Source organism: Flagellimonas rhodophyticola, from assembly GCF_049332665.1.
Lineage (GTDB): Bacteria > Bacteroidota > Bacteroidia > Flavobacteriales > Flavobacteriaceae > Flagellimonas.
Map to the genome: position 1 here is coordinate 1,328,166 of NZ_CP186326.1, position 57,671 is coordinate 1,385,836.

Consider the following 57,671-nt stretch of genomic DNA (forward strand, 5'->3'; position numbering starts at 1 on the left):
GCAGTATTGGCCAATTTAAACAATCATAAACGTTTAGGAATTCATACTGAAATGTTTTCTGATGGAGTATTGCCATTAATAGAAAATGGGATAATTACAGGAGAAGATAAAGTAGTCAAAAACGGAAAGATTGTTAGTTGTTTTGCTGTAGGTTCTCGAAAATTGTATGATTTCATAGATGATAATCCAATTTGCGATTTTAGAGATTCCGGCTATACGAATGATACCGCAAGAATTAGAAGAAACCCAAAGGTTACTGCCATTAACAGCGCCATTGAAATAGATTTAACGGGGCAAGTTTGTGCTGATACTATTGGGAGTTATCAATTTTCAGGTGTTGGTGGCCAAATGGATTTTATTCGAGGAGCATCACTGTCCGAAGGAGGAAAACCAATTTTTGCGATATCATCCACTACTAAAAAAGGGGTTTCGAAACTAGTTCCTTTTTTAAAGGAGGGAGCCGGAGTCACTACGACCCGGGCCCATGTGCACCATGTGGCAACTGAGTACGGAGTAGTTAACTTATATGGCAAAAACCTGCAACAACGTGCCAAAGCATTGATATCCATTGCACACCCAGACCATCAAGAAAGTTTGGAAAGAGCTGCTTTTGATAGGTTCAAGGGTTAGCGATTGGTTATATAAAAAAAGGAGGCCATTCGGCCTCCTTTTCTCAGATTGTACACAACAACCTACAACTAAACCAAAGCTAAATTTTAAAAGTTATCACAGGCGTTTGAGAATGATTGGCAATATCCTCACCAATACTTCCCATGAAAAAATGTGATAGTCCTCTTCTTCCGTGGGTTGGTATTCCTATAAGATCAGCCGCGACTGATTCACTATAGTTAAGAACCCCTTTTTCAACGGTATAATCATTATAGATTTCAACATTAAATCCTAATGTAGCTATGTTGAGGAATTTTGATATTCTGTTATAAGCATCTTCGGTACTCAAAAATTCATCTCCGGGGGTGTTGATATAGACCAAATGCAGTTCGGCTTTAAATAGTTTGGCAATCTCAACAGCCTTTTTAAGTGCTTGGACATTTTCTTCCTTAAAATCACAGGCAAAGACAAAACGTTCTACTTTGAATCGTCCATTTTCACCCTTAATAACGAGTACTGGGATATCGGAAGTTCGAACTACACGCTCGGTGTTGGAACCAATAAAAACCTCTTTGAGTCCATCTGTGCCATGAGAACCCATTACAATAAGATCGGCATTATGTTTTTCCGCCAACTCGTTCACCTCACTGAAAACTTTATAATGTTTAATGACGGGTATAACCTTTACATCCTTCATATAAGGTTTGTCCAAAAATTCAGTGAATCGTTTTTCTCCAACTTTAATGAGATGTACAACTTGCTCCTGGGATACATACCCTGTATCGCCCATGATGCTAGGAGAGAGTTCGAGCATATGAAGTACCAAGAGTTCGGCATCATGATCTTTTGCCAAATTTGCAGCTACTTTTAGTGCTTTTTCTGATTGTTCTGAAAAATCTACGGGTACGATAATACTTTTCATTGGACTTGGGTTTTAAGATTAAACGGTCATGGAAAACAACCTGGTTTCAGGTTTTTTTCGGTGTAATTTTAAATCAAAGGCCATGCTAATGTTTCGAATGAAAGGTCTTCCCTTTTTGGTAACGCTAACAGTATTGGCCTCAATAGTTACCAGGCCATCCGACTGGAGTTCAGATAAGTTTTCGATTACTTTATCAAAATCAATGGTTTCTCTCTCTTCATAGGTCAATTCAGTTTTGAATTGACACATTAGATTAAGAATGTGTGTTCTTATAATTTCATCCTCTTTTGTTAAGCAATGCCCTCTGAAAATGGGCAATACCCCATGTTCAACCAAATGTTCGTATTCTTCTAAACTTTTTACATTTTGGGCGAATCCATACCAACTGTCCCCTATGCTGGATACTCCCAACCCTAGCATTAACTTGGTTTTCGAAGGGGTATAACCCATAAAATTTCTATGCAGTGTTCCTTGTAGTAAAGCCGAATACAGACCATCGGAGGGTAAGGCAAAATGATCCATCCCTATGTCTTTGTACCCTGCCTCAGTAAGCATTTTTTTACCGAGTTCATATTGCATTTTCTTTTCGTGGGATGAGGGAAGGTTTTCTTCCTTAAAACCACGTTGCCCATTTCCTTTTAGCCACGGAACATGAGCATAGCTATAAAAAGCAATGCGGTCAGGCTTTAGGGCATTGGTCTTGGCGATAGTATGTTTTACATCTTCCAAGGTTTGAAAAGGTAATCCGTATATAATATCATGTCCAACAGAGGTATACCCGATTTCCCGTGCCCATTCAGTTACTTTTTTGACATTTTCGAAAGGTTGAATCCTGTTTATTGCCTTTTGTACGACGATGCTATAATCTTGAACACCTAGACATACCCTTTTGAATCCAACATTGAAAAGAGCTTGTAAATGTTCTTTGGTCGTATTGTTGGGATGCCCTTCAAAACTAAACTGGGCATCCGATGCTTTTTTGCTATTGCGAAGGATTCCCTCAATAAGTAATGTCAGGTTTTCTGGGGAAAAGAAGGTTGGAGTTCCTCCTCCTAAATGCAGCTCTTTTATAATTGGTTTTGCGCCCAGAAGTTCAACATATAAACTCCACTCTTTTAAAACAGTTTTGATATATGGTAATTCTAGTTCATGACGCTTGGTAATGCGCTTATGGCACCCACAAAAAGTGCACATACTCTCGCAGAAGGGGAGGTGGATATACAGGCTTATACCTTCTTCAGGACTTTCTTTATAAGCCTTGAGTACACTTGATTTCCATAATTTTCCCGAGAAGTTTTCCAAATCCCAATAGGGCACTGTGGGGTAACTGGTATAGCGAGGACCCGGGACATTATATTTTTGAACTAATTGGCACATAATTGATTTCTATAATAGTTCAAAAGTAGTTTTGCAAGCAGTCAAAAAACATGATAATTGTCAGTCTCGGGCAATCTTTCGCATGACATGTATCATATTTTAAGGCCTGAGGGCTTTGTAGTTTAGTCCATATCAAATTGGAGTCAATTCACTGATATGGGAGAGCATATTATACAAGGTAAATTTGACCTAGCCGAACGCAAAGCTTTTGTTCAACATTTAATTGATGATGTCAAAGCCCTGGAAATTATTGTGAAACAGGGATTGATAGAAAACGATATGGTTAGAATTGGGGCTGAACAAGAAATGTGTCTCGTCAATTCAGATTTTAGACCTTCGGCAATATCACTTGACCTTATTGAAAAAATTGGTGACCCCCATTTTACAACGGAATTGGCAAGCTACAACTTGGAAGCTAATCTTGACCCTTTTGAGTTGGACAAAAATTGTTTCCCCAAAGTAGAGAAACAACTCAGGGAGTTGCTGGGAAAAGCAGCATCTAAGGCGAAAAAAATGGATGCTAAGGTGGTATTGACCGGAATACTGCCTACTATAAGCAAAAATGAACTTGGGATAGATTTTATGACCCCAATCCCACGGTATTATAAAATAAATGATGTTTTGACCGCGTGGAGAGGCGATCATTTCACGCTTAAAATAAAAGGAGTTGATGAACTGTCATTACATCATGATTCGGTGCTCTTCGAGGCCTGCAATACTAGTTTTCAACTACACCTTCAGGTTGCATCCGATGATTTTGTAAAAAGCTACAATTGGGCCCAAGCAATTGCGGGGCCTGTTCTTGGTATTTCATGTAATTCACCTTTGTTGATGGGTAGAGAACTTTGGAAAGAGACACGTATTGCCCTTTTTCAGCAAAGTTTGGATACCCGAAAATGGAGTCATTTGCCTAAAGAGCAGGTTGCAAGGGTAAGTTTTGGAGAACATTGGCAAAAAAAATCCGTTGTTGAAATTTTTAAAGAAGATATCTCAACCCATCGCATTCTTTTGACCAAACCAATAAAACAAAATTCACTTTTAGTACTCGAAAATGGAGCGATTCCCAAGTTGGAGGCATTGAACCTTTTTAATGGAACAGTTTATAGATGGAATCGACCTTGCTATGGAGTTGGAAATGGCAAACCTCACTTGCGTATTGAGAATAGGTACATTCCTTCAGGGCCTTCTGTAATAGACCAAATGGCAAATTTTGCATTTTGGGTCGGTTTAATGGTCGGTAGACCTGAGAAGTATGACAGTATTTCTTCCATTATGGATTTCAGGGAAGCCAAGTTGAATTTTATGAAATCTGCCACAAATGGCAGACAGACGATACTTTCATGGCTAGGTAAACCTATGACTCTAAAAAAGTTGATTAGGGAGGAACTTTTGCCAATAGCGTATAGTGGATTAAAAAAGTATAATGTTGAGGAGAAAGACATAAATCACCTTTTGGGAATTATTGAGGCCAGAACAAAAGGAGGCACAGGAGCGGAATGGCAGGTTAGGAATTTCAGAAGACTCCGAAAACAAATGAAACCTGACACCGCCCTAGTGGAATTGACCAGTGCCATGTACAAAAATCAAAAGGATAATCTACCTGTCCACTTATGGCCAAACATTGAGAAGGTGGTAAAGGCGAATAAAACTTTTCAATGGGTAGAACAAATAATGTCAACTAAGCTAATGAAACTCTATGAAGATGATTTTGCGAATTTGGCCATATCCATAATGCAATGGAATAATATACACCATTTACCCGTAGAAAATAGCAAAGGAGAATTGGTCGGCCTTTTAACTTGGAGCCACATAGAAAAGTTGGGTAATATGCAAGACAATCATGCCAAAGTTGCTGACATTATGATCAAAAAAGTGGTGACAGTAAGGCCTAGAACCAAGATAGATGTGGCAAAAAAACTTATGAAAGACTATCAAATTGGATGTTTGCCGGTGTGTTCAGGCTCTAGTTTAGTTGGCATAATCAGCAAAGTTGATATATAATATGTCAATACTGCAAGCTTCAGTTAAAGAACCCGTTTGTGCCCAACGACTGATTGGGCATGTTATAGGTAAAGGGAAGGGACCAACACTTGTTTTCTTTGCTGGAATCCATGGAAACGAACATGCGGGAGTTTTAGCACTAAATTCTGTTTTAAAAGAACTGGAACGGGATCGCAGCCTTATAAAAGGGGAAATCTATGCCATTGCCGGAAACCTTAAGGCCCTTGCCAAAAATGTAAGATTCCAAACGGAGGATTTGAACAGGATATGGATTCCAAAAAGAATTGAGGAAATCCAATCAAAGAATGGTGAATGCGGTCCAGAGGAAGAAGAACTATTGCAGTTGAATAATTTACTGCTAAATATTTTAGCAAACGGAAAGCCGCCTTTTTACTTTATCGATTTACATACCACTTCGAGTGATACCATACCGTTTGTTGTTTTAAATGATAGTTTGCTCAACCGAAAATTTGCTTCCAACTATCCCTTGCCCATTATTCTTGGAATAGAGGAATATCTGGAAGGTGCGCTTTTAAGTTATATCAACGATATGGGATATGTTTCGTTGGGCTACGAGAGTGGTCAACATGATGATCCAAAGGCTGTCGAAAATTGCAAGAATTTTATCCGATATACACTTTGTTTAACGGAAACTGTGGATTTAAAAGAACATCAAAAACCAGTTTTGATGAACAAAAATTATCCAGCATATAATTCTTTGCCAATCTTTTATGAAATTTATTACCAGCACCTAATAGAATCAAAAAGCGAATTTAGAATGCTTCCTGGCTTTGTGAATTTTCAGCATATTCCTAAGGGAACTAGTATTGCATACTACAATGGAACTGTCAATGAAACCCTTCGTAAAAGACAAATTTTTATGCCGTTATATCAGGACCAGGGAAGCGAGGGGTTTTATTTTATCCGATCTATTCCCAAAGTGCTTCTTTGGTTTTCGAAAGGACTCAGACGATTTAAAATTGACCATCTTTTGGTACAATTGCCAGGAATTACTTGGAAATCCAAAGAGAAGGGAAACATGATGGTGAATCAAAAAATTGCCAGATTCATGGCCAAGTCATTTTTTCATTTGTTGGGTTATCGAGCTAGGCAATACGACCGTAGATATATGGTAATCAAAAGCAGGGAGATAGTATCGAAAAGGGAAGATTATGCCGAGACTAAATGGTTCAAGAATAAAAAAAGAGGCCCACACTAAAGGGCCTCTGTACCATTGCCGTTTCTATTGTATGGAGAAGTTAATAGGTATAGCATACTTTACTTTAGCGGGTTTTCCTCTTTGTATTCCAGGCTTTACTTGAGGTAAAGAGGCAATTATTCGAACGGCCTCCCGCTCTAAAAGTCTATCAGGTCCACGTTTCTGGATATTACTCACATAACCTTCGGTATTTATCTCAAATTGTAGAAAAACCTTTCCTGAAATACGCATTTCCAATGCAGCCTGTGGGTATTTGAAATTGGCAATAATATGTTGCTGTACCTTTTGGTTGAAACATTCTTTACGTTCCTCCTGGGTCTCATAAATTTCACATCCTGGAAACACAGGAACATATTCTACCATGGCAAAAGGGACCACAATATCTTCCTCGACTTCTTCAACATCCACATCGTCTACTCGGACCACCGCATCTTCAATATATAGGTCCTGGCTACTTTCCGTGCTTTCAATGACGGTTTCTTGTATATCCTCCACGTCTTCTACAATTTCTATTAAATCAGGAGCAGAAGGTGGCGGAGGCGGAGGTGTGGTTCTAACCATTTCCGTTATAGGAACATCCTCTTTTAGGTCATCAATGACTTCGATGGTATTCAAAGCCATGGATTCTTTGTCGTATGTCTTCACCTCTAACGACTGCCAAGTGACAAAAAGTACCGAGGTAAGACCAATCATAAAATAAAGACTGCTATTGCGGCCAATATCTGCGTTTGGATTCTTTTTTGGTTTCATGACTCATCTTATTTGTTAGAGATAAAGTTAGATAACACCAAGAGCAAAAAACATGATAATAATCAGCTAAATCGTTGGAATTCAGAGCTGCTTAGCTCAATAAATGATTTTAACACATAATACTATATTATAATGGGACCAAGGTGTGGATAGTTTGTTGCGACAATGTCGAAACATGACTTCCGTCATATTTTAAATCGAGGGCCAACTCTACTTTTGAACTGAAGATTTGTTCAATTTAATATTTTAGGTATGAGTAGTATAGATAAAATTTTAGTTCCATTCGATTTTTCTGAAGCTTCCATAAACGCTTTACAATATGTAGTAAATTTTGTCGGGCCCAATCGAGGGGTCGATATAAATGCACTTTATGTGTCCACAATGCCAATATCAAAATCAGAGATGGATGCGCTTAAAACTGATTTTGGAAAAATCCTTGGTTCATTTAAAAAAAAGGTAAAAAAAGCACCGGTCTTTATAAGTAAAACCGGCGAAGTAATAGAATCCATTTTATTGGCTAGGGAAGAATATTATGCCAATTTGATAATGATGGGAACTATGGGAGATCAGGTAACAGATGAAGCCATTACCAATACATCCAGACTTGTTCTGGAAGCGAATTGCCCGGTAATATCCATTCCTTTTGGCTGTGAAATAAAAGAACCCAAGGATATTGCCTTGGTAATGGGGAAAGAGGAGATTGATGACAAGAAGGTGTTAAAAACTTTATTGGATATATCCCGCACGTTTAATTCGAGAGTGCACGCACTTACCATATATAAAAAGTCCGTCTACGCTGAAGAATCTGTAGTGGAAAGCACTGAAAATCTGTTGGAGTATTATCTGGAACATTTTTATGAGGAGCACGCATTTACAAAAAACCAAGATGTGGAAGCGGGGATTTTGGACTATATCAACAAGAAAAACATTGACCTTCTGGCCATTTTACCTCGAAACCATACAAGAATGAGCACACCGTCGGAAGGACGATTGACAAAGCTTTTGACCCTACACTCAGAAATTCCGGTTTTGACCTTGGATTAATTCATCGTAACAAAAAAGTTATGCTCACATTGTTGGTAATACTAGGTATTACAATTGCACTTTTTATATGGGGCAAATTTCCGCCCGATGTTGTTGCACTAATGTCCATGTTGTCACTTTACCTTTCTGGAATATTGGATATTACCGAGACTTTGTCAGGGTTTAGCAACACCACGGTAATCATGATTGCAGCCTTGTTTATTATTGGTGAAGGTTTATCGAGGACAGGTTGGACAGCTATCGCCGGGCGCTACTTTGTAAAATGGGCTAAGAATAGTATTCCGCGTTTGTTGGTGATAGTAACTTTGGGTTCTAGTTTGTTGTCGGGATTTGTCAGCAATACTGGTACCGTAGCAGCCTTGCTGCCTGTTACGGTCACGGCAGCTTGGAGTGCTGGAACCCTACCTTCTAAATTATTGATGCCCGTTGCTTTTGGTTCCAATACCGGGGGGTTGCTTACTTTAACTGGAACACCTCCGAATATTATCGCAAGCAATGCCCTGATGGAAAACGGATTGGAAGGCTTCTCGTTCTTTGAATTTGCTCTTATTGGTCTACCATTGCTTTTGATTTCCATAATCTATTTCCGCTATGTTGGGTATCGTTTGTTGCCAAGTCATAGCACTAAGAACAAACCAATGGCCATCGACCAAGAAATGCACAAATGGATGGAAAACTATAGTATTGGAGATAACCTTTATCGACTTCGGATACGTTCCATGTCACCTTTTATAAATACCAAAGTAGGCGATTGGAACTTTGAAGAGACACACAAAGTTTCGTTGATGCGCTTAAAGCGCAGACACCCCAATCCATTGCAAAGAGTGCATGAGTTTGTGGAGATGCCCGAACACGATACCGAAATGCGATATCACGATATTATCACTATTAAAGGAGAAGTTGAGGATGTGGACAAATTCATTTTGAAATTTCATTTAGGGGTGATTCCGTTGAAACCAGAGAAAGAAAGCTTAAAAAATGAACTGATCAATCAAGAAGTTGGCATGGCCGAAATGATAATAACCCCTAAATCAGTATTTGTAGGAAAGACAGTGCCACTGGGCCATTATTTAAAGCAAACAGGAGTTCAGCTGTTGGCCGCATCACGAAACAACACACCGTTGACCGGAAAAATAAAGATCAAGGCCGGTGACGCATTTGTTATAAGAGGTCAATGGGAAAACATTGATGCCTTGACCGCTGTCTACGAGAACTTGGTGATTTCGGGAAGCCCCGAAGCACTTTCAAAAAATGTCGATGTCCTCACAGCTCGAAGCTATATTGCTTTGACAACTTTGATTCTGATGATTTTGCTTTTGGTGCTCAAGATACTGCCAGGAGCTATTGCAGCATTGATATGTGCGGGAATTATGATGCTTACAGGCTGTGTTCCCATTACCAAAGCATACAAAGGGATTAGTTGGACAAGTGTAATAATGATTGCCGCTATGATTCCAATGGGTTTGGCACTTCAAAAAACTGGAGCTGCCCAGTTGGCCGCAAACAGTTTGGTAGACGCACTAGGTAGTATTCACCCAACTGCAATGTTGGCAGGGATATTCTTGTTGACTACAACGTTTAGTCAGACCATTAATAATTCAGCTACCGCAGTGCTTATGGCTCCCATTGCCATTATGGCTTCAACAACACTTGGGGTATCCCCAAAACCATTTATGATCGCGGTGGCCGTAAGTGCTTCAACCGCATTTTTGACCCCTGTAGGAACAACCACCAATGCCATGGTACTTTCCTCAGGTGGATATCGATTTATTGATTATGTAAAGGTGGGAGGGCCATTGCTTCTCCTGTTCTTTATAACAACACTAGTATTGGTTCCTATTATATGGAGCTTTTAACCTTTTAAACTTGGATTATGAACGAAGTAGTAGAAAAAACGAAAGATTTAAGCAAATATGGCTTAAAGAATGTCGATGCATTTTGGAATCTTAGTGCTGAGGACTTACAACAGATAACCCTAAAAAAGGGTATGGGAGAAGAAACTGAAAATGGTACGCTTTCCATTAAAACAGGGAAGTTTACCGGGCGTTCCCCAAAAGACCGTTTTTTGGTAAAAGACGATTACACTAAAGACAAAGTTTGGTGGGGACGGATAAATAAGCCAATCTCGCCAGAGAATTTTGATAAACTTCAAGCCGAAGTGGTGAATTATCTAAGCGGAAAAGAAGTTTATGTAAGAGATGCTGCAGTTTGTGCCGACCCAAGTTACCGAATGAATGTTAGGACGATTACTGAATACCCTTGGTCCAATTATTTCATCAAAAACATGTTCTTAAGGCTGAATGAAGACGAACTGAAGAATTTTGAAGAAGAGTGGTTGGTACTTTGTGCTCCAGGTTATGAAGCGCCAAATCCATCCGATTATGGTATCATCGCGGGTAATTTTTCTATTCTCAATTTTACCAAGAAAATCGCATTGGTTGGTGGTTCCGCGTATACTGGAGAGATGAAAAAAGGGATTTTTTCAGCCTTGAACCTGATACTGCCAGTTGAGAAAAATGTATTGCCCATGCATTGCTCCGCTAATGTGGGGGAAGATGGAGATACTGCAATTTTCTTTGGACTTTCCGGAACCGGAAAAACAACTTTGTCCGCTGACCCAGACCGTAAACTTATTGGTGATGACGAACATGGATGGACCAAGGAAAATACCATTTTCAATTTTGAAGGAGGATGTTACGCAAAGGTTATTGACTTAACTGAAGAAAAAGAACCGGACATTTATCGTGCAATCAGACCAGGGGCCTTGCTTGAAAATATAGTATTCAAGGAAGGAGCCAAGGAGGTTGATTACTTTGATAGTGCAATTACCCAGAATACAAGGGTGAGCTATCCGATTGATCATATAGACAACATTCAAGTGCCTTCCTATGCAGCTAACCCTAAGAATATCTTTTTCTTAACCTGTGATGCCTTTGGAGTACTGCCTCCAGTTTCCAAATTGACTCCTGGTCAAGCAGCATACCATTTTATTTCAGGGTACACTGCTAAAGTAGCCGGTACGGAAGCTGGAATTAATGAGCCAGTTCCTTCTTTCTCAGCATGTTTCGGGGAACCATTTATGCCTTTGCATCCAACGGCTTATGCCGAAATGTTGAGCAAAAAAATGACCGAAGCAGGAGTAAATGTTTGGTTGATCAATACCGGATGGAGTGGTGGCCCTTATGGCGTAGGGTCAAGAATAAAATTAAAATATACTAGAGCCATGATTTCTGCTATTCTACAAGGTAAATTGGAGGAAGTAGAACTGGAAGTGCACCCAATTTTCGGATTGCATATGCCAAAATATTGTCCGGGCGTGCCTACCGAAATATTAGATCCCATGAACACATGGCTACAAAAAGGGGCGTATGTGAGCAAAGCGATACAATTGGCGCACTCATTTCATATAAATTTTGATAAGTTTGCTAGTGAAGCTTCTGAAGATATACTTGGCGGGGGGCCTCTGATTGATTCCCACCATGGTTTGGACGAGCATTTTTAATCAAAACACAAGTGGACGATAGTATTACATTCGATATCTCTGTTTTAGGAGAACCCAAATATAAATCTCCCCTACAGTTAAGCACTGTTAGGGGAGATAGTATTTTTAATTTTATAGGGGAAACCGATAGAATGGTATTTGACCTTTCTATGGAGCATTATCAACAATGTGTTTCCAATCAAGATGAACCTTTATGTCTTGAAAAAGCAGGTCCTCGTCAGCAGGTTTTTTTCGAACCCTCCGAAACCACAGCAGCAATTGTTACCTGTGGAGGGCTTTGCCCTGGAATTAACAATGTCATTCGCGGAGTGGTGATGGCACTTCATTATTTCTATGGTATAAAACGAACTTTAGGAATACCCTATGGTTATGAAGGTTTAAACCCAGCTTTCGGACATGAATTGATAGAACTGAATCCTGATAAGGTAAAAGACATTCATCAATTTGGAGGGACTTTTTTGGGTTCATCTAGAGGTGGACAAAGTGTTTCGGTCATGGTAGATACCCTTGTTGAAAATAACATAGATATTTTATTTGCAATAGGTGGAGATGGAACCTTAAAAGGAGTGGATGCCATTGGTGAGGAAATCAAGAAAAGAAATGCAAAAATAAGCGTGGTTGGAATTCCAAAGACCATTGATAACGATATCGACCTAATTGATAAATCTTTTGGTTTTGAAACTGCTTTCGATGTGGCTAGTCCCATATTAAGAGATGCCCACAACGAAGCGGCGGGAGCTTTTAATGGTATTTCCATTGTAAAATTAATGGGAAGGGATAGTGGATTTATTGCCGCGTCAGCATCATTGGCAATGCCCGTAGTGAATTTTGTATTGGTGCCCGAAATGGATTTTGAACTGGAGGGCAAAAACGGGTTTTTAGAAGCACTTAGAAAACGATTGAAGCATAAAAAACATGCTGTTATAGTAGTGGCCGAAGGAGCAGGGCAGCATTTATTTCAACAAAAAGATGTAATCAAAGATGCTTCCGGTAATGTTAAACATGCAGATATCGGTCTTTACCTAAAAGAAAAAATAAAAGAATATTTTACAGATATCCCGGTCACCATAAAATACATCGACCCGAGCTATATTGTTCGAAGTGCTCCCGCGAATTCGAGCGATAGTGTATACTGCGGAAGATTGGCTTACCATGCCGTGCATGGTGCAATGGCTGGCAAAACAAGATTTGTAGTAAGTAAGGTCAATAACAAATTTGTATACATTCCTATCTCGGAGGTGACCAAAAAGCGAAAAAAGATTGATCTCGAAAGTGATTTCTGGTTCTCGGTACTGCAAAGTTCAGGTCAACCCTTCTCTCTAAAATAGCCGACTCCTTTTTCAAACTGTGACAAATGTCATTTTTTTCCTATGCCCAAGTAGGTAATTTGGTGTAAACATAAATGCAAATTGTCATGGTAGTAAATATTCAGTATCAGAAGATGAAAGCCAGTGAGTCGTTGAACCAACTTTTACTAAAAAAACTCAATAGAGTAGGAAGTAAATATAGTTGGTTGATCAAAGCCAATGTGCTTTTTAAAATTGAAAATGATAGAACAGGGGAGGATAAGGTTTGTGAAATTGAACTAAGTGCTCCCGGGCCACGTCTTTTTGCTAAGTCCAAAACAAACAATTTTGAGAAGGCCATGGCCGAAACCGTGGACGAACTCAAAAAACAATTGGAGAAAAGACAGAGTATGTTTATAGCGCATTGACTATAGGTTACCAGTGCCTAAAACGGATTTATTTAAAACGCTTTACAATGAAAACTAAATTGATTATCGTATGTGTATTGATTTTGTCCGGTTGCTCATCCACTAGACTGGTAAGCACATGGAAAAATCCAGATATTGTTTTGTTCGATGCCTATAAAGTGCTTGTGGTTGGAATGGCTCAAGATGAAAACGTGCGGGTCGAGTTTGAAACTCGATTAAAAGAAAGATTGAACAATAAAGGAATTGAAGCGATGCGAAGTGTTGACCTTTTTGATGTACAGTTTACTTCTTCCAAGAAATCGGAGGAAGAATTGTCGGCTGTGGAAGAACAACTTCTAGATAAAGGATTCGATGCTATTTTATTTACGAAAGTGGTCGGTACAGAGAATAAAAGAACTTTTCGTGAACGTATGCGAAATTTAAACAGTATGTACACTAATTTCAGCTACGATTACCTAGACCATCAAGACATTTATTACGATTCTGGATATTATGAAACCTTCAATATTTATCAGACAGAAACTTCTTTATACTGCATTTGCGTGGATAAAGAAAGGGAATTGATATGGAGAGGAAATATAGATGTCTCCGAACCTGTGAACATGGATAAGACCATTGATGCATACATCAAACTAATTGCAGAAAAAATGCAGGAGCAAGAAGTGCTTTTTTAGATATTTTGGTTACTTGAGTATCTAAATAACATTCAAAAAATTTAATAAGATACAAATTGGGATCGCTACTAAAATGAGCACAAGTACGAATACCATAAGTCGTAAAAAGCCAACAAGCATTTTGTCGCCAAAAGAAACCTCATCAGTCATAATAGTGTAATTTCCTTCAATGTACGGAATTATTCAATTATGAATTATAAATTCCTGACGGTTATTCGATTAAAGGACAATTTTTAAGTATGTCCTGTTATAATCACGCTAAAATCTCAGGGTTTATTGATTAATTTCTTTGCCAATTCCTCTAATGAAACTCCTTTTGTTTCCGGCATTTTAAAGATGGCCCATAGGAGTTGTAATACCATCATGCCGGCAAAAAAGTAATAGATATACCATACGGTGTCCTTCATATAACCTTCTTGCCCATCAAGAAAAATTGGGGTCACCAAAGTAATCAATGCGGCAAAGACCCAATGTGTGCTTGTGCCCCAAGATTGTCCATACGCCCTAACACGATTCGGAAATATCTCGGAAATGAACACCCATATTACAGCACCTTGCCCTATGGCATGCGATGCTACAAAAAGACATATGAATAAAAGAGTAAATGATGAGGCAAGTTGTTGCTGAAAACATATGCCCACCATTATTAAACTAAATATATACCCGATGGAGCCGATAATAATCAACTGACGACGACCTAATTTATCGAGCAGTCGCACTCCGATAATGGTGAAAATCAGGTTTACAATACCTATAGCAATCGAGTTGAAGAGGGATTCTTTTCCACCCAATCCAGCTTGTTCCAATATTTCTGGAGCATAATAAAGCACGAAGTTTATGCCTGATAACTGATTGAAAAATGCAATTAAAAACCCTAGCCAAAGAATATTGGAATATTTTTTTTGGAAAAGCCCGTCATTGCTTGAGGTTTCTTCAAGGTTGGATTGGATTTCTTGGATTTGTTTTTCAGCCTCTTCCTGGGAATAAATACTTTTAAACACTTCAAGTGCTGAATCGGTATCCTTTTTTTGTGATATCAACCATCTTGGGCTATTTGGAATCCTTAAAACCATGAGCGTATAGAGTAAAGCAGGAAGTGCTTCAATTCCAAGCATCCAGCGCCAGTCGTTTGCACCATCGACTCCCTTGAGCGCCCAATTGGAAATAAATGCAACTAAAATTCCGAAAACAAGCCAAAATTGATATAATCCACCCAACTTCCCACGATTACTGCTTGTGGTAATTTCTGAGATATAAATAGGAGCTGCCACTGAAGATACCCCAACGCCAACACCTCCTACGAAACGAAAGAAGGAAAACAAGTAGGGTTCAGGAGCAAAGGCACACCCTAAGGCCGAAACAAAAAAGAGCACCCCCACCCAAAACAAGGTTTTTTTTCTGCCCAATATTTTTGTTGGAATCCCACCAAGCAAGGCCCCAAGAACAGTGCCCCATAATGCCATGCTCATAATAAATGTACCATGGAATAATGGACTTGTGTTCCAAAGTTCCTTAATGGGTAAGTTGGCCCCACTAATAACTACGGTATCAAAACCAAATAAAAAACCCGCTAAAGCAGCGGTTAGTGAAATTCTAAAAATGCGATCTTTCATGATTGGGTTGGTTTGCTAATGCAGGTAAAAGTTAGAGAAAAGTTTTGAGACGATCGAAGATTATTGCAGTAGCTCCTTTGTTGATGTCTACATATGAAGAATTTATAGCTCCGGTTTTCCGTCTAAAATCGATATCGGTTATAAATTTATCCATCAGGTCATTAAACTCTGACTGAACGGTAACCACGTGAATCCCATTTTTATCTACCAAATCTTCTGCCTCCTTGAATCCATCGAACTTGGGGCCAATAATTATGGGAACACCGAAAGTTGCAGGTTCAAGTGTATTATGGAGGCCTGTTGCAAAGCCTCCTCCAACATAGGCAAGGTCGGCGTAGCTATAAATTTTGGTCAATAACCCAATGGTATCCACAATCAACACTTCAAAATCCGCTAAGCTCTTTTCTCCCAATTCGGAGAAGCATATGGATTTTTTATGAAGGTTATTCTTTAGATCGTTGATATGTCCTTCTTTGATATTGTGCGGGGCGATGGCAAATTTCACCTCATGATCAGTAGTGTTTATATATTCCACCAATAATTTCTCACCTTCTGGCCATGTGCTGCCTCCAACAAAACAAAATCGATTGTTTTTAAAATCATCCATAAAGTCTAACATGTTGTCCTGCTCCTTAATTTTTGAAACCCTATCGAAGCGAGTATCTCCACTAATGCTGACATTGTTGTGCCCAATGGAATTGAGAAGTTTTTTAGAGTTCTCATCTTGAACAAAAAAGTGAGCGAAAGCTTTAAGGCTATTTCGCATGAAACCACCATACCACTTGAAGAAAATCTGTCTATTGGAAAAAATCGCGGATACCAATAAGATTGAAATGTTTCTTTTCTTCAGCTCATGCAAATAATTTGGCCAGATTTCGTACTTCACAAAAATGGCCATTTCCGGATTTATGGAATCCAGAAATCTTTTTGCATTGGATTTGGTGTCCATGGGTAGGTAAACCACCATATTAGCATAAGGTGTATCTTTTTTGATCTCATACCCTGAAGGTGAAAAGAAAGTAAGCACTATTTTATAAGATGGATAATGGGTTCGGAGTTTTTCTAAAATTGGAATTCCCTGTTCATATTCCCCTAAAGAGGCAACATGCATCCAAATGACCTTCTTGCCATCTGTTGACTTTGAATTTAAAATCGCTTTTGTTCGCTTTCGACCCTGTATAAAAAGGTTGATTTTCGGATTGAATAGTGCAATAAGCTGCAATACCATCCAGGATATGTGAGACAAGATGTTGTAAAGTCCTCGCAATGGAATCATTTTCCGCTAAAATACATTCTTTCGGCAATAGACGATGGTAGCTTTATTTCTTAACTTTGTTAACTCATATATTTTCCGGATGAAAAAAATTCAAATGGTTGACCTTAAAGGTCAATTTGAGGGCATAAAAGATCAGGTAAATACTTCAATTGCCGAGGTCCTCGATTCAACAGCTTTTATTAATGGTCCGCACGTTCATGCCTTTCAAAAAGAATTGGAAGACTATTTGGGAGTTAAGCATGTAATTCCATGTGCAAATGGTACTGACGCCCTTCAAATTTGCATGATGGGACTTGGGTTGAAACCAGGAGATGAGGTGATTACAGCTGACTTTACATTTGCTGCTACCGTTGAGGTGATAGGATTGTTGAATCTGACCCCAGTTTTAGTGGATGTTGAGCCAGATACCTTTAATATTGACGTAGAAGCAATTGAAAGGGCAATTACACCAAAAACAAAAGCCATTGTTCCAGTGCATTTATTCGGGCAATGTGCGAATATGGATGCGATTATGGAACTTGCCGAAAAGCATAGCCTTTATGTAATTGAGGATAATGCACAGGCTATTGGGGCAACCCATACTTTTCAAAATGGAAAAAAACAAAAAGCGGGTACCATAGGGCATATGGCATCCACCTCTTTTTTCCCGTCAAAGAATTTAGGCTGTTATGGAGATGGAGGGGCAATTTTTACGAATGACGATGATTTGGCTCATATCATTCGAGGAATGGTAAACCATGGAATGTATAAAAGGTATCACCACGATGTAGTGGGCGTGAATTCTCGTTTAGACTCTATACAGGCTGCAGTTTTGAGAGCAAAGCTTCCTAATTTGGATAGCTATAACAAAAAACGAAGGGAAGCGGCCAGAAAGTACTCAAGAGCATTTGAAGGGCAACCCAATATTGTTCCTCCTAAAATGACAAATTGTGGTAATGAAATTTGTGAGTCTTGTGACTGTCACGTATTCCATCAGTATACACTTCGAATTTTGAACGAAAAAAGAGACAGTTTAGCGCAACATTTAAACGATAATGGCGTTCCTTGTGGTGTGTATTATCCAATTCCACTGCACCTGCAAAAGGCTTATGTAGATGATCGCTACAAAGAAGCAGACTTTCCAGTGACCAATCAATTGGTCAAGGAAGTGATTTCGCTTCCAATGCATACAGAGTTGGACGATGAACAAATAGAATTTATTACCAGCCTGGTCATAGACTTTGTAAATAGTTAACCATGAAAATACTAGTAACCGGAGGATTGGGATTTATAGGCTCCCATACCGTTGTTGAGCTTCAAAATGAAGGTTTTGAAGTTGTTGTTGTCGATAATCTATCAAATTCTTCGGAAGATGTTATTGATGGAATAGTAGCAATAACTGGAAAAAAACCCATTTTTGAGCAGTTTGATCTTCGTGAAAAATCCAAAGTTCAGGACTTCTTCTCTCGACATAATGATATTGAAGGAGTGATTCACTTTGCGGCTTCAAAAGCCGTCGGTGAGAGCGTGGCAGAACCCTTATTGTATTACGAAAATAATCTTGGGGTATTGGTGTATATGCTCCAAGAACTTACCAAGAAAACTAATGGCAAGTTTATATTTAGCTCCTCCTGTACGGTATATGGGCAGGCAGATGAACTGCCAATTACTGAGGACGCCCCTGTTAAACCTGCGGAATCTCCGTATGGCAATACGAAACAAGTAGGGGAGGAAATCATTAGGGATACCTGTAATGTGAATCCAAATTTGTCGGCAATTGCGTTGCGTTATTTCAATCCTGTAGGTGCGCATCCAACAGTTGAAATTGGGGAATTGCCAATTGGAGTGCCTCAGAACCTGGTACCCTTTATTACACAAACAGGTGTTGGGTTAAGAGAACAACTTTCTGTATTTGGAGATGATTATCCAACGGAAGATGGTACATGCATTCGCGATTATATCCACGTCGTCGATGTAGCCAAGGCACATGTGGTTGCATTACAACGCTTACTGAATCAAAAAAATGACTCCAATTATGAAGTCTTCAATTTGGGAACCGGAAAAGGAAGTTCCGTATTGGAAGTAATTCAGAGTTTTGAAAGGGCGTCAGGAGGTAAGTTAAATTATAAAATTGTCGATAGAAGACCTGGCGATGTGGTTCAAGCTTATGCCGATACACAGAAAGCAAATAATGTCTTGGGATGGAAAGCACATTCCACTTTGGATGATTCCATGAAATCTGCATGGGATTGGGAACAAAAAATCCGCAAATAGAAAACGAATCAAGGCCCATCTAAAAGATGGGTTTTTTTATTGTCTACAGCTTGGTATTGACTTCATGGTTATCACAAAATGTATGCTTACATTTAGAACTGTAAATAGCTAACTCGAATAATATGAATAACTGAATGCGAAGGAATTTTCTTTTCGCTACGGTAAACTGTAAAACTCAAACAGATGAAAAACTTTCTTTTAATTTCAATTTCATTATGCTGTTCCGTGATATTTGCTCAGGATACATATTTGCATTGTGGCAATATCGTAGATGTAAATTCTGGAAAAGTACTCGCTGAAAAAACCATTGTTGTTTCCGGAAAAACCATAAAATCCATTCAAAATGGATATCAAGTAGGAAAGACGGATGATATTATTGTAGACTTGAAGGACAAGACGGTACTCCCTGGTTTTATTGATATGCATGTGCATATTGAAGGAGAGTCAAGCCCAACTCGTTACCTAGATCGTTTCACTAAAAACGAAGCTGATGTGGCTTTTCAGTCCACAGTGTATGCAAAACGAACGTTAATGGCCGGCTTTACTACGGTAAGGGATTTAGGCGGAAGCGGTGTGAATATCGCACTTAGAAAAGCCATTGCCAGAGGGAGTATAGTAGGTCCGAGAATTTTTACCGCAGGGAAAGCCATAGGTACAACTGGTGGACATGCCGACCCAACCAATGGAATGAAAAAGTCCTTTATGGGTGATCCGGGACCAAAAGAAGGAGTGGTTAATTCTCCAGAAGATGCTCGAAAAGCAGTTCGACAGCGCTATAAAGATGGGGCTGATGTTATTAAAATAACAGCTACTGGTGGAGTTTTGAGTGTAGCCAAAAGCGGACAGAATCCTCAATTTACAGTCGAAGAAATCGAAGCTATTGTTGAAACAGCAAAAGATTACGGAATGCTAACAGCTGCTCATGCACATGGTGATGAAGGTATGCAAAGAGCTATTAAAGCAGGTATAAAAACAATAGAACATGGTACATTGATGAAAGAGCCAACCATGGATTTAATGGTAAAGCACAACACTTATCTTGTGCCAACTATCTCTGCAGGCAAAGCAGCCGCCCAAATGGCAGAAATCCCAGGCTTTTTACCTCCTGTTGTAGCAAAGAAGGCTAAGGAAATAGGTCCGGTAAGTGAGAAAACCTTCAAAAAGGCCTATGAAAAAGGAGTGCCTATTGCTTTTGGTACTGATGCTGGTGTATCACCCCATGGTGATAACGGAAAAGAATTTACCTATATGCATGAAGCGGGTATGCCAGTGATTGATGCGTTGCGTTCCGCTACAATAACCAACGCAGAACTCTTAGGTATGAAAAATGAATTAGGGCAATTAAAAACAGGTTTTATCGCGGATATTGTTGCTGTTGATGAAAACCCGATGAGTAATGTTAAGACCTTGGAAAGTGTAAATTTTGTTATGAAAGAAGGAAAAATTTATAAGTCAGAGTAAGTCTTATTCCAGAAATTGGACGTAGGTAAAAAGATGGAAGCCAATTTCAATTCAAGCCTTGAAATACTGCAGTCAGCACAACAAAGAGCGTTGTATGATAAACTGCTGCAACAAACTGCCAAAGATTTTGTGCTGGCCAATGTCGATGTAAAAATTCCTGAAGATTTAGAACCCAAACAACTTAGGGATATTGTTCGTGAGAAAATATATTTCCTGTTGTTGGAGAAGTTTTCAGAATATTTGAATCTGCTGTACGTGGTTGACATTCCCGAGAGCGAAATTAAAAAACTAAATACGTTGGATGCTGCAGACGCCTCAGTGGAAGTTTGTTTTTTAATCTTAAAAAGAGAGTGGCAAAAGGTTTGGTTTAAACATAAATATAACTCCTAGGTCGATTTTGTCAAATATGGCCAAGTTTGTTGACCTAACTATAGTATTTGTTGTATTTTTGGTTAAATTTTTGGATAGGTTTTAGCTAAAAACTGTCAATGGATAAATATTCATTTTTAAATGCTGCGCATACATCATTTTTTGCGGAGTTATACGATAAATACCTTACTAGTCCCGATAGCCTTGAGCCCAGTTGGAGGGCTTTTTTTCAAGGATTCGATTTTGGTCTTGAAAGCTCATTGGATGAACTTGATATAGCTGGGGCGAATGGAACTTTGGCTTTGTCCAATGGCCAAAAGGTGGAAATTCCACAATCCCTTCAGAAGGAGTTTCAGGTTATAAAACTGATAGATAGTTATCGAACCCGAGGACATTTGTTTACCCAAACAAACCCAGTTCGTGAACGGAGAAAGTATGAGCCTTCATTGGCTTTATCCAATTTTGGACTTTCCGATGCAGACTTAGATACGGTATTTGATGCGGGAAAAGTAATTGGAAAAGGACCAAGTTCCCTAAAAGAAATAATCGCTCACTTAGAACGAATTTATTGCGATGCCATCGGTGTGGAGTACATGTACATTCGTACACCGGAGCGTATACAGTGGATTCAGGATTGGTTGAATGTGAATGACAACCATCCAAACTTTACGTCCGAAGAAAAAAAGAATATCCTTAGAAAGCTTAACGAAGCAGTTTCTTTCGAAGGTTTCTTGCATACGAAATACGTAGGTCAAAAACGCTTTTCACTTGAAGGTGGAGAATCTTTGATTCCTGCCTTGGATGTAATTATTGAAAAAGCTGCGGATGCTGGTGTCAAACAATTTGTAATGGGAATGGCACACCGTGGACGCTTGAATGTGCTTACCAATATCTTTGGAAAATCTCCTAAAGATATTTTCAGTGAGTTCGATGGAAAAGATTATGAAGAGACGATTTTTGACGGTGATGTAAAGTATCACTTGGGCTGGACATCCAGAAGAGAAACTGATTCAGGGAAAGTGGTCAATATGAACATTGCACCTAATCCCTCGCATTTGGAGACCGTAAATGGTATTGTTGAAGGCATTGCCAGAGCAAAACAAGACCGTCACCACCAAGAAAATGTTTCCGAAGTACTTCCTATTTTGGTGCATGGAGATGCGGCCTTTGCCGGACAGGGAATTGTGTACGAAATTATTCAAATGGCTCGTTTGGATGGTTACCATACGGGTGGTACCATTCATATAGTAGTAAATAATCAAATAGGATTTACCACCAATTATTTGGATGCCCGATCATCTACCTACTGCACCGATGTAGGCAAGGTAACCTTATCTCCCGTACTCCACGTAAATGCAGATGATGCTGAGGCTGTTGTGCATGCGGCAACATTTGCTTTGGAATATCGAATGCGGTACAGAAGAGATGTCTTTTTGGATTTATTGGGATATCGAAAGTACGGTCATAATGAGGGTGATGAACCAAAATTCACCCAACCGTTACTATACAAATCCATATCTAAACATAAGAATCCTAGAGATATTTATGCAGAAAGATTGATTGCAGAGGGTGTAATCGATAAGGATTATGTCAAAGGCCTTGAAGCAGAGTATAAGAAAAACCTTGAGGAGAATCTATTGGATTCACGTAAAGTAGAAAAGACGGTAATCACCCCATTTATGCAAGATGAATGGGAAGGATTTGGACAGGTTGTTGAAGATGCCATGTTAGGTGAAATTAAAACGGCCTATCCACAAAAAAAGCTAGATGCCATTGCCAAGAGTATTACCGCCCTTCCTGAAGGGAAGAAATTCTTGCGGAAGTTGGAGCGTTTAGTTGGTGCTAGGAATAAAATGTATTTTGAAGATAACCAACTCGATTGGGCCATGGGAGAATTGTTGGCCTATGGTTCTCTGATTGAAGAAGGTTATGATGTTCGAATGACGGGACAAGATGTGGAACGAGGAACATTCTCACACCGACATGCTGTGATCAAAACAGAAATGCATGAAGAGGAAGTAACCCTGCTTAATGAATTGGGTGCCAATCAAAATGGGAAATTCCATATCTATAATTCATTGCTTTCTGAATATGCAGTGATGGGCTTTGATTATGGTTATGCCATGGCAAGTCCAAAAACGTTGACGATATGGGAAGCGCAATTTGGAGATTTCAGTAATGGCGCTCAAATTGTAATAGATCAATACCTATCCTCTGCAGAGGACAAGTGGAAATTACAAAATGGATTGGTGCTCTTACTTCCGCATGGATATGAAGGACAGGGAGCTGAACATTCCTCAGCACGTATGGAACGGTACCTTCAATTATGTGCAAAAGATAATATGTATGTCGCTGATGTGACCACTCCGGCTAACATGTTCCATTTGTTGCGCAGACAAATGAAGGCAGGGTTTAGAAAACCATTGGTGGTTTTCACACCGAAGAGTTTGCTGAGACACCCAAAAGTGTTATCAACAAAAGAAGAAATGGCCAAGGGAAGTTTCCAAATGGTTATTGATGATGCAGAGGCTACAGCAAACAAGGTAAAAACCCTGGTTTTCTGTACTGGTAAGTTCTATTATGATTTGTTGGACAAAAAAGAAAAACTGAAGCGAGATGATGTTGCCTTGGTTCGATTGGAACAATTGTTTCCATTACCTGCCAAAGAAATACGAAGCATCATCAAGAAATATAAAAATGCCGATGATATTGTCTGGGCGCAAGAAGAACCCAGAAACATGGGGGCTTGGGGTCATTTGTTAATGCATTTGGACGAAGCAAAACAGTTTAGGGTAGCATCCAGAAGGTTTTATGGTGCACCGGCAGCTGGTAGCGCAGTTCGCTCGCAAAGAAGGCATGCCCAAGTTTTAGAATATGTCTTTGATAAGAGCAAGGACAACATGGTAAGAAGATAAATTACAAAAGTGTAAAACTAGAATACAATGGTTTTAGAAATGAAAGTCCCTTCACCAGGGGAATCGATTACTGAGGTGGAAATTGCAGAATGGTTGGTGCAAGATGGGGATTACGTAGAGAAAGACCAGGCAATTGCCGAGGTAGATTCGGATAAGGCAACTTTAGAGCTTCCTGCGGAGGAAAGTGGAATTATTACGCTGAAAGCAGAAGAAGGCGATGCTGTTGCCGTTGGTGAGGTTGTTTGTTTGATCGACACTAGTGCGGTCAAACCCGAAGGAGGTGCCGCACCTGCAGTAGAGGCTAAAGAAACTAAAGAAGAGCCTGTTAAGGCTGAAACTCCTAAGCCAGTAGAAACTAAAAAGGAAACATACGCTTCAGGAACACCATCTCCTGCTGCCAAAAAGATTTTAGATGAAAAGGGAATCGATGCTGATTCTGTATCTGGATCCGGCAGAGATGGGCGCATTACCAAAGAAGATGCGGTAAAAGCAGTTCCGTCCATGGGTACTCCCACCGGAGGGAAAAGAGGAGAATCCCGTTCCAAACTTTCTATGCTTAGAAGAAAAGTGGCGGAGCGATTGGTTGCTGCCAAGAACGAAACTGCGATGTTGACCACTTTCAACGAAGTGGACATGTCTCCAATTTTCGCTTTGCGTAAACAATACAAAGAAACTTTCAAAGAAAAGCATGGTGTAAGTCTAGGTTTTATGTCCTTTTTCACCAAAGCGGTTGTTAGAGCGTTGGAAATGTATCCTGCAGTAAATTCAATGATTGACGGGAAGGAAATGTTATCCTATGATTTCTGTGATATCAGCATAGCTGTTTCCGGCCCTAAAGGATTGATGGTTCCGGTTATTAGGAATGCGGAAAATCTTACTTTTAGAGGGGTTGAAGCCGAAGTAAAACGTTTAGCGATTCGTGCTAGGGAAGGTGAGATTACCGTTGATGAAATGACTGGAGGTACCTTTACCATTACCAACGGAGGTGTATTTGGCTCCATGTTGTCCACTCCGATTATAAATCCACCGCAAAGTGCGATTTTAGGTATGCATAATATTGTAGAGCGTCCTATTGCCAAAGATGGTCAAGTAGTGATTGCACCTATTATGTACGTAGCACTTTCTTACGATCATAGAATTATCGATGGAAAAGAATCCGTAGGATTTTTGGTTGCTGTAAAAGAAGCCCTTGAAAGTCCAGAAGAATTATTGATGGATGGCAATGTGAAAAAAGCATTGGAGCTTTAAAAACCAAACTTCTTGAATTATAATGGCCTTTACTTTTTTAAGTAAAGGCTTTTTTTCTCGTAGTCAATAACAGCTTTTCCTTTTTTGAACACATCCGCTCCGATAATACCATCCACAGGAAGTGAATTATGGGAGGTCAGAGCTTGATTTACATGGACCAAATCAAAAAGCACAATTTTTTGCTTCTTCTTTTTCCAGGCTCCAATCTGGATTTTGTTTTTGGAAGAGACCAAGGTTTCCATTTCTGTTGCTCCGGCCCCAGCGGCCTTGATTTCCGAAACCTCCGAAATCATTTTAAAAAAGTCAATTTTGTCCATTCCAACACAGGTATTGGAAGCACCGGTGTCTAGTATAAATCGCCCAGAAATTCCATTGATCTTTGCAGTTAGCTCGAAATGATTGGTTTCTGTAAGTACCAAAGGAATGCTAATGTAACTTTTGGAGGATAAATACTTTTTGAGGGATTTCATCAACTATTTTTCCTAAAGATAAACCTATTTTTGTGTTGACATGGAGTTTGAAATGAGGAAACAAATATTACTGTTTACAGCAATTATATTTCTAGAAGGTTGTGGGACATCCAAACTTTCGGAAAAGGAAGTGATCGGGTTGGCAGAAAAATATGTGTTCGAAAATGGCTATACTGACCAAGAAATCCGAATGGATTCAGATATGATACAGTTAGACATTACCGAAAGAATAGTAAGCAAAGAAACGGCAATTGAGTTAAGGAAAAACACATTAGAGCCTAAAGCGACCTTCTATTCAAAAGGTTTGCGAAGATGGACGGTTGGGTTTAGGACCACTAGGGATTCAACGCGATTTAGGATTTTAAGGGTTTATAGGAATGGAAAGAAAATCCTAATGGAACATCAGGATATGAAACCACGATATGATTTATAAATTCATTGGCTATTTTATATGATAATTACAGATACACATACCCATTTGTACAGTGAGGCCTTTGACGAAGACCGCGACGCGGTGATCCAAAAAGCATTGGATTCAGGGGTGCAACGTTTCTTTATTCCGGCGATTGATTCCACCTATACAGATGCCATGTTGGATCTGGAATCAAAATATCCGGAGAATGTATTCCTAATGATGGGATTGCATCCAACGCACGTAAAGGAAAACTACAAAGAAGAATTGTCTCATGTGGACCAGTTGTTTTCGGAAAGAAATTTTTACGCAGTCGGTGAAATTGGTATCGATCTTTATTGGGACAAAACATTTTTAAGACAACAGCAGGATGCTTTTGTATATCAGATTCAATTGGCGAAGAAGCATAAGCTTCCCATTGTTATCCATAGCCGCGACTCTTTTAATGAGATTTTTGAGATTTTGGAGCAGGAAAAAGGTGATGATCTCCACGGAATCTTTCATTGTTTCACTGGAACGCAGGAGCAGGCTCATCAAGCAATAGGTTACAATATGAAATTGGGAATTGGTGGAGTTGCTACATTCAAGAATGGCAAAATCGACCAATTTCTAAATGAAATAGATTTAAAACATATTGTACTTGAGACCGACTCTCCCTATCTGGCACCGGTTCCATTTCGGGGCAAACGAAACGAGAGTTCCTATATCGTAAAGGTATTGGAAAAGCTATCCTCGATTTATGGACTGTCAATTGAAGAAATAGCGGCAATAACCACAGAGAATTCCAAACAAGTTTTTGGTATATAGATATGAAAGAAAAGACCAACATATTACTCATCTATACCGGTGGAACCATTGGTATGGTAAAGGATTACGAAACCGGGGCGTTAAAAGCTTTCAATTTCAAGGAGTTGATATCAAACTTGCCCGAATTGAACCAACTTGATTGCAAACTAAAAGGAATCTCTTTTGAAGAGCCTATTGATTCTTCAAACATGAATCCAAAGTATTGGGTCACTATTGCCACTATCATTGAGGAAAATTACGATAATTGTGATGGGTTTGTGGTGCTTCATGGTAGTGATACCATGAGCTATTCAGCTTCGGCGTTGAGTTTCATGTTGGAAAATCTGGATAAACCCGTGATCTTTACCGGATCACAATTGCCGATTGGTGATTTGAGAACTGACGCGAAAGAAAACCTGATTACCTCCATTCAAATCGCCGCCCTGCAAGAAAAGGGTAAACCCGTTGTACAAGAAGTTGGATTGTATTTTGAATATAAGCTCTACCGGGCAAACAGGACTACAAAAATCAATGCGGAACATTTTGAAGCGTTTGCATCTCTAAACCATCCACCATTGGTGGAGTCTGGAGTACATTTGAATGTGCACCATTCCAATCTTTTTAAAAGATCAGATCAAAACAAACAGTTGAAGGTCCATAAAATTATGGATGACAATATAACTGTGCTAAAACTATTTCCTGGATTGAATAAAGCCGTATTAAGATCAATTTTGGGAATACCTGGTCTAAAAGCGTTGATTCTTGAAACCTATGGTGCGGGTAATGCCCCAACGGACCAATGGTTTTTGGCGGAATTAAAAAAGGCCGCTTCAGAAGGGTTACATATTATTAATGTTACCCAGTGTTCAGGTGGTGGTGTTGCCATGGGTCATTATGAAACAAGCGAGAAGTTAAGAGAGATGCAATTGGTTAACGGAAAGGACATTACGACCGAGGCGGCTATAACAAAAGCTATGTACTTATTGGGCAGTAAAATTTCTGATGATCTCTTCAAGACAATTTTTGAGACCTCACTTCGTGGCGAAATGCACTAAAATTAACTGCTGAAATTTTATTAACTAATTATTTTTTTGTTTATTGCTCGGCCTAACTATAACAATAGAGAGGTGGCCGAGTGGTCGAAGGCGCACGCCTGGAAAGTGTGTATACACCAAAAGTGTATCGAGGGTTCGAATCCCTTCCTCTCTGCTAGGTATTTTAATTTTTCAATTATAAAATTTTTATATCTTTAACATTATTAACTAACTAAATTTAAGTTTGAAAGAAATGAAAAAAATATCCTTTACTCTGGCTGCTGCCGGAATGTTTGTTTTGGGAACTACAAATGCATCAGCGGCTATACTACAAGACGAAGCTGCGGCTGAAGCCAGCAAAGGTTTCACTCAAGTATTAAAAGAACAGTTCATTCAAGGTGGACCAGCCTTCATGGGAATTGTACTATTATGTTTAATCTTGGGATTGGCAGTTGCAATTGAAAGAATTATTTATTTGAATCTTGCTAGCACAAATTCAGCTAAGCTTAAGCAACAAGTAGAAGATGCATTGGCATCTGGTGGTGTTGAAGCGGCCAAAGAAGTGTGCAGAAACACAAAAGGACCTGTTGCATCTATTTTCTACCAAGGATTGGATAGAGCAGGTGAAGGATTGGAATCAGCTGAGAAAGCTGTTGTTGCCTATGGAGGTGTACAAATGGGACAGTTAGAAAAGAATGTATCTTGGTTGTCTCTATTTATCGCTATTGCCCCGATGCTTGGGTTCATGGGTACAGTAATCGGTATGATCGCGGCCTTCCAGAAAATTGCTGCAGTAGGTAACTTGAGTGCCTCTTTGATTGCAGGTGATATCCAGGTGGCATTATTGACAACTGTATTTGGTTTGATTACAGCGATTATCCTTCAGATTTTTTACAACTATATCATTGCAAAAATCGATAGCATCGTAAATGACATGGAAGACTCCTCCATATCCTTAATAGATATGTTGGCTGCTCACAAGAAATAATTGCGAAACTAAAAACTATCGAGAATCATGAATAAAATAATTAAAATAGTACTTATTGTCATCGGACTGGTAGCTACTGCCTTGTGGTTTGGTATGCCATCGAGTGATGATCCAGATGCGATAAACAGTGGTTCTATGAACTTTATGTTCATTATCATGTATCTTCTGTTGGCTATTGCCGTTGTCGCAACAGTATTTTTTGGACTTAAAAAATTGCTTTCCACTCCGGGTAGTCTTAAAAAGGCTTTATTCGCTATAGGTGGTTTGGCAATCGTAGTTGCTATTTCTTACGGACTTTCTTCTGGAGATGAGGCAAAAGCTGTAGCCGACGCAATGGCTGATAAAGGAGCAACTGAAAGCACAGTGAAGAATATAGGGATGGGATTGAATGTTTTCTTTATCCTAACAGCTGCCGCAGTTGCACTTATGGTATTGCCAGGTTTGAAAAAAATGTTTGTTAAGTAAAAAACTAAAGTTATGCCAAGAAGAAAAGGAGCACCAGAAGTTAATGCTGGTTCCATGGCAGACATAGCTTTCCTACTACTTATCTTTTTCTTGGTTACTACAACCATTGAAACTGATGCAGGACTGGATCGTATGTTGCCTCCTATGGAGCCGCCAGAGGAAGATGTGGTAATTAAGCAAAAGAACATTTTTACGGTAAACATCAATAAAAATGGACAATTGTTGGTGGAGGATGAGTTGATGCAGCTTACTGGTTTAAGAGATGCAGCTATTGCATTTCTTGAAAACGGAGCTGATGGTACTTGTAATTACTGTAAGGGCAGAAAAGATCCTGCCTCGTCAGATAACCCTACTAAGGCTATTATCTCTTTAAAGAATGACCGCGAAACCAAGTACAGTACTTATATTACAGTGCAGAATGAATTGGTTGGAGCTTACAATGATTTGAGAGATAGAGAATCACAACGAATCTTTGGTCGTGATTTTACGGATATGGAAGCAGAATATTTGAATCCGGAAACCGCATCAAGTGTTAGGGATGACCTTAAAGACAAAGTAAAGCGAATTCAAGATATGTTTCCTCAGAAGTTATCGGAAGCAGAAACAACAAGTAACTAAAGTAAATAACGTATGGCAAAGTTTGCAAAAAAGAAGGATGGCGATTTGCCTGCGGTTTCAACCGCATCGTTGCCAGATATCGTATTCATGTTACTGTTCTTTTTCATGACGGTAACTACTATGAAAGATAGTTCTTTGTTGGTTGAGAATACGCTTCCAAACGCAACTGAAATTAAGAAGTTGGAGAAAAAGGACCGTGTAATCTATATTTATGTAGGTAAGCCTACACAAGAATATGCAAAAGTTTTTGGTACTGAACCAAAGATTCAATTGAATGATAAGTTTGCAAGTGTAGATGAGGTCGGTTCTTATATTTTGGCAGAGCGTGCTAAAAAACCACAGGAAATACAAAATGTTTTAACTACTGCTTTAAAGGTAGATAAAGAAGCCAATATGGGTCTTATCGCCGATATCAAACAACAATTGAGAGAGGTAAATGCTCTAAAGGTCAACTATACGACCTATGATGGAGATGCTTTCAACAATTTGCAGTAGACAATTACTTAGATTTAGTGAAAAACGCTCCAAGTATACTTGGAGCGTTTTTTTATGCCATAAAATGTAGGCCTGTTTGGAATAATTGTTGTGATATATAAGTATCCCATTTGGGATAAAATCGAATCATTAATCCAACAAAACAATGTATTATGGCTAGAAATAATGAGATTCCAGAAGTGAATGCTGGATCAATGGCTGATATTGCCTTTCTACTGTTGATTTTCTTTCTGGTAACCACCACCATCCAGACCGATGTCGGCATTGACCGAAAATTACCACCGAAGGATACAACCCCTCCCATTAAGATACCCGAAAAAAATATTTTTAGGGTAAGCCTTAACAAAAACGACAAACTCCTCATAGAAGGAGATATTTTGTCCATTGAAGAATTAAGAACAAGAACCATTAATTTCTTGGACAATGGTGGAAGCGCTCCAGGCGATGCTAAGTATTGTGATTATTGCAAGGGTGAACACAATGCAAAATCCTCGGATAGCCCACAGGAGGCGATAATTGCCTTTAATAGTGACCGAGCAGCAAGCTATGGGATGTATGTAAGAGTGCAAAACGAGCTTACTGCTGCATATACAGAACTTAGAAACCGTGAAGCCAAAAGACTATTTAATATGGGTTTTGAGGATATGGAAAGGAGATATTTTGATGCTAAAACATCGGCAAAAGTGAAGGAAAAACTGAAAGCAGAAATAACCCAGATACGAAACATGTATCCGATGAAGTTATCCGAAGCAGAAACCAAATTTAACTTGTAAACGTATTCGTAATGAAAATTTCAAAGAAAACTACAAATAGACTCCCCGCAGTTTCGACGGCATCCTTACCTGATATTGTATTCATGCTATTGTTCTTTTTTATGACAGTAACAACAATCAATGACAATACATTGTTAGTAGACAATGATCTTCCTACAGCCGATCAGGTTAAGGAATTAACCAAAAAAGATAGGATAATAGAAATTTTTATCGGTAAGCCTGCCCCTCATCTTATGGGTGTTTTAGGAACTGAACCTAAAATACAGCTGGACGACAGATTGGCCCAGATTAATGAAGTAGGTCCGTATGTCCTTTCTGAATTGGATAAAAAACCGGATGCAATCAGAAATTTAGTGACGGTATCATTAAAAGTGGACAAAAATGTCAATGTTGGGATTGTTTCGGATATCAAACGGGAACTCAGGAAAGTGAATTTACTTAAGGTAAACTACACTACATATGAGGGTGTCACAAAAGGAATTTCACAATAACTCTGCAGGGTAGGTAAAAAAACAATCCAAATGTGTAATTTGGATTGTTTTTAGTATCAACGTATTTCCGCATGAAGCATTATTGCGTTTTAACCATTGTCCTGTTCTTTTATTTAGGTCATTCCCAAGATAATGCCGCCCAAAAACAGTACGGGGCTAAATATCTGGAAGATCAATTTTACATTGGTCTTGGTTTCAATCTGTTATTGGACAAACCAACCGATGTGGCGCAAACTAGCTTGTCCTATAATCTGCAAACAGGGTTTATAAAGGATATCCCCCTTAATGTTCAACGCAATTTTGGAATTGGGTTAGGAGTTGGTTATGCCACTAATTCATACTACAGTAACATAGTCGCGGTACAAGAAAACAACACCATTACATATCAGGTTGGAGGGGTGGATGGTTTCAGGAGGAGTAAGTTTGAAACACATGCCGTTGAAGTGCCTTTTGAGTTTCGATGGCGGACTTCCAATGCAAGCGATTATAAATTTTGGCGAATATACACCGGAGCAAAACTGGGTTATGTCTTCTCAGGAAAATCCAGATTGGTGACCGATGATGATAAAACAAGCTTTACGAATGATAATATAGAAAAACTACAGTATGGATTAACACTTAGCTTTGGATATAATACTTGGAATATACACGCCTACTACAGTTTAAATCCACTCCTGAAAGATGGAATCATGGTCAATGGAGGAGAGGTTATTGACCTGCGTGTACTTCGAATAGGGGTTATTTTCTATATTTTATAGCCAATATTTAAAGGTTAGCAATTGCGAACAAAACCCAATCAAAAACCCAATCAAAAGCTCCGCTCTGCTATGAGCTTTCAAAAATAATCTTGATGTGGCTACCAAGCCGGTAAGTAGGGTGAAAACGCTAATGGCTAAGGTAATGTTGATTTCAAAATGAATGCTCAATCCAATCATGAACATGAGTAAGCTGCCCATTCCTAAAAGGTGCATACTCGTTTTAAACTTCAAAAATAAAAGTATCAACGCCGCTCCGGTAGCAGTCAAAAGACCTGTGAAATAGTAGAACAATTCGTGCACGTAATTGTTGGGGATTACTTTATATAAAATCATCAGTAATAGAACACAACTGATATATAAAGGATACTTTCTTTCCTTAATTGTGGGTAAAAATATAGAATTGATTACTCCAAGGTTCTTGAGAATTAAGAAAAATATAATTGGAATAATTACGGTAAGAATGAAGATGGGCAAAACATTGCCACTTTGAATTTCCAATGAACTGGCCTTTGGGGTAACCAAAAAGTAAAATACAGTTCCGCCAATGGGAATGAACAAAGGGTGGAAAATATAGGAGGTAATATTGAGGAAGTGACGCATCAGATTTGCTTTCGGAGCCTGGCAACCGGTATTCCAAGTTGCTCCCTATACTTTGCTACGGTTCGTCGTGCAATTGGATATCCACGTTCCTTCAATATTTTAGCAAGCTTATCATCAGTAAGCGGTTTTTTCTTTTCTTCCTCGCCGATTACGGTTTCCAGTATTTTTTTGATTTCCTTGGTGGAAACATCTTCTCCTTGCTCATTTTTCATCGATTCTGAGAAGTATTCCTTAATGAGTTTTGTACCATAAGGAGTATCCACATATTTGCTATTGGCTACCCTGGATACCGTCGAGACATCCATTTGAATTTGGTCAGCAATATCTTTTAAAATCATCGGCCTCAACATCCGCTCATCACCACTTAAAAAGTAATCTTTTTGGTAATTCATGATGGCATTCATGGTGATGAATAATGTCTGCTGTCGTTGTTTGATAGCATCTATGAACCATTTAGCAGCATCCAACTTCTGCTTTATGAACAAAACAGTATCCTTTTGCGACTTTGATTTCTCCTTGGAGTTCTTGTAACCTTGTAACATATTGTTGTATTCCTTGGAGACATGGAGTTCAGGGGCGTTCCGTCCGTTTAGTGTGAGCTCCAGTTCACCTTCTACAATTTTGATAGAGAAATCAGGGACAATATGCTCTATGATTCGAGTATTACCAGCATAGGAACCCCCAGGCTTGGGATTCAATCGTTCAATTTCAGAAATAGCATCCTTTAGGTCCTCTTCCCCGATATGGTGCTTCTGTAATAACTTGGAGTAGTGCTTTTTGGTAAATTGATCAAAGGACTTCTCCAATATTGAAATGGCCAATTCGATAGAAGGTGTTTTTTCTTTTCGTTTGAGTTGAAGTATAAGACATTCATCCAACGAACGTGCGGCAACCCCAGGTGGATCTAATTCCTGAACTGTGTTGAGAACGCTTTTAATTTTAGCTTCCTCTGCGTAAATATTCTGGGTGAAAGCCAAATCATCCATAATATCGCTCAAAGGTCTTCTGATGTACCCGCTTTCATCCACACTGCCTACTAAAAACTCCGCAATAGCCCATTCCTCATCATCCAAATAGACGGTATTGAGTTGGTTGATTAGGTATTGGTTAAAAGAAATTCCGGCTGCATAAGGAATGCTTTTTTCGTCATCATCCGGGCTATAATTGCTCGTCTGTGTGCGATAATCAGGAATCTCATCATCGCTTAGATAATCATCGATGTTGATTTCTTCAGCAGAAATACTCTCACTATCTGCAGAATCATCATAGCTGTCCTCGTACCCGTCTTCCAAGGTGTCATTTTCCGCCTTTCCACTTTCTAGGGCAGGATTTTCCTCCAACTCTTGTTTAAGTCGCTGTTCAAAAGCCTGGGTGGGCAATTGAATAAGTTTCATCAACTGAATCTGCTGTGGAGACAGTTTTTGGGAAAGCTTAAACTGTAAGTGTTGTTTTAGCATGAGGATTATTTACAATCTTCCTTCTTATAAATTTAAGGATTCAATTTAAAACTCTGCATTCTGTGGAAATCTTGGATAGGGTATTACATCTCTAATATTGCCCATTCCTGTTGCAAATTGAACCATTCGCTCGAAGCCAAGTCCAAATCCACTATGCACGGCTGTACCAAAACGTCTTAGATCTAAATACCACCAAAGTTCTTTTTCATCTATGTTGAGCTCCTTAATTTTTTGCTGCAGTACATCGAGACGTTCTTCACGTTGAGATCCGCCAACGATTTCCCCAATACCTGGAAATAAAACGTCCATAGCTCTAACAGTTTTTCCATCTTCGTTTAATCGCATATAAAATGCCTTGATGTTCGCTGGATAATCAAAGAGAATTACAGGGCATTTAAAATGTTTTTCGACTAAGTAGCGTTCGTGCTCACTTTGCAGGTCAGCTCCCCATTCGTCAATTGGAAATTGAAACTTTTTCTTCTTATTCGGTTTACTGTTCTTTAAAATTTCAACGGCCTCAGTATAGGTAACCCTTTTAAAGTTATTATCAACAATAAATTTCAATTTCTCTATAAGAGGCATTTCTGAACGCTCGTTCTGAGGCTTGGTCTTTTCTTCATCCAACAGTCGTTTCTCCAAAAACTGAAGGTCATCTTCACAATTATCCAAAACGTACTGAAGAATTGATTTGATGAAATCCTCCGCTAAATCCATATTAGCATCCAAATCATTGAATGCCACCTCGGGTTCTATCATCCAAAATTCGGCTAAATGCCTTGAAGTATTGGAGTTCTCTGCCCTAAAGGTAGGGCCGAATGTGTACACTTTACCCAAGCCCATGGCATAGGTTTCAGCTTCAAGTTGACCAGAAACCGTTAGGTTTGACTCCTTTCCAAAGAAATCTTTGGTGTAATCGACCTCTCCATTGTCCGTTAAGTCTGGATTTTTTGGGTCCAATGTGGTTACCCTAAACATTTCTCCTGCTCCCTCTGCATCGGAGCCTGTAATGATAGGTGGATGCATGTAGTAAAACCCATTCTTCTGAAAATAACTGTGGATAGCGAAAGACAAAACTGATCTTACCCTCATTATGGCACCAAAGGTATTTGTCCTAACTCGCAAATGAGCCTGTTCTCTTAAAAACTCCAAAGAATGTCTTTTGGGGGATAGGATAGTCAATTTAACCTCTTCCGGATCGGCGGTACCATGAACAAAAATGTCCGAAGCCTGTATTTCGACAGTCTGACCTCTTCCTTGGCTTTCTACCAAAGTACCTGCTACTTTAATAGCAGCGCCTGTTGAAACTTGCCTTAACAAATCCTCATCGAAATTTTCAAAGTCAACAACACATTGCAAATTGTGAATGGTGGAACCATCATTTAATGCTATAAAGCGGTTGCTTCGGAAAGTTTTTACCCATCCGTTTACTTCTACATTTTCTCCTACAGGTTGCTTTTTCAGCAATTCTTTTATGGAATAAGAGTTCATTTCGACTTATCGTAAAATTAAGCGGTAAAGATAGCTTTTTGAGTAAAAATGCAGGCAATACCACAGGTATATTTATAGGTGGAAAAAGCCCTATTTATCTTTGATAGTGTCTTCTTCCTTCGGTAAAATATCAATCTGAGGTTTTTTGAGTACCTGTTTGTTGGCAATATTTCGTTCCAAGGAAAGAAGCAAAGATGGAAGTAGAATCAAATTTGCTAACATAGCAAAAAGTAATGTTGCTGAGACCAATCCACCTAAAGCCTTGGTACCCCCGAAACTGGAAATAATAAAAACGGAGAATCCGAAGAACAGAACTATGGATGTATAGAACATACTTACCCCTGTCTCACGAAGGGCTGCATACACCGACCTTTTTATATGCCATTTATGGGCAGCCAGTTCTTGTCGGTATTTTGCCAAGAAGTGTATGGTGTCATCCACGGAAATTCCAAAGGCGATGCTAAATACAAGTATAGTCGAAGGTTTTATGGGAACGCCTAAATACCCCATGAGTCCGGCGGTAATTACCAATGGTAAAAGATTGGGCACAAGGGAAATGACAATCATTCTGACCGAACGGAATAGATAGGCCATAAATAATGAAATCAAACCAATAGCAAGGGCTAAGGAGAGCATAAGGTTTTTTACCAGGTATTTGGTGCCTTTTAAGAATAACAGTGCCTTTCCTGTCATGAATACATTAAACCGGTCGGAAGGGAAAATTTTAGCAATGGCCTGTTGCATGTCTTTCTCAATTTCTTCCATACGGTCAATCTTAACATCACGCATAAAAGTGGTTACCCGAGCTGTTTGACCAGTACTGTCCACAAAACTTTCCAAAAGGTCCCCGTTGTTTTCCGATTTCCGGGCAACATCCATAATAAAGGTGTTCTCTTGGGAGGTAGGTAGTTGATAATATTTTGGAATACCACTATAAAAGGCCTGTTTTGAATATTTTACCAAGTTGACCAGTGATATGGGTTTTGATAGCTCTGGAGTTTCTTCGATTACAGTGCCCAAACGATCCATTCGTTTTAAGGTTGCAGGTTTTGATGCGCCATTCTTTCGTTTGGTATCCACCACAATTTCCATAGGCATAATGCCATCAAATTCTTCTTCAAAGAATCGTATATCCTTAAAATAATGTGTATCCTTCGGTAAGTCTTCAATACGACTTCCCGTGATTTCGATTTGATAAATTCCAATGATACTTAGGATGAGGACAATAACGGTGGTAATGTAAACTGCGATACGATGATGTCTTACCATACGCTCCATCCAATTGACAAAAAGGTCAATCCATTTTTTATTCAAATGTTTCAAGTGCTTGTTTTTGGGAAGCGGCATGAAACTGTAAAGTATGGGAATAATCAATAGAGAAAGAACGAAAATGCATAGGATATTAATCGAAGCTACGATACCAAACTCCCTTAATAGTTCACTGTCCAAAATGATAAAGGTGGCAAAACCAGAAGCCGTGGTAATATTGGTCATTAATGTGGCATTTCCTATCTTGGAAATAACCCTTTGCAAGGAAAGTGCTTGGTTTCCGTGTTTTTTGACCTCTTGCTGATATTTATTAATCAAAAAGATACAGTTGGGGATTCCGATGACAATAATCAATGGTGGAATCAAGGCTGTTAGGATGGTAATTTCAAACTGGAACAGGCCCAAAATACCCAAAGCCCACATCACTCCAATAATCACTACACACATGGAAATCAGTGTGGCTCGGAAACTCCTAAAAAAGAAAAAGAAAATAATTGAGGTCACCAGAAGAGCAGCTCCAACAAACAGCCCAATTTCATCTACAATGGCCTTGGCATTCCATGTTCGAATGTAGGGCATACCGGAAACTCGAACATCGAGGTTGGTTTCTTCTTCGAAGTTCTCGACCAAATCGGCCAAATCGTTTAAGATAAACTCATTTCGAACTGTGGTGTTCATAATGTCCTTATCCAAATACACTATGGTCTGTATAGTGCCACTTTCTGCATTATAGATAAGGTTGTCGTAAAATGGGAGCTGGTTAAAAAGATGGTCCTTAAGCTCATCCACCTCTCTTTTGGTTTTTGGCGCTTCTTTAATAAAAGGCTCCATCACGAAAGCTTGCTTTTCATTATCCTTTATAAGGACCTTAAGATTGTCTGTGGATACTACAAAATCAATTTCGGGAAATGCCTCAAATTGTTTGCTTAATTTGTTCCAACGATTGAATTTACTAGGGGTGAACAAGGACGAATCTCGTACTCCAAGAACTATAGCATTGCCTTCTTCGCCAAATATGCTTTTGAACTTATTGTATTGAACGGTGGCGGGATGATCATCAGGAAGTATATTGGCCTCGGTATTTGAAAACCTCATATGCTTCCACTGCAGTGCTAAAAAAACCGTACATGCAATAACACAGAGCAGAATCAGAATTCTGTTTCTTAGAATGATACGGGCGACCTTTGGCCAAAATCCTTTAGTAAGCTTAGCTACCATACCGGTTTTATTGGGCGCAAAGGTAGAAAATGATCGGTTGTGTTCCTAGGGAATGGAGAGGGATATGTCACAAGGTTAGACCTTCATGATTTCAGTTTCCTTAACCTCTAAAATGGCATCGACTTTTTTACCATAAGTATCCGTCAGTTCTTGGACATCGACTTCAGCATTTTTTAATCGGTCTTCAGAAATATCCAAGGATTTAAGTTCTTTATTTGCTTCTTGTCGAGCACTTCTAATACTAACCTTGGCGTCTTCTGCTTCTGATTTTGCTTGTTTCACCAATTGAACCCTGCGTTCCTCGGTAAGAGGAGGAACATTAATGATGATCATTTCACCATTGTTCATAGGATTAAAGCCTAGGTTTGAATTCATTATAGCAGTTTCTATTTCGGGAAGCATACTTTTCTCCCATGGCTGCACAGAAATTGTCCTTGCATCCGGGGTGTTGATGTTTGAAACTTGGGAAAGTGGTGTTTGGGAGCCATAATATTCGACCATCACCGTGGATAACATCACCGGGCTTGCCTTCCCAGCACGAATTTTAACCAAAGCCTTTTCCAAATGGGAAATACTGCCATCCATACTCTCCTTGGTGCTATCTAGTATAAAGCTTACTTCTTCTTCCATAATTTTAGAACTTTATTTGCTGCAATCAAACTGCATGCCAATTAAATATTCACTACGGTTCCTATATTTTCTCCTAAAACGATTTTCATAAGGTTCCCTCGTGTATTCATGTCGAACACAACAATAGGAAGCTCATTTTCCTGACTTAGTGTAAAAGCAGTGGTGTCCATTACTTTAAGTCCTTTGGAAAGCACTTCGTTAAAGGAAATACTATCAAATTTAGTTGCGGTTTTATCTTTTTCGGGGTCAGAGGTATAGATTCCATCCACTCTTGTGCCCTTTAGTATAACATCTGCCTTTACCTCAATAGCTCTTAAAACAGCTGCAGAATCTGTAGTGAAGTATGGATTTCCAGTTCCACCACCGAAAATTACAACCCTACCTTTTTCCAAATGGCGAATGGCCCTTCGACGGATAAACGGTTCTGCAACTTCATTAATTTTTACTGCGGATTGAAGTCTTGTCTCAACTCCTTGTATTTCCAAAGCGCTTTGCAATGCTAAACCGTTGATTACGGTTGCCAACATTCCCATATGATCCCCCTGAACTCTATCCATTCCCTGGCTAGCTCCGGAAAGTCCCCTAAAAATGTTGCCTCCACCTATTACAATGGCAACTTCAACTCCCTTTGCCACTACGGCCTTAATGTCCTCGGCATATTCTGCAAGCCGTTGGGCATCAATTCCATATTGTTGTTCGCCCATTAGGGCTTCTCCGCTTAATTTTAGTAAAATTCTTTTGTATTGCATTGAGGGTATCTTGAAGTCCGGACAAAAATAATCAAAATAATTTATGGCGAACTACTGTAAAAATAGATAGTTCAAGAATAATTTGAATAAAAAAATCATACATTCTGTAACCTTTTTAAAAAATGAAAGTATATCCTTCAAACAGCCAAAAATAGTATCCAATTGCATAGCCTAACCGACAATACATTAATGCTGAAAGTTAAAAATGGAGACTTGGATAAGTTGGGGTTGCTATATGAAAGGCATAAAAAAAGACTCTTTGGGTTTTTCTATAACCTTGGAAATAACCCATCGATCAGTGAAGACTTGGTTCAGAATGTTTTTATGCGCGTATTGAAATATCGGAAGTCGTACTCTGGTGAAGGTTCGTTTGCGGCGTGGTTGTTTAGCATGGCAAGGAATGTTCATTATGACCATCATAAAAGGAGTGCTAAGGAAAGCATTTCGCATGGAGTATCAGCAGATGACATAAAAGGTGAGACAGAGGACCATTTGAATGAGGAGTATCATAATGAAGGGAATAAGGCACTTTTGAAACATGCGTTGTCCTTGTTGCCCCATGAAAAAAGAGAGGTGCTCATTTTGAGCAAATACAGAGAGATGAAATTTAGTGAGATTGCCAAGGTTATTGGATGTTCGGAGGGAGCAGCCAAAGTTAGGGTGCATAGGGCCCTAAAAGACCTGAGAATAATTTTTTCACAATTGGAAATAGCATGAAATAATGAACAAAGAGCAGTTTGAAATACAGGCAATGGATTTTATATCCGGCAATATGTCCGAAAATGAAAAAAGAGAATTTGAAAACTTCCTTGATTCTAATCCGGAATATAAAACGGAATTTATGGAGTTGTCAGATACTTGGAAAGAAATTGATGCATTAGACGCGCCAAGACCATCCGAGGAAATGGATGAAACCTTCTTTTCCATGCTCAAGGAAGAAGCAGGGCGGACCAAAAGGAAAAACTCTTCTGAAGTTTTAATGAAATGGATATCAACCATCTTAAAACCACAACTCGCATATGGAGTTCTATTGTTGGGAATTGGTTTTGGGCTTGGCTTTTATATAAACTCGGCTAATGATTCAGATAGAACAACGGCTATAGTGGTAAATGAAGAGACAGAGGACGTAAGGCAAAAACTGGTGTTGACACTTTTGGAACAGCCTTCTGCAAACCAGAGGTTGCAAGGTGTAAGCGAAGCGAACAAGTTTAATGATGTTGATGAGACAGTGATCAAGGCGTTGCTTCAAACATTAAATCGGGATTCCAATGTAAATGTGAGGTTGGCTGCTGTGGAGTCTTTGACCAATTATGTTGGTAATCCATTGGTCAGACAAGGATTGGTTCAATCTATCCCGTTTCAAGAGTCGCCTATATTACAAATAACCCTAGCCAATTTAATGGTGGCCTTGCAAGAGAAAGCCTCTATTGAACCATTTAAGCAATTGTTGCAAAAAATGGAATTGGATACGACGGTGCAGAAAAAAATCAAAAAATCTATAGAATCAATTATTTAAATCAATCATTCCTTCGGGAATCAATCAAATCACGAACAGTCAAATTTTAAAAAGATGAAACAGTTAATTACAATGGCAATTTTTGCCTTTTTAGTGGGGGCACCGAATGCGAAAGCCCAACAGAAGAAATCTACGGAAAGGATTAAAAAAGAAATTTCGTTCTCTGAGAATGTAGGTAGGGCTTTGATCATAAGAAACGTTTTTGGGTCTATTTCCGTTGAGGGACATAGTGGAAATAAGGTTTTGGTAGAAGTTGAAAAAACAATCACTTCCGATAACACTCAAGGTTTGGAGTTGGGTAAACAGGAGCTGCAACTTAAGATTATTGAAGATAATAATGGTGTTATTTTGCATCCGGATGCACCATACATGGAGTTTGATGCAACTAATCTGAGTTATAGGTGGTGTAACAATAGTGAAGAATTGCCCTATGAGCACAGCTTGACATTTACCGTCAAAGTCCCGTACGACACTCAAGTTGATGTGGGTACGGTAAATAATGGAGAGGTTCTGGTGAAGAATACTAGAGGAAATTCGGTGAAGGCTCGAAATATAAACGGTGGAATTACATTGACAAACATTACTGGGAAAACAATGGTCAATTGTATCAATGGCCCTGTGAACATCTCCTATGCGAATAATCCAACAAGCGCTTCCGAGTACTATTCACTAAACGGAGACATCAACATTTCCTATCAAAAAGCATTATCGGCCAACATTTCTTTTAAAAGCATGAATGGCGAAATGTTCACGGATTTTGATATCAATAAACAGTTTATGAAAACCCAGAAAAAGTCGGGTGAAGTGAACAAACCCAAATACAAGTATGAAGCCAGACCAGTGGTTCAAATTGGAAACGGTCAGGTGGATTTCGATTTTGAAACACTAAACGGAAATGTATTCATCAAAAAAATATAAAGTCATGAAAAACTTCAAATTAAATATAGTATTGATAGCGATATTTTTAACAAGTACGCTGTCAGCGCAGGAAACCAGTGTCGATTTGTTTTCAATCCCTTTGAGTGATTCATCTGCCCCGGGAAAATTAATTATAAGCCAATTATCTGGGTCAATCGATGTTGTGGCATATAACGGGAAAGAAGTAGTGATAAAGGCTTCTTTCAAAAACAAAAAGGAACATTACGGTAAGGAACACAAACGAGATGGGATGAAAAGAATTGAAAACTCATCTTTGGATATTAGTGCTGAGGAAAACAACAATGTGGTTCGGGTGGTTAACGAACAATGGAATAAGGTTACGAATTTAGAAGTAAAAGTTCCTAAGAATTTTTCTCTTAAACTATCCACCGTAAATGATGGTAACATCTATGTGGAAGGGGTTAGCGGTGAAATGGAAATTACCAATGTGAATGGTGAGATTACATTGAAGTCGGTCAGCGGTTCTGCTTCGACTGACACTGTAAATGGAGATATCAAAGCTGATTTTAATAGTATCTCAAATGATGCGAATATGGCTTTTAGTAGCTTGAACGGGGATTTGGATATCACTTTTCCGAATACATTGAAGGCAGATGTGAAGGCGAAATCGGATATGGGTGAGATCTATACTGACTTTGATATGCAAGTTTCAGCCAATAAACCTGAAGTCAATAAGAATGACTCTTCAGGAACTTATAAGGTTAAGATAGAGCAGTGGGTGAGGGGTAAGATAAATGGAGGCGGACCTGAAATGTTGTTCAAAACATTTAATGGGGATATCTTGATTAAATCAAAATAGGATTACTTGACGGCATAAAAAAACCGCTACTTACTGTAGCGGTTTTTTTATTTTATATGCCTTTGGCTTATCCCAAAGCAACTCTTGAAAATCCAGTAACTTCTAAACTAGAATCTACAGATTTTACATATTGAGCTACACTTTGCTTGCTATCTTTAATGAAAGCTTGGTTCACCAAAGTGTTGTCTTTAAAGAAACGCTTTAGTTTTCCTTTGGCAATATTGTCGAGCATAGCTTCTGGTTTGCCTTCTTGACGTAATTGATCTTTAGCAATCTCAATCTCCTTGTCAATAACTGACTGATCAACTCCTTCTTCGTTCAAAGCTACAGGATTCATTGCAGCAGCTTGCATTGCAACATCCTTAGCAGCGGCAGCGGCACCATCAACGGCAGCTGACAAACCAACCAAAGTGGCAATTTTGTTACCAGCATGAATGTAAGAACCTACAAACGGAGCACTCAATTTTTCAAATCCACCGATTTCAATTTTCTCACCAATTACACCTGTTTGCTCGGTCAGTTTTTCTGCAACTGACATTCCATTGTAAGAAGCAGCTAGAAATACATCTTTGGAATCAAAATCCAAAGCTAAGGCAGCCAATTCGTTTGCAAGAGTTACAAACGTTTCGTTTTTTGCAACAAAGTCTGTCTCGCAGTTCAAAGAAATGATTACTCCGGTAGAGTTATCAGAACTTACTTTAGCGATAGCAGCACCTTCAGAGGAATCTCTATCCGCTCTTTTGGCAGCTACTTTCTGACCTTTTTTTCTAAGGATTTCTATTGCTTTATCAAAATCACCATCTGCTTCGACCAAAGCATTTTTACAATCCATCATACCGGCTCCGGTACTCTTTCTTAATTTATTTACTTCTGCGGCGGTAATCTTAGCCATTTTTTCTCTATTTAAAAATTTGTATCAAGTAAAACACTTATTAAGTGTTTTGTTTTAGGTCAATATTAAATGAAGGTTGGTTTATTCAACTCCCCCTTTAGCATTATCTTGCCATTCTTTTAGTTCGTCCCATTTTCCATCAGCAGCCATTTGGGCTTGCTTAGGCCATGAAGTAGGATCTAAATGTGCCATTCTAGAACTGGCTTCTGTCAAGATTTCCTTGATTTTTTCAGGGTCAGCTTTTGCCAATTTTGCAAAAGTGTCTATCCCACTGCTCACCAATGCTTCTGCAGCTTTAGGTCCAGCACCTTCAATTTTGGTTAAATCGTCAGCTTTGGCTGCAGTTTTAGCTTTAGCTGGCTTTGGAGTTTCCTTTTTTGGTTCTTCCTTTACCTCTTCAGCAACTTCTTCTTTGGCAGCAACTACCTCTTCTTTAACCTCCGCTTTTGGTTTTTCCTCTACTGGAGCTTCTTCTTTTGCAGGTTCAGCTTTTGCTTTGGGTGCTTCCTTTGCAGGAGCTTCTTTGGCTTCAGTACCTTTTTCCTCTTGCTTTTCGTTTTTACGTTCAGCCAAACCTTCTGCTACCGCTTTGGTAACTTCAGTCATAACGGCTTCGATAGACTTACCTGCATCGTCATTTGCTGGAATCACATAGTCAATTGGCCTAGGGTCAGAGTTGGTATCCACCATTGCAAAAATTGGAATATTCAATTTTTGAGCTTCTTTGACCGCAATGTGTTCACGCATGGTATCTACAATGAAAATTGCACCAGGTAAACGAGTCATGTCGGCGATGGAACCTAAGTTCTTTTCTAATTTTGCACGCAAACGATCAACTTGTAATCTTTCTTTTTTAGAAAGTGTATTAAATGTTCCATCTTTCTTCATGCGATCGATAGCGGCCATTTTCTTAACGGCTTTACGGATGGTAACAAAGTTGGTCAACATACCACCGGGCCATCTCTCAGTGATGTAGGGCATGTTTACATTGGATACTTTTTCTGCAACAATATCCTTTGCTTGTTTCTTAGTAGCTACAAAAAGAATTTTTCTTCCGGACGCAGCTATTTTTCTAAGTGCCTCGTTGGCCTCTTCAATTTTAGCTACGGTTTTGTAGAGATTGATAACGTGGATTCCGTTACGCTCCATATAGATGTAAGGAGACATGTTTGGATTCCACTTTCTTGTTAGGTGTCCAAAATGCACACCAGCTTCGAGTAAGTCTTTGACTTCAATTTTACTTGCCATTTTTTTGTAATTAGTTTACGTTCCGTTGTATTAGCAATGGATTGGTGGTTGCAAACTTTGCGCGCCCTACCCATTTAGATGCTAAACTAAATTCCAAAAAGTCGATTCTTTGCTCTTTGGAACAACGACAACTTGGTTAAAAATATAACCCTGAAAATTTTCAGGGTTTTCAATGAACTTAATCCTAAAACAGGTCTAGGATGTTTTATAATAGATACCGAAAACAAATTCGGTATAATATTAACGTTTAGAGAACTGGAATTTCTTACGGGCTTTCTTCTGACCGAATTTCTTTCTTTCCACCATTCTTGGGTCTCTAGTTAGAAGACCTTCAGGTTTAAGAACTGTTCTATTCTCTTCATCTATTTCACACATTGCTCTTGACAATGCCAAACGAACTGCTTCTGCCTGACCAGTGATTCCTCCACCATATACATTTACTTTAACATCGTAAGTATCTTCAGTATCCGTTAAGGCAAAAGGTTGCTTTACTTTATATTGCAATGTAGCCGTTGTAAAGTATTCGTTTAAATCCTTTTTATTGATGGTAATGTTGCCTTTTCCTTCGGAAACATATACCCTTGCTACAGCAGTTTTTCTTCTGCCAATCTTATGAACCACTTCCATTATTTGTAGTCGTTTAAGTTTATTGCTTTTGGTTTTTGCGCTTCTTGACCGTGCTCAGCACCGGCGTACACCTTTAGGTTTCTGAACAAATCAGCTCCCAATTTGTTTTTTGGAAGCATTCCTTTAACGGATTTTTCAATAATACGTTCCGGTTGCTTGCTCAACAATTCTTTGGCTGAAGTAGAGCGTTGTCCTCCTGGGTATCCAGTGTATCTTAGATACTCCTTATCCTCCCATTTGTTGCCAGATAAATTGATTTTCTCCGCATTGATAACAATAATGTTGTCACCACAATCTACATGGGGAGTAAAATTTGGCTTATGCTTTCCTCTAAGTAACTTCGCTACTTTTGATGCCAACCTTCCTAACGTTTGTCCCTCAGCGTCAACCAACAACCATTGTTTGTCAACGGTAGATTTATTGGCAGAAATAGTCTTATAACTTAATGTGTCCACTTCTATAATAGTATTGAATTAAAAACCTATCCCGATAAACGGGCTGCAAATGTACAATTATTAGATTGAATTACAAATGGTTGATTTGGAATTTTTTTGCTTTTCCTGGAAGAATGTAATTATCAAAGCTAAGTTGTTAAAATTACAAGGATTTAAGTTAAAAAAAACAAAAACGATAAAGAAGTGTAACGCTTTTGTTTTTTATTGGTCTTTACATCAACCAACATCCAAAAACGAACAGTGTGAAAAGATTGTCCATCCTAATCGCATTGCTTTTAATTTCATCAGTAATAAAAGCTCAGGATAGCACCAACGTAGTTCCTAAAAAAATATACGTTACCAAAACAATTGCTCAAGAAGCACCCCCAGTTATAGATGGGCTGTTAAATGATAGCTCCTGGAACCTTGTAGAGTGGACCGGGGATTATATTGAACTTCAACCGGACGAAAATACTCCACCTAGCTATCAGACCCGTTTCAAAATACTATATGATATCAATTACTTATATATAGGTGTCCGCTGTTTTGATGCCAAACCTGATGAAATTGAAAAACGACTTTCCAGAAGGGATGGTTTTGATGGGGATTGGGTTGAGTTTAATATTGATAGCTATCATGATAAAAGAACTGCTTTCTCATTTACAGTAACCGCAGCTGGAGTAAAGGGAGACGAATTTATATCCCAGAATGGCAACAATTGGGACCCGAGCTGGAATCCTATCTGGTACACCAAAACCAATATTGATGAAGAAGGTTGGACAGCTGAGTTGAAAATTCCCTTAAGTCAGTTAAAATTTGGAAACTCGGAAAATCAGGTTTGGGGATTGCAGTCGACTCGAAGGTTTTTTAGAGAGGAAGAGCGTTCCCTGTGGCAACGTAACCCCGTGGATTCCCCCGGTTGGGTAAGTGAGTTTGGAGAATTGCATGGACTTAAAAACTTGGAATCTCAACAACAATTGGAAATACAACCCTTTATGGTGAATCAATCGGATAATTATCCGGCAGAGGATAGCAATCCTTTCCGTGATGGTAACGATTTTAAACTCAATGGAGGTTTGGATGCCAAAATTGGGATAACCAATGATCTTACATTGGATTTAACCGTGAACCCTGATTTCGGACAAGTGGAAGCTGACCCGAGTGCTATTGCTCTGGATGGATTCCAGATTTTCTTTCAAGAACAACGGCCATTTTTTGTGGAGAATAAGAATATTTTCGATTACCAATTTGCCAATGGTAACGATAATGTTTTTTATAGCAGACGAATCGGCAGAAGTCCGCAAGGATCGCCTGATATAGAAGATGATGAGTTTTTAGACCAGCCTACCAATACAACAATTTGGGGAGCTGCAAAGTTTTCTGGGAAAACCAAAAATGGATGGTCTATAGGTCTCTTGGAAAGCGTCACCGGAAAAATGTATGCCGAAATCGATAATAACGGCGAACGACGAGAAGAACTTGTGGAGCCCCTAACCAATTATTTGGTCGGAAGATTACAGAAAGACTTCAACAATCGTAATTCATATATCGGCGGAATTTTCACAATGACCAATCGAAGATTGGAAGGAAATCTTGATTTCCTGCATAAGTCAGCTTATACAGGTGGCATGGACTTTAAACATAACTGGAAAGAACGAAATTATTATGTCGAGGGCAATATGGTACTTAGTCATATCGAAGGTAGTCCAGAAGCTATAACCGAAACCCAGGAGAGTATAACCCATTTGTTTCAAAGAACGGATGCAGGTCATGTAAGTGTAGATGAAAATCGAACATCCTTGTCCGGCACAGGAGGTAAGTTGGAAATTGGAAAAGCAGGAGGTGGTAACTGGCGTTATAATTTGGGGGGCATTTGGCGTTCCCCGGAACTGGAGTTAAATGATGTTGGTTTTTTAAGACAGGCCGATGAGATTATACAATATTCCAATCTTAGATATTTGTTTTTAAAGCCCACTGACTTTTACAGGAGGGTGAATTTAAGTCTTGAGCAGTTCTCTACATATGATTTTGACGGGAACTATAATCGCATTCAGTATCAGTTCGAGGGATTCATCAACTATAAAAATAATTGGTGGACCGAGGTTGGAATGGGGCATAAACCTCATATTTTTTCGAACACCGTCCTCCGAGGTGGACCTCGATGGAGATGGTCCAATGAGAATTTTTATTATGCATTTTCGGGTACCGACCAGCGAAAGAAATTCAACATGACCCTTGGTTATGTGTTAAGTCGGGCACGTGAAAACAATTTCCAATTTAATCGCTACGTAGTTCGAATGCGATATCAACCCTTTAACGCACTCAATTTATCTTTGGTGACAGAGTATCGTAAAAATCCCAACAAAACGCAATATGTTGATGAAGTTGATTTTAATGGTACTCCAAGATATATTCTAGGAAATATTGACCAGCGAACTTTTTTTACTTCGCTGCGGTTTAATTATAGTATCAACCCGAACATGAGCATTCAATATTATGGCCAGCCATTTATCTCAAGGGGAACCTACAATAACTTCAATTTTGTAAATAACCCTATTGCGGAATCACTCTCCGAAAGAGTAAGTCTTTACAATCAAAATCAGCTTTCGAGATCCACAGATGGTGAAACTTTTTTTGTGGATGAGGATTTAGATACCCAGACGGATTATGAATTTGACGACCCAGACTTTGCCTTTGTACAGTTTCGTTCCAATTTGGTATTTCGATGGGAATACATTCCAGGTTCCGAATTGTTTTTGGTATGGTCGCAGGGGCTAACTGGGTCAGGAGACCCAATGGATTCGTTGGGAAGTAACCTTGACAATCAGATTTTTGGACAACAGGCTGACAATACCTTTTTAATTAAAGCCACCTATAGGTTTATTCTTTAGCTTTTAGGATGAAAGCAATTTTTCCAAGGCAGATACTAAGGCCTCGTTGGCTTCTGAATCACCAATGGTAATTCTTACTTTTCCAGGTGCGCCAAATTGTGATACGGGACGTACCATAACTCCTTTTTCCATTAGAAAATCTGCAAATTCAAACTCAGGAATTGGTGGGTCTACCAAAAAGAAATTTGCTTGGGTGGGCCAGTACTTTATTTCTAGCCTATCAAAAGCTTTGGAAAGAAAGTCGCGTCCCTCCAAAACGGTTGTAACAGTGCTATCTATGAATTCATGATCATTTAGTGCTCCAATAGCGGCCTCAGTCGAAGTATGTGGAAGTAAAAAAGGTTTGTGTATTTGTCTGATATATTGAGCAATTGTTGTTGTGGTATAGCAATATCCAATCCGTTGTCCGGCCAAACCGTAGGTTTTTGAAAAACTGTTGATTGCAATTAGGTTATGCCCTTCTTTCACATAAGGTAAACCTGAAATATAATCCTCTGCGTCTGCAAAATGACGATAAACCTCATCTAGAACCACAACAATGTTTTTTGGAATGCTAGATAAAAAGGCATCAAGTACATCTTTTGGGATGTAAGTTCCCGTTGGATTATTGGGACTAGTCAGAAAGATAATTTTTGTTCGGTCGGTAATAGCTGCCAGCATTTCTTCAACATCCAACGCATAATCTGATTCCTTTAAGGGAATATCCACTTGTTTGGCACCATACCATCTTGAAAAAACAGAATAGGGTAGAAAACAAGGATTGGAAAAAATAACCTCATCACCTTCATTGATGAAAGCTCTCAGAATCATATCAATAATTTCGGAGCCGCTATTTCCACAAATGAACTGATCTTCCGAAAGTTGTCCATTAAAGTCCTTAACTAAGGCTTTTCGCAACCGAATATCAGTCTGATCAGGATAAACATGAACATTTTTAGCTGCTTCTATCAAGGCTTCCGTGGCTTTGGGTGATTGCCCAAGCGGATTTTCATTGGAAGAAAGCTTATAGATTTTCTGTCCACTATTGGATGGAATGCCCTTGCCTCCTTCGTAGGCCTTTTTGGGTTGCAAATAGGATTTAAAAATAGATTCGATTTCCTTACTCATTAACGTAGTTGTTCGGCATAAATTAAGATGGCCAGTGCTTTTTTGGTGTCGTTTTCATGCAATACCTGTTGCGCTACCCAATGCAGTTCGTTTGTAAGCTTTTTTGGATTGTCTTTTAATTTTTTGGAGAGCATTCTAATTTCATCATCTTTTGCGATTTCCGCTATCTCACCATTGGAAGGAAGCTGCTCCATATTTCCGAGACGACCAAGGTTATTTCCTGTTAGGACGTCACTATTACGAATTCCTTCTGGCAATTGATCAACGCCAATACCTTTGGTGCGTATGGGTTTTGGAATTTCGAAGAGTGAATCTCCACTTGCTCTGGTATACCAACTGCCGCCCATTCTGCCCACCAAATCCAGTTTTAAAGGGTCTAAGTTGCCATCGTCATCCAAGAAATCTGAATTGATATGAATAAGCTCTACCTTGGCTAATATCAAATTACCCGCTCCTGGAGTATCTGCCAATTCAATGACTTCAGTAACACTACATTCAAAAGACACCGGTGCTTCTGCCACACGTGGTGGACGAACCTTTTCACTGGCAATCTCAGTCAATCCGGATTTTACAAATTCATTTACTCCTTTTTCATAAGCAGTACTTGCCAAAGACATTTGCTCAACCAATGGAAAATCAACAATATTGATGACCACTTCAGGAACTTCTTTCACATTTTGGTGCGAATGCTTTAATGAATTATCCCTTCCGCTTCGCGAAGGGGAGAAAATCATCATAGGTGGATTGGAGCTGAATACATTGAAAAAACTGAAAGGACTAAGATTCACGTTGCCTTCAGCATCAATAGTGCTCGCAAAACAAATAGGTCTAGGTGCAACTGCTGATAGCAAATACGCATGTAAATCCGGTTGTGGAATGGCTGTTGGATCTATGGTTTTTATTGTGGACATTTAGTGTTCTTTGATTATGCTAAGATAAAACCTATTTCGCAGGAAATACTTTAGCGGAAACTTCACCAAAACCAACGCGTTTTCCATCCTTTTCAGCATAACCTCTCATGGTTACCGTGTCTCCATCCAATATGAACTTGCGCTCAGAGCCATCCTTCATTTGTAATGGTTTGGTCCCCATCCAAGCCAATTCCAACATGGAGCCGTATGATTTCTCATCTTTTCCAGAAATAGTGCCGGAACCGTAGAGATCACCAATATTTATGTTGCATCCGTTAACCGTGTGATGAGCCAATTGCTGGGCCATGTTCCAATACATATATTTAAAGTTGGAGTGACAGACCACAGCTTCTTCACTTCCCTCGGGAGTTATACCCACTTCAAGGTTGATGTCGTAATTTTTTGTTCCTTCAAATTCTAAATAAGGAAGAACTGCTGGATTCTGTTCAGGTCCAGAAACGCGGAATGGATTAAGAGCCTCCAAAGTAACAATCCATGGTGAAATATGCGATGCAAAGTTTTTAGCCAAAAAGGGTCCCAATGGAACATATTCCCATTTTTGAATATCTCGGGCAGACCAATCGTTGAGCAACACCATTCCGAAGATATAGTCCTCGGCATCAGTGGTGGAAATAGAGTCACCTAGGTTGGTGTTTTTTCCAGTGATAAAACCCATTTCAAGTTCAAAATCCAAGCGTTGTGAAGGTCCAAAAACTGGTGTTTCAGAATCTTTGGGCAATGTTTGTCCTTTTGGTCTGTGAATTGGTTCCCCGCTAGCTACAATAGAACTTGTCCTACCGTGATATCCGACAGGAATGTGTTTCCAGTTGGGCATTAGTGCTTTTGCAGGGTCGCGAAACATGGTGCCCACGTTGGTGGCATGTTCAATACTGGAATAGAAGTCCGTATAGTCACCAATATATACAGGCATATGCATTTGAGCTTCGGATTGAAGCACAAAAAGCTCAGGTTTTCCAGCTAATACAGAGTCTTCTTCTTGTAGCCAATGCTGAATATTTTTTCGAACTCTATTGGTTATTTCCTTACCAAGGGAAATGAAATCGTTAAGGACCTCTTTTTCAAGGACTGCTGTATTGAAGTCGAATACATCCAGCTCGGCCAAAGCGGCCAAATCCAAAATATGCTCACCTACGGCAACCCCGGCTCTAGGGTTTCTATCTGAGGTGGAGAAAATCCCGAAGGGAATATTGTGAATTGAAAAATCTGAGTTTTCAGGTATGTTTATGATCATATTATATTTTATGTCCTTCCTGCGAAGACAGGAATCTGTTTTTTATTGAAGGATTCCCATCTTCATGGGAATGACAATTTGTGTTTTAGACTATTCTACCCAAGATTTATAGTAACTGCCATCATCAATATTTAATGCATTCTCCGTTACTTGTAATGGTTTAAAGGTGTCAATCATTACAGCTAATTCCAAAGTTTCCTTTTTACCAATGCTTGCTTCATATGTTCCAGGGTGGGGGCCATGTGGAATTCCAGCTGGATGCAACGAAATATGACCTTTGTCAATATTGGTCCTGCTCATAAAATCTCCATCCACATAGTATAACACTTCATCAGAGTCAATATTGGAGTGATTGTAAGGAGCAGGAATAGCCTTTGGATGATAATCATATAACCTAGGACAGAATGAGCATATTACAAAAGCATCCGTCTCAAAAGTTTGATGCACTGGTGGCGGTTGATGTACGCGACCTGTTATCGGCTCAAAATTATGGATGGAAAATCCGTAAGGATAATTGTATCCATCCCAACCTACAACATCAAAAGGGTGTGTTGCGTAAACCAAGTTGTGCAACATACCTTGCTTTTTAACCTTAATCAGGAAATCTCCTTTTTCGTCATAAGTTTCCAAATCTTGAGGCAACTTATAATCACGCTCGCAAAAGGGAGAGTGCTCTAATAGTTGACCAAACCAATTTCGATAGCGTTTAGGAGTGTAAATTGGACGAAAAGATTCTGAATACAAGATTCGATTGTCTTCAGTATCAAATTCTATTTGATAAATCATACCCCTTGGAATGATGAGATAATCTCCATATTCAAAAGGAATGTTCCCTACAAAGGTTCGCAATGTTCCGGACCCTTTATGAATAAATAACATTTCATCTGCATCTGCATTTTTGTAGAAATAAGATGTCAATGATTTTCTAGGAGCAGCAAGTCCAATATGAACATCACTATTTACCAAAAGTGGTTCCCGGGCTTCCAAGAAATCATCCTTTGGAGCTACATCAAACCCAATGAGTTTTCTTGAGGTGATATTTTTCTCAACCGCTATTTTGGGCCTTACATCAACGGCTTTTCCAATTTCTTTGACCTGTGTAGGTCTATGATTTTGGTAAAGCAAAGAGGACATCCCGTCAAAACCAATGGTACCGAACAACTGTTCATAATATAGACCTCCATCGGGCTTTGTAAATTGGGTATGTCTTTTCTGCGGAATTTTTCCGAGTTTATGATAAATGGGCATAGTCGTTTTTTAAGTTTAAACTCAAGCTTAAAAAATAAGTTCAATATATGTGGAACTTTGAAGTATGCTTTAGTGGAGCGTACCCCTTACCTCTTGTTCACGCTCAATAGCTTCGAACAGTGCCTTAAAGTTACCTTTTCCAAATGATTGTGCGCCCTTTCTTTGGATAATTTCAAAGAACATTGTTGGTCTTGGTTCAACCGGACGTGTGAAAATCTGAAGCAAATAGCCCTCATCATCCCGGTCTACCAATATACCCAACTCTTTTAATGGAGCAATATCTTCATCAATTTTACCGACTCGGTCGGTAACGGCATCATAATAGGTATCTGGAACGCGCAAGAACTCAACGCCTCTACTTTTTAGTTGTCTTACTGTTGATATAATGTCGTCGGTGGCAACTGCGATATGCTGTACGCCTTCGCCTTCATAAAAATCGAGGTATTCTTCCACCTGCGACTTTTTCTTTCCTTCGGCGGGTTCGTTTATCGGAAATTTGATACGACCATTCCCGTTGCTCATTACTTTGCTCATAAGCGCAGTGTACTCTGTTGAAATGTCATCATCATCAAAAGAAAGGATATTCACAAATCCCATGACATTTTCGTAGAACTCCACCCAATGGTTCATTTGGTTCCAATCAACGTTTCCTACCATATGATCTACATACTTTAGACCTATTGGTTCAGGATTGTAATCTGGCGTCTCCCATTTCTTGAATCCCGGCATGAAAACCCCATTATAATCTTTACGTTCTACAAAAACATGAACGGTCTCTCCATAGGTGTAAATCCCGGATCGTACAACTTTTCCGGTTTCGTCTTCTTCGGTAATAGGTTCCATGTAGGATTTGGCTCCCTTTTCCATGGCGGTGTTATATGCATATGTGGCATCATCTACCCATAAAGCAACTACTTTAACACCATCGCCGTGTTGATCAATATGACGACCAATGTCGGTACCGCTTTTTAGAGGTGAAGTTAAAACCAAGCGAATCTTGTCTTGAACCACCACATAGCTTTCCCTGTCTTTTAAACCAGTTTCCAATCCAGCATAAGCCATCGATTGAAATCCGAAAGCGGTTTTATAAAAATGTGCAGCCTGTTTGGAATTGCCAACATATAGTTCCAAATAATCGGTTCCGTTTATGGGCATAAAATCTTTGGCTGCATCGTGCAATTTGGGTAATGTAGATGTTTCCATAGGTGCTGTGTATTTAAAATTTAATTATAATATTGTTGTTGATGCAACAAAAATAGTAATTTTGAAATGATTTTAGGGTGGGTTAGGGCAAATTATTGTTAAAATTGTCCTTCGAAACTTATCGTAAGCTTGTTAAGTCCAGTTTAGCTATAATTATGTGCCTTCCCCCTCAACAAGTTTAGCACGATAGAAAAGTATGTATGCTCAATCATATTGATGAAATATCAGGAATTGGTTTACACCTAGATTTGGTGCTCCGGAAGGTGCAAGATGCCTATTTGAAGAAGTTCAAGGAATTGAACATTGATCTAACCATTGAGCAATGGGTAATTCTTTATCGCATCCATCAACTGAGCAATGATGTTTCCCAGTCAGACATTGTAAAATCCAATTTTAGAAATCGGGCCACTACATCACGGGTTATTGGCGGGTTGGAACGAAAAGGATGGATAACTAAAACCCGATTTGAAGGGGACCTGAAACGTTTTAAGCTGGAATTGACCTCCAAAGGAAGGGAAGTGATAGGGACTGTTGAGCCGCATGCTAATCTGTTGCGTAAACAAGCAATTAAAGGATTGGATACCAAAGAGTTTGAAATCTTTTTACGGGTCTTGGACCAAATAGGGGAGAATTATAATGGTTGATTTCGACAGTAGTTTTCTTCTCTATTATGACATTTTACCATAGAAAAAGAGGAGTGTAGTTGAATATGGGTAAAATAGCATAGCTAATGGACAATCCAAACCATTTTTGGTTTTGGAAATGAACTGAATTTTGCAGTATTAAATTAAAAAACTGTTTCAATATGAAAAAGTTAGTTCATTACCCTCATGTATGGCAGGCGTATCCTTTTTCAATGGATATGTTTGCACATTTTGAGAAAGAGGCCCGTCGTCAAGAAAGTGAAAAAAGTGTAGACAAAAAACGGGTAAAAAAGGAAAGAAAGTCAAAGCTAAAGCTAGCTTTTGGCTGGTAACTCAAATTGAATAAACTGTTAAAAGGCGCCATATGGCGCCTTTTTTGATTTTTACTCTATCCTTCCGTCATGAAAACCGGCTCGTTTCCATGTTCCATTTTCATAAACCCAAATGTTGGTGATGCGATATTGATTTTTTTTAGTTCCCATGCTATCCCTAGCAACAACAGTTACTCTGCCTGTTACCAAGGCCGAATTGCCATGGTGTTCAATCTTGGTTTCATCCAATTCGTACTGTAAAACTTCAATGGCTCCTGATTTTAAATCCTTGTTTCTCTTTTTCAAATAATTGAACCAATCTGTTTTACCAATGACCCTCGAACTACTATTGGTATGAAGATAATTTTCTGTAGTCATAGCATCTAAAACCTCAAGATTTCCTTCAGCAAAAGCCGTATTGAATTTTTCAATGGAGATTGCAAGTTTCTCAGGTTCGGATGAGCGTTTGGTCTGACAATTAGCAAGGCATAAGCCTAAAACGATTATAATCAATCTGCTTAACTTCATGCCTAAGAATTTAATGTGCCTCCAACCAATTATCTCCCATGCCTACTTCAACATCCAAGGGCACCGCCAATGTATAGGCATTTTCCATTTCCGTTTTGATTAAGGCCTTAACCTCTTCCAATTCCGGTTTATAGGCATCGAATACCAATTCATCATGCACTTGAAGCAACATTTTGGTTTTGTACTCACCTTCGGAAAGTTTTTTGTGAATGTTGATCATGGCTATTTTAATAATATCTGCTGCACTACCTTGAATCGGTGCATTCACTGCATTTCGCTCAGCAGCTCCCCGCACTACTTGGTTACCTGCATTGATATCCTTCAGATATCTACGTCTACCCAAAACAGTTTGTACGTAGCCATTGTCTCTCGCAAAATCGACCTGTTCACCCATATAGTTACGCAGTTTTGGATACGTTTTGTAATAGGTTTCAATGAGCTCTTTGGCCTCGGAACGGCTCAAATCAGTCTGATTGCTCAATCCAAAAGCTGATACACCATATATGATTCCGAAATTCACTGTTTTGGCATTTCCTCGCTGCTCTCGAGTCACCTCATCTATCGGAACATTAAATACTCTAGATGCTGTCGAAGCATGAATGTCCTCACCATTTTTAAAAGCTTCAATCATCGTGTCCTCCTCACTTAGCGCTGCAATGATACGAAGCTCAATTTGAGAGTAATCCGCCGCAAGTAAGGTGTAATTTTCGTCTCGTGGAATAAAAGCTTTGCGTACTTGACGTCCTCGTTCAGTTCGTATCGGAATGTTTTGCAAGTTGGGATTATTGCTACTTAGCCTACCTGTCGCTGCCACCGTTTGCATATAATCAGTGTGCACCCGACCACTGTGTTGCTGCACTTCATTGGGCAACGCATCGACATAGGTGCTCTTAAGTTTGCTTAATCCCCTAAAATCCAAAACGTTTTGAATGATTTCATGGTCTTTGGCCAAATAGGAAAGTACATCCTCAGCAGTTGAATATTGACCTGTTTTCGTCTTTTTAGGTTTGTCAACTAGTTTTAGCTTGTCAAACAAAATTTCTCCCAATTGTTTTGGTGATGCAATATTGAATTCTTGACCAGCTGCATCATAGATTTTTTGCTCCAAGGATTTGATATCCTGGTTAAGCTCTGTGGAAAGGTTATTTAAAAAGTCTTGGTCCAGATTAATACCTTCGGTTTCCATATCTGCCAAAACCCGCAGTAACGGAACTTCTATGTTTTGAAAAAGCTCATCAGTCTTGGCATCGGCAAGCTCTGGCCTAAAATGTTGGGCCAATTGCAAGGTAATGTCAGCATCTTCAGAAGCATATTCCTTTTGTTTTTCCAAAGGAACCTGTCGCATGCTCAGCTGATTTTTACCTTTTTTGCCAATGAGTTCTGTAATGGAAACTGGAGTATAATTCAAATAGGTTTCGGCCAATACATCCATATTATGCCGCATATCTGGATTGATGAGGTAGTGGGCCAACA

55 protein-coding genes and 1 tRNA gene (2 of these 56 cut by a window edge) are annotated in these 57,671 nt (G+C 39.2%); 33 read left to right on the forward strand and 23 right to left on the reverse strand.

All coding sequences use genetic code 11. The features are described from left to right. Nucleotides 1–630: the final stretch of an acetyl-CoA hydrolase/transferase C-terminal domain-containing protein gene (locus ACOKFG_RS05940; protein WP_299487962.1), read on the forward strand. The gene continues 639 nt to the left of window position 1, outside the view; only the last 630 of its 1,269 coding nucleotides appear in the window; its start codon lies off the left edge, out of view; it ends in the stop codon at nt 628–630. A 79-nt stretch (nt 631–709) separates the two neighbouring features. On the opposite strand, the gene ACOKFG_RS05945 is transcribed toward ACOKFG_RS05940, so the two are convergent. Together ACOKFG_RS05945 and hemN are read right to left on the reverse strand one after the other, a co-directional pair. Next, the gene (locus ACOKFG_RS05945) at nt 710–1,531 is read right to left on the reverse strand and encodes a universal stress protein (RefSeq protein WP_299487961.1); all 822 of its coding nucleotides are present in this window, start codon (nt 1,529–1,531) and stop codon (nt 710–712) included. A gap of 18 nt (nt 1,532–1,549) precedes the next feature. Then, on the reverse strand, nt 1,550–2,908 hold the full coding sequence (gene hemN, locus ACOKFG_RS05950; protein WP_422862029.1) for an oxygen-independent coproporphyrinogen III oxidase: 1,359 nt from the start codon (nt 2,906–2,908) through the stop codon (nt 1,550–1,552). A gap of 156 nt (nt 2,909–3,064) precedes the next feature. On the opposite strand from hemN, the gene ACOKFG_RS05955 reads away from it, so the two are divergent. Continuing rightward, nucleotides 3,065–4,909, forward strand: a complete 1,845-nt coding sequence (locus tag ACOKFG_RS05955; RefSeq protein WP_422862030.1) for a CBS domain-containing protein — start codon at nt 3,065–3,067, stop codon at nt 4,907–4,909. Between the two features lies 1 nt (nt 4,910). Next, on the forward strand, nt 4,911–6,128 hold the full coding sequence (locus tag ACOKFG_RS05960) for a succinylglutamate desuccinylase/aspartoacylase domain-containing protein (RefSeq protein ID WP_299487955.1): 1,218 nt from the start codon (nt 4,911–4,913) through the stop codon (nt 6,126–6,128). A gap of 24 nt (nt 6,129–6,152) precedes the next feature. On the opposite strand, the gene ACOKFG_RS05965 is transcribed toward ACOKFG_RS05960, so the two are convergent. Further along, the gene (locus ACOKFG_RS05965; RefSeq protein WP_298793995.1) at nt 6,153–6,878 is read right to left on the reverse strand and encodes an energy transducer TonB; all 726 of its coding nucleotides are present in this window, start codon (nt 6,876–6,878) and stop codon (nt 6,153–6,155) included. A 252-nt stretch (nt 6,879–7,130) separates the two neighbouring features. Here ACOKFG_RS05965 and ACOKFG_RS05970 point away from each other — a divergent pair, with 252 nt between their 5' ends. The 6 genes from ACOKFG_RS05970 (at nt 7,131) to ACOKFG_RS05995 (ending at nt 13,812) form a co-directional block, all read left to right on the forward strand. After that, nucleotides 7,131–7,922: a universal stress protein gene (locus ACOKFG_RS05970; protein ID WP_298793996.1), complete on the forward strand. Its 792-nt coding sequence runs from the start codon at nt 7,131–7,133 to the stop codon at nt 7,920–7,922. 20 nt (nt 7,923–7,942) lie between these two features. Beyond that, nucleotides 7,943–9,778: an SLC13 family permease gene (locus ACOKFG_RS05975; RefSeq protein ID WP_298793997.1), complete on the forward strand. Its 1,836-nt coding sequence runs from the start codon at nt 7,943–7,945 to the stop codon at nt 9,776–9,778. Between the two features lie 17 nt (nt 9,779–9,795). After that, nucleotides 9,796–11,424, forward strand: coding sequence for a phosphoenolpyruvate carboxykinase (ATP) (gene pckA / locus ACOKFG_RS05980; RefSeq protein WP_298793998.1), 1,629 nt, complete (start codon nt 9,796–9,798; stop codon nt 11,422–11,424). Nucleotides 11,425–11,435: 11 nt separating this feature from the next. Beyond that, entirely contained in the window at nt 11,436–12,752 is a 1,317-nt protein-coding gene (locus ACOKFG_RS05985; protein ID WP_298793999.1) for an ATP-dependent 6-phosphofructokinase, read from the forward strand. 86 nt (nt 12,753–12,838) lie between these two features. Then, a complete protein-coding gene (locus ACOKFG_RS05990; RefSeq protein ID WP_299174988.1) occupies nt 12,839–13,138 on the forward strand; it encodes an HPF/RaiA family ribosome-associated protein in 300 nt (99 codons plus the stop codon). Nucleotides 13,139–13,185: 47 nt separating this feature from the next. Further along, nucleotides 13,186–13,812: a hypothetical protein gene (locus ACOKFG_RS05995; RefSeq protein WP_298794001.1), complete on the forward strand. Its 627-nt coding sequence runs from the start codon at nt 13,186–13,188 to the stop codon at nt 13,810–13,812. A 266-nt stretch (nt 13,813–14,078) separates the two neighbouring features. Here ACOKFG_RS05995 and ACOKFG_RS06000 read toward each other — a convergent pair whose 3' ends face one another. Further along, the gene (locus ACOKFG_RS06000) at nt 14,079–15,425 is read right to left on the reverse strand and encodes a sugar porter family MFS transporter (protein ID WP_298794002.1); all 1,347 of its coding nucleotides are present in this window, start codon (nt 15,423–15,425) and stop codon (nt 14,079–14,081) included. Between the two features lie 31 nt (nt 15,426–15,456). Then, nucleotides 15,457–16,701, reverse strand: a complete 1,245-nt coding sequence (locus ACOKFG_RS06005) for a 3-deoxy-D-manno-octulosonic acid transferase (RefSeq protein WP_422862031.1) — start codon at nt 16,699–16,701, stop codon at nt 15,457–15,459. A 79-nt stretch (nt 16,702–16,780) separates the two neighbouring features. On the opposite strand from ACOKFG_RS06005, the gene ACOKFG_RS06010 reads away from it, so the two are divergent. The 6 genes from ACOKFG_RS06010 to odhB all read left to right on the forward strand — a co-directional run bounded on the left by ACOKFG_RS06010 (nt 16,781) and on the right by odhB (nt 24,947). After that, complete coding sequence (locus ACOKFG_RS06010) at nt 16,781–17,935, forward strand: DegT/DnrJ/EryC1/StrS family aminotransferase (protein ID WP_298794003.1); 1,155 nt, start codon at nt 16,781–16,783, stop codon at nt 17,933–17,935. A gap of 2 nt (nt 17,936–17,937) precedes the next feature. Next, nucleotides 17,938–18,954 carry a UDP-glucose 4-epimerase GalE gene (gene galE, locus ACOKFG_RS06015; RefSeq protein WP_298794004.1) on the forward strand — a complete coding sequence of 339 codons (1,017 nt, stop codon included), beginning with the start codon at nt 17,938–17,940 and terminating at the stop codon, nt 18,952–18,954. A gap of 183 nt (nt 18,955–19,137) precedes the next feature. Continuing rightward, the gene (locus ACOKFG_RS06020) at nt 19,138–20,415 is read left to right on the forward strand and encodes an amidohydrolase family protein (protein ID WP_298794005.1); all 1,278 of its coding nucleotides are present in this window, start codon (nt 19,138–19,140) and stop codon (nt 20,413–20,415) included. Nucleotides 20,416–20,448: 33 nt separating this feature from the next. Then, nucleotides 20,449–20,805 carry a hypothetical protein gene (locus tag ACOKFG_RS06025; protein WP_422862032.1) on the forward strand — a complete coding sequence of 119 codons (357 nt, stop codon included), beginning with the start codon at nt 20,449–20,451 and terminating at the stop codon, nt 20,803–20,805. Nucleotides 20,806–20,903: 98 nt separating this feature from the next. After that, entirely contained in the window at nt 20,904–23,699 is a 2,796-nt protein-coding gene (locus tag ACOKFG_RS06030) for a 2-oxoglutarate dehydrogenase E1 component (RefSeq protein ID WP_422862033.1), read from the forward strand. Nucleotides 23,700–23,726: 27 nt separating this feature from the next. Then, nucleotides 23,727–24,947 (forward strand): 2-oxoglutarate dehydrogenase complex dihydrolipoyllysine-residue succinyltransferase, encoded by a 1,221-nt coding sequence (gene odhB / locus ACOKFG_RS06035; RefSeq protein WP_422862034.1) that lies wholly within the window; start codon nt 23,727–23,729, stop codon nt 24,945–24,947. Nucleotides 24,948–24,976: 29 nt separating this feature from the next. Here the strand turns inward: odhB and ACOKFG_RS06040 are convergent, their stop codons facing one another. After that, a complete protein-coding gene (locus tag ACOKFG_RS06040) occupies nt 24,977–25,417 on the reverse strand; it encodes a retropepsin-like aspartic protease (RefSeq protein ID WP_298794009.1) in 441 nt (146 codons plus the stop codon). Nucleotides 25,418–25,469: 52 nt separating this feature from the next. Here ACOKFG_RS06040 and ACOKFG_RS06045 point away from each other — a divergent pair, with 52 nt between their 5' ends. The 11 genes from ACOKFG_RS06045 to ACOKFG_RS06095 all read left to right on the forward strand — a co-directional run bounded on the left by ACOKFG_RS06045 (nt 25,470) and on the right by ACOKFG_RS06095 (nt 32,237). Beyond that, the gene (locus ACOKFG_RS06045; RefSeq protein ID WP_298794010.1) at nt 25,470–25,850 is read left to right on the forward strand and encodes a hypothetical protein; all 381 of its coding nucleotides are present in this window, start codon (nt 25,470–25,472) and stop codon (nt 25,848–25,850) included. Between the two features lie 18 nt (nt 25,851–25,868). Further along, on the forward strand, nt 25,869–26,636 hold the full coding sequence (locus tag ACOKFG_RS06050) for a TatD family hydrolase (RefSeq protein ID WP_298794011.1): 768 nt from the start codon (nt 25,869–25,871) through the stop codon (nt 26,634–26,636). Nucleotides 26,637–26,638: 2 nt separating this feature from the next. Further along, nucleotides 26,639–27,670: an asparaginase gene (locus ACOKFG_RS06055; RefSeq protein ID WP_298794012.1), complete on the forward strand. Its 1,032-nt coding sequence runs from the start codon at nt 26,639–26,641 to the stop codon at nt 27,668–27,670. A 66-nt stretch (nt 27,671–27,736) separates the two neighbouring features. Continuing rightward, nucleotides 27,737–27,824, forward strand: a tRNA-Ser gene (locus ACOKFG_RS06060). A 78-nt stretch (nt 27,825–27,902) separates the two neighbouring features. After that, nucleotides 27,903–28,637, forward strand: a complete 735-nt coding sequence (locus ACOKFG_RS06065; RefSeq protein WP_190811073.1) for a MotA/TolQ/ExbB proton channel family protein — start codon at nt 27,903–27,905, stop codon at nt 28,635–28,637. 27 nt (nt 28,638–28,664) lie between these two features. Beyond that, on the forward strand, nt 28,665–29,102 hold the full coding sequence (locus tag ACOKFG_RS06070) for a hypothetical protein (protein ID WP_298794013.1): 438 nt from the start codon (nt 28,665–28,667) through the stop codon (nt 29,100–29,102). Between the two features lie 12 nt (nt 29,103–29,114). Beyond that, entirely contained in the window at nt 29,115–29,720 is a 606-nt protein-coding gene (locus ACOKFG_RS06075; protein WP_298794014.1) for an ExbD/TolR family protein, read from the forward strand. 12 nt (nt 29,721–29,732) lie between these two features. After that, a complete protein-coding gene (locus tag ACOKFG_RS06080; protein ID WP_298794015.1) occupies nt 29,733–30,215 on the forward strand; it encodes an ExbD/TolR family protein in 483 nt (160 codons plus the stop codon). A gap of 152 nt (nt 30,216–30,367) precedes the next feature. Then, nucleotides 30,368–30,988, forward strand: coding sequence for an ExbD/TolR family protein (locus ACOKFG_RS06085; protein ID WP_299487938.1), 621 nt, complete (start codon nt 30,368–30,370; stop codon nt 30,986–30,988). Between the two features lie 11 nt (nt 30,989–30,999). Next, nucleotides 31,000–31,479, forward strand: coding sequence for an ExbD/TolR family protein (locus tag ACOKFG_RS06090; RefSeq protein ID WP_422862035.1), 480 nt, complete (start codon nt 31,000–31,002; stop codon nt 31,477–31,479). Between the two features lie 71 nt (nt 31,480–31,550). Next, on the forward strand, nt 31,551–32,237 hold the full coding sequence (locus ACOKFG_RS06095) for a porin family protein (RefSeq protein ID WP_422862036.1): 687 nt from the start codon (nt 31,551–31,553) through the stop codon (nt 32,235–32,237). Here ACOKFG_RS06095 and ACOKFG_RS06100 read toward each other — a convergent pair. The 6 genes from ACOKFG_RS06100 to pyrH all read right to left on the reverse strand — a co-directional run bounded on the left by ACOKFG_RS06100 (nt 32,232) and on the right by pyrH (nt 39,648). Continuing rightward, the gene (locus ACOKFG_RS06100) at nt 32,232–32,837 is read right to left on the reverse strand and encodes a hypothetical protein (protein ID WP_422862037.1); all 606 of its coding nucleotides are present in this window, start codon (nt 32,835–32,837) and stop codon (nt 32,232–32,234) included. The two genes, ACOKFG_RS06095 and ACOKFG_RS06100, sit on opposite strands and share 6 nt — an antisense overlap. Then, the gene (gene rpoN / locus ACOKFG_RS06105) at nt 32,837–34,294 is read right to left on the reverse strand and encodes an RNA polymerase factor sigma-54 (protein ID WP_298794020.1); all 1,458 of its coding nucleotides are present in this window, start codon (nt 34,292–34,294) and stop codon (nt 32,837–32,839) included. Before rpoN ends, ACOKFG_RS06100 begins: the two co-directional genes overlap by 1 nt. A 45-nt stretch (nt 34,295–34,339) precedes the next feature. After that, complete coding sequence (gene asnS, locus ACOKFG_RS06110; protein ID WP_299175016.1) at nt 34,340–35,782, reverse strand: asparagine--tRNA ligase; 1,443 nt, start codon at nt 35,780–35,782, stop codon at nt 34,340–34,342. 90 nt (nt 35,783–35,872) lie between these two features. Next, a complete protein-coding gene (locus ACOKFG_RS06115; protein WP_298794022.1) occupies nt 35,873–38,269 on the reverse strand; it encodes an efflux RND transporter permease subunit in 2,397 nt (798 codons plus the stop codon). A 75-nt stretch (nt 38,270–38,344) separates the two neighbouring features. Further along, a complete protein-coding gene (gene frr, locus ACOKFG_RS06120; protein WP_298794023.1) occupies nt 38,345–38,899 on the reverse strand; it encodes a ribosome recycling factor in 555 nt (184 codons plus the stop codon). Between the two features lie 41 nt (nt 38,900–38,940). Next, nucleotides 38,941–39,648 carry a UMP kinase gene (gene pyrH, locus ACOKFG_RS06125; RefSeq protein ID WP_298794024.1) on the reverse strand — a complete coding sequence of 236 codons (708 nt, stop codon included), beginning with the start codon at nt 39,646–39,648 and terminating at the stop codon, nt 38,941–38,943. Between the two features lie 189 nt (nt 39,649–39,837). On the opposite strand from pyrH, the gene ACOKFG_RS06130 reads away from it, so the two are divergent. From ACOKFG_RS06130 to ACOKFG_RS06145, 4 genes are read left to right on the forward strand one after another with little or no spacing between them, the layout of a single operon-like run. Continuing rightward, nucleotides 39,838–40,365: an RNA polymerase sigma factor gene (locus ACOKFG_RS06130; protein WP_422862038.1), complete on the forward strand. Its 528-nt coding sequence runs from the start codon at nt 39,838–39,840 to the stop codon at nt 40,363–40,365. A 4-nt stretch (nt 40,366–40,369) separates the two neighbouring features. Further along, nucleotides 40,370–41,164 carry a hypothetical protein gene (locus ACOKFG_RS06135; RefSeq protein WP_422862039.1) on the forward strand — a complete coding sequence of 265 codons (795 nt, stop codon included), beginning with the start codon at nt 40,370–40,372 and terminating at the stop codon, nt 41,162–41,164. Between the two features lie 54 nt (nt 41,165–41,218). Further along, nucleotides 41,219–42,082 carry a DUF4097 family beta strand repeat-containing protein gene (locus ACOKFG_RS06140; protein WP_422862040.1) on the forward strand — a complete coding sequence of 288 codons (864 nt, stop codon included), beginning with the start codon at nt 41,219–41,221 and terminating at the stop codon, nt 42,080–42,082. A 4-nt stretch (nt 42,083–42,086) separates the two neighbouring features. Then, complete coding sequence (locus ACOKFG_RS06145; protein ID WP_299175024.1) at nt 42,087–42,902, forward strand: DUF4097 family beta strand repeat-containing protein; 816 nt, start codon at nt 42,087–42,089, stop codon at nt 42,900–42,902. A gap of 67 nt (nt 42,903–42,969) precedes the next feature. On the opposite strand, the gene tsf is transcribed toward ACOKFG_RS06145, so the two are convergent. The 4 genes from tsf to rplM all read right to left on the reverse strand — a co-directional run bounded on the left by tsf (nt 42,970) and on the right by rplM (nt 46,124). Beyond that, nucleotides 42,970–43,794 carry a translation elongation factor Ts gene (gene tsf / locus ACOKFG_RS06150; RefSeq protein ID WP_422862041.1) on the reverse strand — a complete coding sequence of 275 codons (825 nt, stop codon included), beginning with the start codon at nt 43,792–43,794 and terminating at the stop codon, nt 42,970–42,972. Between the two features lie 81 nt (nt 43,795–43,875). Beyond that, entirely contained in the window at nt 43,876–45,042 is a 1,167-nt protein-coding gene (gene rpsB / locus ACOKFG_RS06155) for a 30S ribosomal protein S2 (RefSeq protein WP_422862042.1), read from the reverse strand. A 240-nt stretch (nt 45,043–45,282) separates the two neighbouring features. Further along, entirely contained in the window at nt 45,283–45,669 is a 387-nt protein-coding gene (gene rpsI, locus ACOKFG_RS06160) for a 30S ribosomal protein S9 (protein ID WP_422862043.1), read from the reverse strand. After that, nucleotides 45,669–46,124: a 50S ribosomal protein L13 gene (rplM, locus tag ACOKFG_RS06165; protein WP_298794037.1), complete on the reverse strand. Its 456-nt coding sequence runs from the start codon at nt 46,122–46,124 to the stop codon at nt 45,669–45,671. The genes rpsI and rplM overlap by 1 nt, the downstream gene beginning before the upstream one ends. A gap of 242 nt (nt 46,125–46,366) precedes the next feature. On the opposite strand from rplM, the gene ACOKFG_RS06170 reads away from it, so the two are divergent. After that, on the forward strand, nt 46,367–48,994 hold the full coding sequence (locus ACOKFG_RS06170; RefSeq protein ID WP_422862044.1) for a DUF5916 domain-containing protein: 2,628 nt from the start codon (nt 46,367–46,369) through the stop codon (nt 48,992–48,994). Nucleotides 48,995–48,997: 3 nt separating this feature from the next. Here ACOKFG_RS06170 and hisC read toward each other — a convergent pair whose 3' ends face one another. The 5 genes from hisC to hppD all read right to left on the reverse strand — a co-directional run bounded on the left by hisC (nt 48,998) and on the right by hppD (nt 54,715). After that, the gene (gene hisC, locus ACOKFG_RS06175; RefSeq protein ID WP_422862045.1) at nt 48,998–50,101 is read right to left on the reverse strand and encodes a histidinol-phosphate transaminase; all 1,104 of its coding nucleotides are present in this window, start codon (nt 50,099–50,101) and stop codon (nt 48,998–49,000) included. Then, entirely contained in the window at nt 50,101–51,012 is a 912-nt protein-coding gene (locus ACOKFG_RS06180; protein ID WP_422862046.1) for a flavin reductase family protein, read from the reverse strand. Before ACOKFG_RS06180 ends, hisC begins: the two co-directional genes overlap by 1 nt. 31 nt (nt 51,013–51,043) lie before the next feature. Further along, nucleotides 51,044–52,264, reverse strand: coding sequence for a fumarylacetoacetase (fahA, locus tag ACOKFG_RS06185; protein ID WP_422862047.1), 1,221 nt, complete (start codon nt 52,262–52,264; stop codon nt 51,044–51,046). A gap of 90 nt (nt 52,265–52,354) precedes the next feature. Further along, the gene (locus ACOKFG_RS06190; protein ID WP_422862048.1) at nt 52,355–53,512 is read right to left on the reverse strand and encodes a homogentisate 1,2-dioxygenase; all 1,158 of its coding nucleotides are present in this window, start codon (nt 53,510–53,512) and stop codon (nt 52,355–52,357) included. A gap of 69 nt (nt 53,513–53,581) precedes the next feature. Then, entirely contained in the window at nt 53,582–54,715 is a 1,134-nt protein-coding gene (hppD, locus tag ACOKFG_RS06195) for a 4-hydroxyphenylpyruvate dioxygenase (protein ID WP_422862049.1), read from the reverse strand. Nucleotides 54,716–54,915: 200 nt separating this feature from the next. Here hppD and ACOKFG_RS06200 point away from each other — a divergent pair, with 200 nt between their 5' ends. Both ACOKFG_RS06200 and ACOKFG_RS06205 read left to right on the forward strand, forming a co-directional pair. Further along, complete coding sequence (locus ACOKFG_RS06200; protein WP_422862050.1) at nt 54,916–55,359, forward strand: MarR family winged helix-turn-helix transcriptional regulator; 444 nt, start codon at nt 54,916–54,918, stop codon at nt 55,357–55,359. Nucleotides 55,360–55,520: 161 nt separating this feature from the next. After that, a complete protein-coding gene (locus ACOKFG_RS06205) occupies nt 55,521–55,691 on the forward strand; it encodes a hypothetical protein (RefSeq protein WP_422862051.1) in 171 nt (56 codons plus the stop codon). 51 nt (nt 55,692–55,742) lie between these two features. Here ACOKFG_RS06205 and ACOKFG_RS06210 read toward each other — a convergent pair whose 3' ends face one another. Next, entirely contained in the window at nt 55,743–56,198 is a 456-nt protein-coding gene (locus tag ACOKFG_RS06210) for a nuclear transport factor 2 family protein (RefSeq protein WP_422862052.1), read from the reverse strand. A gap of 10 nt (nt 56,199–56,208) precedes the next feature. Then, nucleotides 56,209–57,671, reverse strand: the 3' portion of a protein-coding gene (polA, locus tag ACOKFG_RS06215; protein ID WP_298794057.1) for a DNA polymerase I. It continues 1,372 nt past the right edge of the window; 1,463 of the gene's 2,835 nt are visible here — the last part of the coding sequence; its start codon lies off the right edge, out of view; its stop codon occupies nt 56,209–56,211.

Bases quoted from the DNA above. Each gene is read 5' to 3' on its own strand.
- asnS (WP_299175016.1), bottom strand. From the start codon at position 35,782: ATGAACTCTTATTCCATAAAAGAATTGCTGAAAAAGCAACCTGTAGGA.
- rpsI (WP_422862043.1), bottom strand. From the start codon at position 45,669: ATGGAAGTGGTTCATAAGATTGGCAGAAGAAAAACTGCTGTAGCAAGG.
- ACOKFG_RS06130 (WP_422862038.1), top strand. From the start codon at position 39,838: ATGCTGAAAGTTAAAAATGGAGACTTGGATAAGTTGGGGTTGCTATAT.
- ACOKFG_RS06095 (WP_422862036.1), top strand. From the start codon at position 31,551: ATGAAGCATTATTGCGTTTTAACCATTGTCCTGTTCTTTTATTTAGGT.
- ACOKFG_RS06090 (WP_422862035.1), top strand. From the start codon at position 31,000: ATGAAAATTTCAAAGAAAACTACAAATAGACTCCCCGCAGTTTCGACG.
- ACOKFG_RS05965 (WP_298793995.1), bottom strand. From the start codon at position 6,878: ATGAAACCAAAAAAGAATCCAAACGCAGATATTGGCCGCAATAGCAGT.
- ACOKFG_RS06085 (WP_299487938.1), top strand. From the start codon at position 30,368: ATGGCTAGAAATAATGAGATTCCAGAAGTGAATGCTGGATCAATGGCT.
- ACOKFG_RS06190 (WP_422862048.1), bottom strand. From the start codon at position 53,512: ATGCCCATTTATCATAAACTCGGAAAAATTCCGCAGAAAAGACATACC.
- ACOKFG_RS06040 (WP_298794009.1), bottom strand. From the start codon at position 25,417: ATGAAATCCCTCAAAAAGTATTTATCCTCCAAAAGTTACATTAGCATT.
- rpoN (WP_298794020.1), bottom strand. From the start codon at position 34,294: ATGCTAAAACAACACTTACAGTTTAAGCTTTCCCAAAAACTGTCTCCA.
- odhB (WP_422862034.1), top strand. From the start codon at position 23,727: ATGGTTTTAGAAATGAAAGTCCCTTCACCAGGGGAATCGATTACTGAG.
- ACOKFG_RS06070 (WP_298794013.1), top strand. From the start codon at position 28,665: ATGAATAAAATAATTAAAATAGTACTTATTGTCATCGGACTGGTAGCT.
- ACOKFG_RS06180 (WP_422862046.1), bottom strand. From the start codon at position 51,012: ATGTCCACAATAAAAACCATAGATCCAACAGCCATTCCACAACCGGAT.
- ACOKFG_RS05995 (WP_298794001.1), top strand. From the start codon at position 13,186: ATGAAAACTAAATTGATTATCGTATGTGTATTGATTTTGTCCGGTTGC.
- ACOKFG_RS06055 (WP_298794012.1), top strand. From the start codon at position 26,639: ATGAAAGAAAAGACCAACATATTACTCATCTATACCGGTGGAACCATT.
- ACOKFG_RS06145 (WP_299175024.1), top strand. From the start codon at position 42,087: ATGAAAAACTTCAAATTAAATATAGTATTGATAGCGATATTTTTAACA.
- ACOKFG_RS06115 (WP_298794022.1), bottom strand. From the start codon at position 38,269: ATGGTAGCTAAGCTTACTAAAGGATTTTGGCCAAAGGTCGCCCGTATC.
- ACOKFG_RS06045 (WP_298794010.1), top strand. From the start codon at position 25,470: ATGAGGAAACAAATATTACTGTTTACAGCAATTATATTTCTAGAAGGT.
- ACOKFG_RS06205 (WP_422862051.1), top strand. From the start codon at position 55,521: ATGAAAAAGTTAGTTCATTACCCTCATGTATGGCAGGCGTATCCTTTT.
- ACOKFG_RS06135 (WP_422862039.1), top strand. From the start codon at position 40,370: ATGAACAAAGAGCAGTTTGAAATACAGGCAATGGATTTTATATCCGGC.
- galE (WP_298794004.1), top strand. From the start codon at position 17,938: ATGAAAATACTAGTAACCGGAGGATTGGGATTTATAGGCTCCCATACC.
- frr (WP_298794023.1), bottom strand. From the start codon at position 38,899: ATGGAAGAAGAAGTAAGCTTTATACTAGATAGCACCAAGGAGAGTATG.
- ACOKFG_RS06025 (WP_422862032.1), top strand. From the start codon at position 20,449: ATGGAAGCCAATTTCAATTCAAGCCTTGAAATACTGCAGTCAGCACAA.
- ACOKFG_RS06140 (WP_422862040.1), top strand. From the start codon at position 41,219: ATGAAACAGTTAATTACAATGGCAATTTTTGCCTTTTTAGTGGGGGCA.
- hisC (WP_422862045.1), bottom strand. From the start codon at position 50,101: ATGAGTAAGGAAATCGAATCTATTTTTAAATCCTATTTGCAACCCAAA.
- rpsB (WP_422862042.1), bottom strand. From the start codon at position 45,042: ATGGCAAGTAAAATTGAAGTCAAAGACTTACTCGAAGCTGGTGTGCAT.
- ACOKFG_RS05975 (WP_298793997.1), top strand. From the start codon at position 7,943: ATGCTCACATTGTTGGTAATACTAGGTATTACAATTGCACTTTTTATA.
- tsf (WP_422862041.1), bottom strand. From the start codon at position 43,794: ATGGCTAAGATTACCGCCGCAGAAGTAAATAAATTAAGAAAGAGTACC.
- pyrH (WP_298794024.1), bottom strand. From the start codon at position 39,648: ATGCAATACAAAAGAATTTTACTAAAATTAAGCGGAGAAGCCCTAATG.
- hppD (WP_422862049.1), bottom strand. From the start codon at position 54,715: ATGGAAACATCTACATTACCCAAATTGCACGATGCAGCCAAAGATTTT.
- ACOKFG_RS05990 (WP_299174988.1), top strand. From the start codon at position 12,839: ATGGTAGTAAATATTCAGTATCAGAAGATGAAAGCCAGTGAGTCGTTG.
- ACOKFG_RS06210 (WP_422862052.1), bottom strand. From the start codon at position 56,198: ATGAAGTTAAGCAGATTGATTATAATCGTTTTAGGCTTATGCCTTGCT.
- hemN (WP_422862029.1), bottom strand. From the start codon at position 2,908: ATGTGCCAATTAGTTCAAAAATATAATGTCCCGGGTCCTCGCTATACC.
- pckA (WP_298793998.1), top strand. From the start codon at position 9,796: ATGAACGAAGTAGTAGAAAAAACGAAAGATTTAAGCAAATATGGCTTA.
- fahA (WP_422862047.1), bottom strand. From the start codon at position 52,264: ATGATCATAAACATACCTGAAAACTCAGATTTTTCAATTCACAATATT.
- ACOKFG_RS06030 (WP_422862033.1), top strand. From the start codon at position 20,904: ATGGATAAATATTCATTTTTAAATGCTGCGCATACATCATTTTTTGCG.
- ACOKFG_RS06050 (WP_298794011.1), top strand. From the start codon at position 25,869: ATGATAATTACAGATACACATACCCATTTGTACAGTGAGGCCTTTGAC.
- ACOKFG_RS06075 (WP_298794014.1), top strand. From the start codon at position 29,115: ATGCCAAGAAGAAAAGGAGCACCAGAAGTTAATGCTGGTTCCATGGCA.
- ACOKFG_RS06065 (WP_190811073.1), top strand. From the start codon at position 27,903: ATGAAAAAAATATCCTTTACTCTGGCTGCTGCCGGAATGTTTGTTTTG.
- ACOKFG_RS06020 (WP_298794005.1), top strand. From the start codon at position 19,138: ATGAAAAACTTTCTTTTAATTTCAATTTCATTATGCTGTTCCGTGATA.
- ACOKFG_RS05970 (WP_298793996.1), top strand. From the start codon at position 7,131: ATGAGTAGTATAGATAAAATTTTAGTTCCATTCGATTTTTCTGAAGCT.
- ACOKFG_RS05960 (WP_299487955.1), top strand. From the start codon at position 4,911: ATGTCAATACTGCAAGCTTCAGTTAAAGAACCCGTTTGTGCCCAACGA.
- ACOKFG_RS06005 (WP_422862031.1), bottom strand. From the start codon at position 16,701: ATGATTCCATTGCGAGGACTTTACAACATCTTGTCTCACATATCCTGG.
- ACOKFG_RS05955 (WP_422862030.1), top strand. From the start codon at position 3,065: ATGGGAGAGCATATTATACAAGGTAAATTTGACCTAGCCGAACGCAAA.
- ACOKFG_RS06000 (WP_298794002.1), bottom strand. From the start codon at position 15,425: ATGAAAGATCGCATTTTTAGAATTTCACTAACCGCTGCTTTAGCGGGT.
- ACOKFG_RS05945 (WP_299487961.1), bottom strand. From the start codon at position 1,531: ATGAAAAGTATTATCGTACCCGTAGATTTTTCAGAACAATCAGAAAAA.
- ACOKFG_RS06100 (WP_422862037.1), bottom strand. From the start codon at position 32,837: ATGCGTCACTTCCTCAATATTACCTCCTATATTTTCCACCCTTTGTTC.
- ACOKFG_RS06010 (WP_298794003.1), top strand. From the start codon at position 16,781: ATGAAAAAAATTCAAATGGTTGACCTTAAAGGTCAATTTGAGGGCATA.
- ACOKFG_RS06080 (WP_298794015.1), top strand. From the start codon at position 29,733: ATGGCAAAGTTTGCAAAAAAGAAGGATGGCGATTTGCCTGCGGTTTCA.
- ACOKFG_RS06200 (WP_422862050.1), top strand. From the start codon at position 54,916: ATGCTCAATCATATTGATGAAATATCAGGAATTGGTTTACACCTAGAT.